This window comes from Pontiella desulfatans (genome assembly GCF_900890425.1).
Lineage (GTDB): Bacteria > Verrucomicrobiota > Kiritimatiellia > Kiritimatiellales > Pontiellaceae > Pontiella > Pontiella desulfatans.
This window is the reverse complement of record NZ_CAAHFG010000001.1, coordinates 3,229,067-3,286,737: the sequence shown is the minus strand read 5'-3', so window position 1 is coordinate 3,286,737 and position 57,671 is coordinate 3,229,067. Positions and strand designations below refer to the sequence as shown.

Below are 57,671 nucleotides of genomic sequence, written 5' to 3'. Positions count from 1 at the left end.
AGCGTACGCGGCTTTCCGCATCGTTCCAGGCAAAGCAATGGCTGTAGTTGCCTTCCAGCGGATTAACGGGTTCCATCCAGTCGAGCACCTTTTCCTTGTTGGCCGGGTTGGCCAGCATCATTTGCGGCGCCATGGCGCAGGTGTCGCCCGCCCAATAGCAGGCCACATTGAACAGCGCATAGTCCGGCAGCTGGCCAACAATGTCCTCCAGCCGCTTGCGGATCGTATAGCCGGTCATTCGGCTGTAGGGGGTCTTGCCGATGGTGGCCGGGCCGAAGTGGACGATGAAGCAAACCTTTTCCCCCTTGGCCTGCGAATCGAAAAAGTTGAATTCCGTATCGAACCCAATCGATAGTCCCTCGTTGGCTCCGTCCGTGTTGCCGAGCATGGGCACACCGATCATGGCCATCCGGGGAAGGATTACATTCGTCGGTTTGATTGCTGTAATCCGTTTCGGCTCCTGGAGTCTTGGCTTGGGGGCCTTGGGGGTTCGTGTTTTGGGCGGCTTCAGTTTGAGCGGTACATTCGGCCTTTTGCGATCGAACTGCGCCGGGCGGAATTCGACGGGCGGCTCAACCAGGATTTTGAAGGCCACGAAACCCGTTGCCACAATCAGCAGGGCGGCATGGATGGATAGCGTGAGGAGCAGGGCACTCGATTTTGCGTGCTTGGCAAAGAACCGTTTCATTCATGACCTCCGGGTTAGGGTTCAATGCCTATACGTCTACCACCGGTTGGATCTTTGCATAAAAAAAAGCCGCTCGTTTCCAAGCGGCAGTTCAAGTGTATATGAATATTACAGGACAATTTATAACAGGACTATTCAGGAGCAAAATAGTCCTGTCATCAATAGTCCTGTTTTCTAACAGCCTGGAAGGTTCTTAATTAATCAAGACCGATTTGCCGGAGCCCGCAACCACTTCGCCGACGATGATGGCGCGTTGCTTGTTCGCCTTCAGGATCTTCAAGGTCTGTTCGACGTCCTTCTTGCCAACCATCAGCACATAGCCGATGCCCATGTTGAAGACGCGGTACATTTCTTCGTGGTCGACCTTTCCTTGTTCTTCGATGAATTCGTAGATGGCCGGAGTCTTCCAGGTGGAGCGGTCGAACTGCGCATCGACGTTTTCGGGCAGTACGCGCGGCACGTTGTCGTAGAGCCCGCCGCCGGTGATGTGCGCCATGCCGTGGATGTCGACCTTCTTCATGACGGCTTTGACCGGGTGCAGGTAGCTCTTGTGGATGGCCAGCAGGGCTTTCTCAAAGGTAACCTTGGTGCCCGGAACCAGATCGGAGAGTTTCTTCCCGGCGGTTTCAAAGATCACCTTGCGGGCGAGGGAATAGCCGTTGGTCTGCAGGCCGGTGGAGGGCAGGCCGATCAGGACATCGCCTTTTTTGATCTTCTTGCCGGTGATGAGCTTCTTGCGCTCAACGGTTCCGACGACGGTTCCGACGAGGTCGTATTCGCCGTTCGGGTAGAGGCCGGGCATTTCGGCGGTTTCGCCGCCAAGCAGGGCCATGCCGTTTTCCTTGCAGGCCTTGCAGAAGCCGCCGACCACGTCTTCGAACACTTTGGGATCCAGTGCCGCAGCCCCGAGATAGTCGAGGAAGAAGAGGGGTTCCGCACCCTGGACGAGGATATCGTTCACGCAGTGGTTCACCAGATCCTGCCCGACCGTGGTGTGCTTGTTGGCCATGTTGGCCACCTTCAGCTTGGTGCCGACGCCGTCCACGCTGCTGACCAGCAGGCTTTCCTTGCCCGGCGACTTGAACAACCCGCCGAACGAGCCGATTTCGCTAACCACGCCCGAGGTATTGGTGGCCTTAACCTTTTTGCCGATCCGCTTGAGCGAATTCATCATTACATCGATATCCACGCCCGCTTCGGCGTAGGCTGATTTTTTCTTTTTAGCCATAGAGTAAATCCCTTTCTGAAAATATGTGCGGGATTAAACCGTTCCGGCGGGCGAAATGCAACAGGACTATTGATAACAGGACTATTTTTTCGGTGCCCGTAGAATTTCGTAGTGAAGGAGATCCCGGTAGCCGCTCATCTGGAATTTTGCCAACAGTCTTCATGGTTCCATTCGCTGCAAAGTCGCACAACCCACCATAACAATATACGGAGAACCATTTTTTCCGCTTAAAAAGGAAATAGTCCTGTTATCAATAGTCCTGTAAATCAACCCATCTGAATCGGGTCGGCATCCTTGCTGGAAATCACGATTTCAACACCCGCTCCTAGGGCTTTTCTGAGAATCTTTGCGAATGAGGGCAGATAGCCGCGTTCGGTGTTGGTATGTTCGCAAAGAATGACGTGCGAACCGCCCAGCGTGGCCGTCAGCACGTTGTGGTGGCTCATTTCGCCGGTCAGGTAGCAGTCGGCCTGGATGCCCTTGAACGCGTCAGTTCCCGCTCCTGCGCACAGCGCGATGGTGCTAATGGATGCGCCTTCCGCCGGAGCGGCGATCCGCAGGCTTTTCAGCCCCAGATGTTGCTTGATGCGACCGGCAAGCGTTTTCACCTTCACAGCCTTTCTTAGTTCGACGAGCCGTCCTTGGCCGGCATCGGATCCGGGAATCGGTTGGAGAACGGAAACCTCGCCATCACCCACGCCATCGGCCAGCCAGTCGTTCACGCCGCCAATCACCGCATCGAGGGCCGTGTGCGGGGAATAGACCGCCATGTTTTTCTGGATCAGCTTCATCACGGTGCGGTCGTAGGCATTTTCAGCATTCAGCCGATTGGCCGGACGGAACAGGATCGGGTGGTAGGCCACGATCAGGTCGGTTTTGCCGGCAATGGCTTCGTCCGCCACCGCCTCGGTCAGGTCGATCGTCAGCAGCACCTTCTTCACGTTCCGCGGCTTCAGCGGATTGATCAGCAAGCCCACATTGTCCCACTCCTCCGCAAGATTCAGCGGGGCGATCTCGTTGAGTGTTTGTGTGATGGTTGAAAGATTCATGTAGGCATTATGCATATCCGTATCAGAGGCGCAATCTTTTGGAGTGCGGTGGCCCGAAGGGTGGTGCAGCGACTCGACACCGCTTTAAAAGGAGCCGGATGCTAACCCGCCGAACGTCCAGTCGTTACGCGGCATTAAAAAGCGCCGTCGAGCGACTTCGTCGCCCTGCGGGCCGGCGCACTCCATATGGAGGAGCATGCCGGCGAGCAGTGTTTCGGAGTGCGATGGCTCGACACCGCTTTTAGATTGTGGCGTAGCCGCTTTGGAGTACGCGCGGGCTGGACCGCGCTTTTAAAAGGCTTGGCACCGGTGTTTGAAAGCGCGGTCCAGCCCGCGCACTCCAAATTTCTTATCTGCGCCTTGCATTTCGGAGGATTAAATCTAAAATTCTTTTCACCTAACCAAGTACAAGGAGACCACGATGAAGAAATGGAAATGCGAAGTTTGCGGATATATCCATGACGGCGACGAGGTGTGTGCCACCTGCCCGAAATGCGGCGCACCGGCCGAAAAGTTCACGGCGCTGGACGAGAAGGCGGCGGCGCTGATCGAGCGTTCCCGCCATACGAATGCCCTGCACGCGCAGCTGGTGGATCTGGCGCGCCAGATCGAGCGGGTCTGCGAAGACGGCATCAAGGATGCCCTCGATCCGGGATGCGTGGACGTGTTCGAGAAGTGCCTGAACGCATCGTACATCCAGATGAAGCTTTCCATGACCGAAATGCAAGGCCACATGGGCAAAGGCAAGTGGGGGTAGGGAAAAAAGTTCGTAGTTCCGCCTTTAGGCGGCTCTGCGGAATGACCGCCTAAAGGCGGAACTACATACCTTGATCAAAAAAACGCCCGGCCGCTTGCGCGGCGGGCGTTTTGCATTTCTAGACTTTTGAAAAACCCTAGAGCGCCTTCTGGATGAAGATCATCACGAAGAGGGCGACGGTTTCCACGATACCGAGAACGGTGAGGTAGTTACCAAAGCCCTGTCCGGTTTCGGCCAGTGCGTCGGAACCGGCGGCGCCGGCCTTGCCCTGGTACCAGGCGGACATGCCCATGGCGATACCGCCGATGATGCCCGCGCCCAGCTGCGCCGTGCTCGGGTCGGCTTTCAGGATGAAGTTCATGAGCAGCATGCCGTAAATGGTCTGCGACAGCGGAGCACCGATGAATACGAGCAGGATGAAGGGAGCGGCCTTGCCCTGCAGGTAGCATTTTTTCCATGCGCCGATACCGGCCATGCCGGCGGTTCCCGTTCCAAGCGCGGATCCGATTGCTCCGAATCCCAAAGCCATTGCTGCGCCCATCTTAGCTGCTTCTATTGCTGTTATGTCCATTGTATTGCCTCCTATTGTCGATTCTAATTAATTTAAAGTTTCGTTCTTCTTCTTAAACGGATTGTAGTGGATTCCACCCCATTCCACGCCGGCGTGCCCGGAAAATTCCAAGGTGTTCAGGCGGATGCCGTGCACCAGGATACCCATTGCGCAAAGAATAATGTTCAGGCCGTGTCCCAGGAACAGGATTAACGCCGCCCCGATCGAGCCAAGTCCTTTGAAGCCGATTCCAAGCGCCATCTCATTGAACGCCACGGCAATGGCCAGCGAAGCCGCACCTACCGCATAGAGCCGGACGTATGAAATGATGTCGACGAAGTTGTTGATCAGGTCGAGGGCGAGGGTGACGAGGCCGAAATAGGCCTTGCTAGCCAGCAGGCTGATCAGGATCAGGCCGGCCCCCGTGCCCACCAGGCCGCCCAGAACCGGCTTCGGCATCATGGGTACCGGAATCGCATCCACTCCGATCACCATTTCCAGCACCAGGAAGAACAATCCCCAGGTGGATAGAATCCAACCCAGATCCGACAAGCAGGCGAAACTGTTGATCTTGCGGATGAAGTTCCAGGTGTGGGCGATGGTGATATGCACGGCTCCGATCACGAAGCAGATGAACATGATGTTGTTGGCCGACACGTTGGCATCGCGAAGTCCGGTGTCGGCCTGCATCCCCGTCATGAAGTCACTCACCAGGAGCTGAAGCGGCGCCGGAAGCGAATCCGTCGGGATCCCGAAATAATTGCCCGTCAGGGCACCGAAAATGACACAGCAGGTGCTCATGATCAGCAACAGGTTCAACCCCGGCTGTGCCGCGGCATTGCCTTTGCTCTTCACCTTGCCGAACACCGTGAGGCCAATGAAAAGCAGGCCATAGCCGGCATCGCCGATGAGGAAGGCAAAGAAGATGCTTAGGAAGATCAGGAACAATGCGCTGACGTCCAGCTCCTTGTATCCGGGAACCACGCCAATCACATCGAGCACGGCCTGGATGGGCTTGACCCACTTGGGGTTGCGCAGCAGGGTGGGTGGCTGTTCATCGTCGCCCACCTCCTCGAAGGTGTAGCCCCAGCCATGTTCGGCGGCGGCGGTGGCAATGTCGTCTTCACGGTCAACGGGATAGAAGCCTTGCAGGTAGATGATGGAGGCCTGGGCGCCCATGCCCTTTTGCACTTCCTGGTAGCGAACTTCATCGGTCGCTTTGTCGACGATTTCATCAACCAGCTTTTTATCGCCGGCATACTTCTGGAATGCGGCGGCATTTGCCTCGAGGGCTTTTTTTGTCTTCTCGATATGGCGGTGCAGTTCGGAATGCGACTGATCGGGAATGCGCACCTCGTGGGCGGGGAGGGTGAATTCCTCGCGGGCAACGGCCAGCACATAGATCGTGTTCTTGCTACTGCTGATTTCCGTGATGGCCACGCCATCGGGGGCTTCCGGAGTATCTTTGGTGGGTAGTTCGTAGAGCTTCGCAACAACACCGCTCTGGTTGAGTTTGTTGAACGCGCGTGGATCGAATTCGCCGAACGGGGCAATTCGCTCGTGTTCGTGTTCGAGGGCCTGAAGGGATTCCTTCAGTTCCTTTTCCCGGTGCAGCAGTTCCCAGACCGTGTCGACCAGCTGGTCCGGATCCTTGCCGGTCGGGTCGGCGTCCGGTTGGGCGTTCAACACCTCCTGCGCCCGTTGTACATGGGCGAGGTGGTTGCGCGCCTTTTCCAAGTCGTGCCCATCGGGGGGCTGCACGTGCTCGACGTGAACCACCTTCAGGTCGCGCAGGGCATCCAGGGTCTGCTCCTGCCGGGCCGGGGTGCACAGGAGCGTCAGTTTTTTCATCTTAACGATCATGCGCTTTTTCCTTTGGCAATTTTGGAGCGGGCAACGGCGGCGGTCTGCTGGTCGCCCATGAAGATGCGGATGACGCGAATGTTTTCCTTGGCTTCCGGAATCTTCACTTTTTCAAAAAGGTTGACGCGCTGCGTCGTGGTGCGCAGCTCGTCGCCGAGCAACCGGTGCTGCTCTTCGAGAATCTGCCGCTCGACCCGCAGGCGGGTCAGCTGCTTCATCGTCTCGATGCCGATATCCGTCCATGCGTCCGTCTCGAACAGGTTCGGAACCACGTGCTTGAAAACCAAGCTTTCGAGAATTGGAATGTTCACGCCCGCAATGTTGCCGTGCGAAGTCTTGAGCTCCTCCAGTTCGGCGTAGGGTGCGAGATCCACCGGTTCCGAATAGAGCTGGATCCATGAGCTCAGCTGGGCCCGTGCCTCCTGCTCCTCGTCGCGCTTTTCGAGGATTTCGACGTCGAGACGCCGCATCTCCATCTGGAGCTGCTGCTTTTTGAGCTGGAGCGTCGGCAGGTAGCGACTGAACCGCTTCAACGCATCGCGCTGGGTCTTGAGCTCGTTTTTGGTTAGTTTGATTTTGGCCATGTCGTTTGCCTTTGGGTATGGGCGGGATGCAACCCGCCCCTACGCGGGCCAGTATTTTTCCGTATACTTGGAGGCAATACCGGTCTCCGCCGGCTCGAAGCAATCGGCCATGATCTTCCAGCCATTGTCGAGCGCTTCTTCGAGCGGGGTGTTGACGGTGATGTCCATCATGCTGCTTTCGAATTTTTCACCATACTTCAGCAGCTTGCTGTCCCAGCCCGACATGCGGAAGCCCATCGACTGCTTCTCGAGCGTTTCCTTGTAGTTCGCGTAGAGCTGGATCATGGTATCCATGATCGTGCGGTGGTCGTCGCGGGTGCGGTCGTTCACCTGCTGCTTGAGGCGCGAAAGGGAGCCGAACGGCTCGATGCGCCCGTTCTTGAGGTAGAACTGGCCTTCGGTAATGTAGCCGGTGTTGTCCGGAACCGGGTGCGTCACATCGTCGCCCGGCATGGTGGTCACGGCCAGGACGGTGATTGATCCGCTGCCTTCGAAGTCGACGGCCTTTTCGTATCGGGCCGCCAGCTGCGAGTAGAGGTCGCCGGGATAGCCGCGGTTCGAGGGAATCTGCTCCATCGTGATGGCCACTTCCTTCATCGAGTCGGCAAAGTTGGTCATGTCGGTCAGGAGCACGAGCACGCGTTTGTCTTCCATCGCATATTTTTCGGCCACGGCCAATGAAACATCAGGTACCAGCAGGCACTCCACCGTCGGGTCGGATGCGGTGTGGACAAACATGACGGAGCGCGAAAGGGCGCCGCTTTCATCCAGCTTGTCGCGGAAGAAGAGGTAGTCGTCGTGCTTCAGGCCCATGCCGCCGAGGATGATCACATCCACCTCCGCCTGCAGGGCGATCTGCGCGAGCAGTTCGTTGTAGGGCTCGCCGGCCACCGAGAAGATCGGAAGCTTCTGCGATTCCACCAGCGTGTTGAACACGTCGATCATCGGGATGCCGGTACGCACCATGTTGCGCGGAATGATGCGCTTGGCCGGGTTGACCGAAGGTCCGCCGATCTCGATCATGTTTTCCTCGATCACGGGGCCGTTGTCGCGCGGTTCGCCGGAGCCGGTGAAGACGCGGCCGAGCAGGTTTTCCGAGAACGGGATCTGCATCGTGCGGCCCAGGAAACGAACCTTCGCATCGGTGCCGATGCCGCGGCCGCCGGCAAACACCTGCAGGAACACGTTTTCATTTTCAAGGCGAATGACCTGCGCCAGCGAAACGCCGACGGCGGAATCGACCTGCGCCAGCTCCCCGTTGATCACATCGTCGGCCTTGACCACGATGACGTTGCCGGTGATCTGTTCAATCCGGTGATAGACTTTATTCTGCATAATCAGAAACCTCCGCGAGCGCTTTAGTCATTTGCTCTTCAATTTTTTTAAATTCATCCGATTGGAATTCGCTGTTGTTCCAGTCGCGGCAGGTCTGCGTGAGCTGCTGGAAGAAGGAGCGGGCATCGCCCTTTTCCTTGAACGACATCTTTGTTTCCGTGAGCTTGAGCAGCCTGTTGAACACATATTCCTGGCGCTCGACCGAGTTGGCGGCATCCGTTTCGTTGAACGCATTCTGCTGCAGGTAGGTTGCGTCGATGTACTCGGACTTCAGGTAGAGCACGAAGTCGTCGATCGAGGTGCCTTCCTCGCCGACCACCTTCATCATCTGGCCGACTTCCGAACCGTCGCGCAGCACCTTGCGGGCCTTGGCAACCTTGTCGACATCAACCACCGATGGGTATTTGCTCCAGGAATCGAGCGGGTCGATGGCCGGGTAGCGGCGGGCGTCGGAACGGGCGCGGGAGAGGCCGTGGAACGCCCCGACCACTTTCAGGGTGGCCTGGGTAACCGGTTCCTCGAAGTTGCCGCCGGCCGGGGAAACGGTTCCGCCGATGGTGACCGATCCGGTTTCGCCGTTGTTGAGTTTCACCACGCCGCCGCGTTCGTAGAAGGAGGCGATTACGGATTCGAGGTAGGCCGGGAAGGCTTCCTCGCCGGGGATCTCTTCCAGACGGCCGGACATTTCGCGCAGGGCCTGCGCCCAGCGGGAGGTGGAGTCGGCCAGCAGCAGGACGTCGAGTCCCATCTGGCGGTAGTATTCGGCCAGCGTCACGCCGGTGTATACGGACGCTTCGCGGGCGGCCACCGGCATCGAGGAGGTGTTGCAGATGATCAGCGTGCGCTCCATCAGCGATTTGCCGGTGCGCGGGTCGGTCAGTTCCGGGAACTCGCGGAGGGTTTCCACCACCTCGCCGGCACGCTCGCCGCAGGCCGCAATGATCACGATATCCACTTCGGCGTGGCGCGACATGATCTGCTGGAGAACGGTCTTGCCGGCGCCGAACGGACCCGGAACGCAGAAGGTTCCGCCCTTGGCGACGGGGAAGAAGGTGTCGATCGTGCGCATGCCGGATGCCATCGATTCGGTCGGGCGCAGGCGCTCGGCGTAGCATTTGATCGGCATCTTGACCGGCCAGATCTGCATGATCTTGCAGTCGCGGGAGTTGCCTTTGTCGTCTTTCAGGACGGCAACCACTTCTTCCACGGTGTATTCGCCGGCGGGTTTGAGGCTTTCAACCGTCCACTTCCCGCGGACATTGAAAGGAACCATGACGCAATGGTCGAACAAGCCTTCGGGAATGGAGCCGATGGTGTCGCCGGCAACAACGGTGTCGCCCACGTTCAGTTTCGGGGTGTAGGCCCACTTGGTATCGCGGGGAAGGGGATCGAGGTATTTGCCGCGTTGCAGGAAGAAGCCGCATTCCTCGGCGAGGCGGGGCAGCGGGTTTTGCAGGCCGTCGAACACCTGGCTCAGCAGGCCCGGGCCAAGTTCCACGGAAAGCAGCTCGCCGGTGAATTCAACCGGATCGCCCACTTTCAGTCCCACGGTATCCTCGAACACCTGGAGCTCGGCGCTGTTGCCGCGGATGCGGATCACTTCGGCTTTCAGTTTCAGGTCTCCGGTTCCGACACAGGCGTAGGCCACTTCGTTCTGGATCACGGGATTCTCGAATTCAACCTTCAGCAGGTTGCCGTTCACCCCGGTGATTTTACCAATGTTTGCGCTCATAATCAGTTCTCCATGAAATCAGTCTGGTCAGACGGGTGGTCTGATTCGTCGGATTTTTCTTCCTTTTCCGTGTTCGCCGTGATGACGGCCTCAAGTTTTTCCTTGCCGGCGCTGACGTCCATGCGGTTCCAGCGATCGACGATTTTCAATTGGATTCCGTAGGCCAGCACCTTTTCGAAACCGAAGGGGTCCTGCCCGACCAGCTCCTCGGCCAGCTTCCAGCGGCCGCGGTCGAGATATTGCTCCAACTCGACGGGATCGGTCTGGTTCATGGCATCGGCCACAAAGGTTTCGATCTGTCCGCTGAAGCCGTCGTGGGGCTGCAGGTATTCCTTGAAATCGATGCCTAGTTTCTGCCCGCGCTGGCGGGCGACCGCATTGCGGATCTGGCATTCGAGATCATAGACGGTTTTGCAGAGCGGGCAGGGGGCGATGTCCGGCTCCTGCAGCAAGACCTTGCGCAGGATTTCGGTTTCGCGTTCCGTTACCCATTGCGCGCAGTTGTCCACATATTCCTCCGTCGTGAACGGAGGTTCGTCCCCGATCTGGAGACTGGGCAAACTGGCTACGAGTGAATAGTAGGCCATCGTGGAATCCGGTTATTTGGAAATTTGTTCGCGGGCAACGCCGCTGACGGTCTTGGCGAGTTCCGGACGAAGGAAGGCGGCCAGTGCTGCGGCCACCGCTTCGCCCGTGTAGTCGAGCGAAGCGTTCTGGCCTTCGAAGACCACCTTGAAACCGCTGAGGATTTCCGAGCTGGCTTCCAGTTCGACCGTCTTTCCGGATTCCTTGGCGATGCCGGCGCACAGGGCGGTCAGTCCGGCTTTGTCGCTTTCGCTAACCGTGACCGTGGCGCCATCCTTTCCCTGCTTAACCACGTCGGCGATCATTTTCCCGAGCACGTCGGTGGAGAGGGCGCTGTCGACTTCCTTGCCGAGGGTGGCGGTCACCACCTTTTCGCAACCTTGCCCCACGGTGATAAGCAGATCGCGCGCGGCTTGTTCGAGGGTCTTCACGGAGCGTTCCGCAAAGGCGGCGGATTCGGTTTCCGCCCGTTTCAGGGTTTCCTGGGCCTTGGTTTCGGCTTCGGCCACGATTTTTGCGGCTTTTTCCTTTGCCTTGGAGATGATGGAGTCAGCCTCCTTGTTGGCTTTCTCAACCCCTTCTTTTTGGATCTGTTCGATCAAATGCTTCAGTTCTTCGGCCATATTTTTCTCCGGTTTTGTATAAAAGAGCTATCGATATAAATGGATTGAATCGGCTCTGGCAAGCCCACTTTTCATTAAATTGGCTAAAACATGATTAGATTAATCGGATATTGCGGGAAATGCCAGTTTTTCGAGTAGTTTGAGGGTGATGGTTCCGCTGATTCCGAGGCTCTCGGCGCTGATGTTGCCCAGGTTGTCGGCCTCCGTATGCCAGTGGTCGTTGAGGCCGGGTTCGGAACCGAATTTGAAGTCGATCAGGTCGATGGCGGGGATGCCGATCTCGAGAAACGGGACATGGTCGTCCGTGATCACGGAGCGGGTGAGCGAGAAGCGGTCGCGATGCCCGGTGGCCTGGGCCGCCTTGAAAACCTCCTGCACCAGTTTCCGTTCACTATTGTAGGGCACGGTGAAATGCAGGTCTTTGTCGCCGACCATATCCAGCAGGATCATGGCATCGATTTTCTTGTGGTCGCCGGTTTCGGCCAGCTGCCGGGCCATATGGCGGCTACCGTGCAGGCCATCCCCGGGAATGTAGCCGGCAATGCCTTCTTCGCCGTCGAAGAACGCGAAAATGATCCCGACCTCGGGAACCGTTTGGGATGCCCCAAGCATGCGGGCCAGCTCCAGCAGGATGCCGGTGCTCGATCCCGAATCGTTCGCGCCCTGGAAGGGGTCGATCCCCGGCATCGTGTCGAAGTGGGAACCCAGAATGATCCAGCGCGGGGTCTTTCCCGGCACGGTTCCAACCACGTTGATCATGGTCTTTTCGCCGTCCGGCGTCATATCGGTGAAGGTGTCGAGGTCGGTTTCGATGCCGAAGCTCTCCATCCGCTGGTGGATATGCTTCGCCGCCTTCCAGCCTCCGGGCGTCCCGGCATCGCGCGGGGAAAACTGAACCAGCGCCTCCACCTCGGCATAGGCGCGCTGCCCATCGAACGCCGGCCACTCAACCCGCTCCTGATCCGGTGTGCAGCCAAGCAGGACTGAGGCGATGACCGCAAAGACGCAAAGTCGCAAAGGTAACGCCATTGGAGGGAAACTCCCTTCCGTCTTATGCCAGTCAAAACCATTCTGCCTGAAAATCATTCCGCCCGTTCCTTTCGCTGATACAGCGCCTTGCCATGGACATCAATATGTTCAATCAGGGCAGGGGTGTCGATGGTGGCATAGTCGATCACATCGAACTGGTAGGGAAGAGGAGCTTCCTCGTTAAGTCGGGAAGATAGGCTGGAAATGGTGCGAAGGCTCACTCCGTTACCTTTAACCGCCAAATCCACATCGGAACCGACCTTGTGATTTCCCATTGCCCGGGAGCCGAAGACAAGAACCTCATCAATCTCCCGGTGTTGTTCAATTGCCGAACGAATCAATTCAATGTCCTTGTCGGTCAGCCCGAATGCCATCATTCGACCTCAGACTTGAGCGTTTCATGCAAGGTCGCGAGTGCTGGAAAATATTTATCGCGAATCAGCCCCTCAATTTTTAGAGCCGTTTCTTCATTATAGGTATGGGCGGCAAGATTGCGGTCTTCCAACGCCTCGATCCACGCATGGCCATCTTTAATGATTTCGGACTGGAATGCTTGTTTCAGTACATCGCGCGGACTCTTTACTTGATAGCCGTCCGCTTCGAGATAATCTTTCAGGGTCTTCCATGCCAGTTCGAAGGCCATCTCGAAAAACTGGATCAGGCCACCCCGTTCCGCCTCCGACGGATGCTCAATCGCTACCGTCCGTTCCAGCGTCCGGAACGCCTTTTCAAAATTAGAGAACCGCTGTTTCCATCGGATTTCCTTGTTCATGAAAGTGACGTCCTATTGCCTTTCTGCGGCTTCCTCGCGCGCCTTGTATATGCGCTCGATGACGGAGTCGCAGAGTTCCTGGTCTTCCTTGAGGGCGCGGACGGCGGCATCGCGGCCTTGGCCGAGCTGGGTGCCGTCCATCGAGAGCCAGGAGCCCTTCTTGTCGATGATGCCCGCGTCGATGGCGGCATCGATCACCGAACCGGTGAAGGAAATGCCTTCGGCGTAGAGAATGTCGAACTCGGCCTGGGTGAAGGGGGCGGCCACCTTGTTTTTCACCACCTTGACGCGGGTGCGGTTGCCGTAGACGTTGCCGGCGGAGTCTTTCAGCTGGCCGATGCGGCGGATGTCGAGCCGGACGGAGGAGTAGAATTTCAGCGCGCGTCCGCCGGGGGTGGTTTCCGGGCTGCCGAACATGACGCCCACCTTTTCCCGGATCTGGTTGGTGAAGATCACGATGCAGCTTGAATGGTTGATGGCCGAAACCAGCTTGCGCAGCGCCTGCGACATCAGCCGGGCTTGCAGGCCCACGTGCGATTGCCCCATTTCGCCATCGAGTTCGGCGCGCGGCGCGAGGGCGGCGACCGAGTCGACCACGACCACGTCGAGCGAGTTGCTTTTCACCAGCGCCTCGCAAATGTTCAGCGCTTCTTCGCCGGAGTCCGGCTGGGAGACGAGCAGGTTGTCGATGTCGACGCCGATTTTCTTGGCATAGCCCGGATCCAGCGCGTGCTCGGTATCGATGAACGCCGCGGAGCCGCCGGCTTTCTGCGCATTCGCGATCACATGGGAAACCAGCGTGGTTTTCCCGGAGGATTCCGGCCCGTAGATTTCGACGATGCGCCCGCGGGGCAAACCGCCGATGCCGAGTGCGAGGTCGACCGTCAGCGCGCCGGTGGAAATGGATTCGATATGCTTGTTTGCGGAGGCATCGCCCAGTTTAACGATCGCCCCTTCGCCATACTGTTTTTGGATTTGAGCAACAACTGCGTTGAGTGCGGATGATTTGTCGGTGGGGGCGTCTTTCTTTGCGGCCATGCTGGGGTTCTCCTTCGTCTTGTGCCTTGGGTTGAAAAATGAAGGGCGAATTCTTATCAAACCCCCCGCCCGTGTCAACGTCCCCCGCTTCTAATCGTTCGATATTTTGTGGAGGAGGGGATTCATCCGTACCGGGCAATCGGGCGAAAAATGGGTGGAGTGCTGGACGGTGGGGAGGGAAGGGGATCGCTGCTGCTCAGAGATTAATATAATCCTCAAAAAGACTCGCGTTGGGGGGCGATTGTGGGATAGTCGCGCGCTTTTAGCCGGAAAAATGCACATAACGAAGATCGGAAAATCCCATGCAGAAGACCAATAAGCTGTTTAAACTGAAGATCGAACGTCCGCGCAATGCCAAGAACGACATCCTATCGGGCCTGACCGTGGCGCTGGCGCTGGTGCCCGAGGCGGTGGCTTTTTCGTTCGTGGCCAAGGTCGATCCGGTCATTGGGCTCTACGCCGCCTTCATGATGGGCTTGATTACGGCCATCTTCGGCGGACGACCCGGCATGATTTCCGGTGCGACCGGCGCGGTGGCCGTCATCTTTGCCCCGCTGATGCTGGGGCTCTACGGGGAAAATGTGGATACGGAAACCGCGACCGGCTACCTTTTTTCGGCCGTCATCCTGATGGGCATCCTCCAAATGCTGTTCGGTTTCTTCAAACTCGGAAAGTTTATCCGCCTGGTGCCGCATCCGGTCATGTTGGGTTTCGTGAACGGGTTGGCCATCATCATCTTCAAGTCGCAGTTCGAAATGTTCTATGTCGGCCATGGCGAAGAGGCGCATCTGCTCAACCCCGCCGCGCTGGGAATCATGGGCGGCATGATTGCGCTGACGATGGCGATCAGCTTTTTCCTGCCCAAGCTCACCAAGGCTGTGCCGGCCACGCTCATGGGCATTGTCACGGTAACCATCATTTCCATCGTGCTCAAAAAGTTCGGCATCCACGAATCGCGCAACGTGCTCGACTTTGTGCAGGGGATGGACCCAACCAAGGAAACCATTGCGGCCGGCTTCCCGACGTTTGCGTTCCCCCATATGCCCCTCACCTGGGCCAATATTAAAATGATTCTGCCCTATTCCGCGCTCGCCGCCGCGGTCGGCCTGATTGAATCGCTGATGACCCTGACGCTGGTGGATGAAATCACCGAAACCCGCGGGCGGGGCAACAAGGAATGCATTGGCCAGGGCCTGGCCAACCTGGTCAACGGGTTCTTCGGAGGCATGGGCGGTTGCGCCATGATTGGCCAAAGCATGATCAATATCCGCGGCGGTGGACGCGGGCGCACCTCCGGCATCTCCGCGGCGCTGTTCCTGCTGGCCATCCTGCTCTTCGCCGCACCGCTCGTGGAAATCATCCCGCTCGCCGCGCTCGTCGGCGTCATGTTCATGGTCGTGATCGGCACCTTCGAATGGTCGAGCTTCCGCCTGGTCGGCAGCATCCCCAAGATGGATCTCTTCATTATCGTTCTCGTATCGGTCGTGACCGTGCTGCACGACCTGGCGATCGCCGTACTCGTCGGCATCGTTGTCTCCGCGCTCGGCTTTGCCTGGCAGCACGGAAAGAAAATCCACGCCAACATCAAGACCGATGAGCACGGAACCAAGGTCTACCACCTTGAAAGCGCGCTCTTCTTCGGTTCCGCCCAGTCCTTCAAGGATCTGTTCGATCCGCTCAACGATCCGCAGGATGTCGTCATCGATTTCGAGAACGCGCGCGTCTACGACCACTCCGCCATAGAGGCCATCAACAATATCACCGAGCGCTATGCCGACCAAGGCAAGTCGTTGCACCTGCTCAACCTCAGCCCGGAATGCCTGGAACTGATGGAAAAGGCCGACAACATCATCGAGGTCAGCGTCATCGAAGGGCTCGACTGGCACATCGCCGACGACCGGTTGGACTAGCCCGCACCGGCCTCGCCCGCTGGCGCGAGTGGGCGGGATCAATGGGCGGTTCCAACGGAGCGGGGGCTTTCTTGCCCCCGTCGGGGACAGGAATGTCCCCGCTCCCGCACCAACCATTCCCCGCCGGGAAATGCCCCCGCACCGCCGATGTACCGCTTGCTGCCCCGCCGAGCGACCCTATTCCCAGCACCGCATCTTTCTGCCTAAAAATGTTTCTACCCTAATCACCGGATGGACAGGATCGATGGGCGGTTCTAGGAACCGGCCACTACATGTTCCGCACTGCTGTAGTGGTGGTTGTCATTCCCTTCGGTCATTCCAATGTTCCATATTGGCTTCCTCATCTTCGCTTCGTCTCTTAGAAGCACGCCCGCCCCCCTTTTTTGTCCCTTTTTTCCGCAAATGAGAACCCTATGAGGATGCCGATTTTTTACAGGACGATTAATGACAAGACGATTTGCGGCGCGGACGATTTTTTTAGGTGGAAATATCCCATGCGGACGGGAGATCTTTGTTTCCTCGCGTCTTAGCGGTCGAATAAAATCATCCTGTCATAAAAAACATGCGCAGTGATAATTCGCGTTCATTGGCGTCAATTTACGGTTGCTATCTCTTCGGTGGAGGGCGTAGCTCGTATATCCGATACGAGTTCCTGTTGCCCGAAAAACGCGGATCGGATATCCGCGCTACGCTCAGGTTTTTCGTGTATTTCGAGGTTTGCCGTTCATTCGCAGTTGCTTTTCGTCCGGGCGGGAAAGGGGCGGTTGCTGGCTCTCCAGTGACAAAGGGGAATGAGAGCCGTAGCTCGTATATCCGATACGAGTTCCTGTTGCCTGGAAAAACGCGGATCGGATATCCACGCTACGCTCAGGTTTTTCGTGTATTTGGTGTATTTCGTGGTTTGCCGCCCGAGCGCGGTTGCTTGCTCCAATTTCCACCTGCCCGCCGCCGAGCGGAAAATAGTCCTGCCACAAATAGTCCTGTAAAAAACCGAGCCCTGGTTTTGTGATCTATGCGTTCTCTTGTGGCTAATCACCCGTTGATTTCCATCCCGTCGAAAAAAAAGTGCTTTTTAGAATAAGATTCCGATTTCGCATCCGTATGTGGTTGTTAATAGTGCGTAAAAATTTGTGAAATATTGCGATGAGCTAGTAAAAAATACTAAAACACAAAATAAATCATGAACTTATTGACATGCTGTTTTGTCGGTGTATGTTGAAAACGTTGCTCCGCTGGCCGGGAGACCATGCGGACAACATAACCTCCGGGGTCTGGGGTGATTCTGGAAGCAACATTTATAAACTATCAGGGAGGTTTATCATGACCAAAGGGTTGTTGTTTTCTGTTGTTTCGTGCCTAGCTCTCGGACTCGTATCCATGAGTGCGTTTAGCACTGAAATGGTGACTGTTCCCGCAGGAACAAACGGTGGAGTTGATCCTGATTTCGGCTCTTATTCGCTTACCATGACCAATACCGTACTCATGGATGCCACCGAGATTTCTTATTCAACTTGGCGGGATGTCTGCGAATGGGCGGTCACCAACGGATATCAATTCGATAATCCTGGCGAAAGGAAGGACGTTGGCCATCCTGTTCATAGCATCGACTGGTACGACTGTGCCAAGTGGTGCAATGCCCGTAGCGAAATGGACGGTTTAACTCCCTGCTATTCCGTTACAGGTGGAGTTTACCGGACAGGCTCCCACGATGCGGTTACCGATTACAATGCTAGTGGCTACCGGTTGCCCACATGGACGGAGTTTGAATATGCTGCCCGTGGTGGACTCGCTGGCCAAAGATTTCCGTGGGGCGAATTCATTACGCACGGGGAGGCGAACTATTTTTCTTCGAGTGCATTCGACTATGATCTGAGCCCGACCAAAGGCGGGCATCCGGATTATGCCTATGGGGACGATCCTCATTCTGCGCCGTGTGGTAGTTTTCCCCCGAATGCATACGGGCTTTACGATATTTCAGGCAATATTTGGGAATGGTGCAATAACGCCGCCGGGACTGATCGCCATGCAAGAAGCGGTGGCGGAAATGGCGATGCACGTTGGCTGCGTTGTGGTGCATCAAAATCGGTTGAAGCTGGTGGGCTGAGTGATGAGGAATACCATTCTCTGGGATTCAGAACTCTTCGGGCATTCAATGTGGTGGAGAATCCTGAATTTAGTCCGGATGGCGGATTGCATCCGGGCGGTAGCGTGCAGGTTGCAATTACCTGTGGAACAGTCGGGGCGACCATCCGGTATGAAACCGGTTCCGGAACCGTGCCAGGTGCGGATCCCGATGAGTCATCGTCCGTCGTGCCTGTTTCAGGCATGGTTTCCGCTCCCGTTCCTGGGTGGCTGAAAGCCAAGGCCTGGAAGGACGGCGCCAGCCCAAGCATCGTTAAGAGCGCGGTATATGGGGAATCCGGTGGAGGAGTGCTGGCCGGATGGCGATATCCCATGAACGACATGATCGGACACGCCTGCCTCGAACAAGGCGCGACTGTTTCTTTGGGCGGAGCAATGGCCGTTCAGCATACCATCGCGGATGTCGAGTCGGTCTTGACCGGCGATGTGGATGGCGATGGCCAACTCGAGATCGTAGTTTCATCGGGAAGCACCATGCGGATCCATAACGGTTCCGGAGTCCTGGAGCACACAGTGGATCTGCCGCGGGACTCATTCCTTGCCATGCTTGAAGACGCGGATGGCGATGGAACTCCCGAGATATTCCTTGGGGGAAAGGGCTCGGGGTTCACCTCCTATGTGTACGACGGGAACGGCACCCTTTTGCAGGCCTTCGAGGGGCTACACGCAGGCGGTTCCGATGTAACCATGCGACCGATCGGTCTGAGCAACGGCAAGATGCTGGTTGGCTACAATGCCGGTTATGCCCGCACGCCGCGCGGCGTTGCCGCCTTCGACTACGGGACAGCTGCTGAAGAGTGGTATTACCAGATCGGTCCGGCCAACGGCCTATATTCCGTGGCGGATATGGATGCGGACGGGAATCTGGACATCACGATGTCGGCACACACCGTCCATAATGGTGCCAGCGGGAACGGCACGACCGACGGGGATCTATACACGATCGTGGTCGATGAGGACGGTACAGGAAAACTGACCCGAATCTACGATTCCCCCAGCAACGGGAACTCCTCCCACGTGTTTGTCGATCTCGATGCGGATGGAACGCATGATGTCCTCGGTTTCAAGGGGCATGATTCGACCTACTATCCCGGACAGGCGAAAATCCATCGGTTCGCAACCGATGGCACGGTACTCAATACTTTCAACGGGCCGAACAACAGTCGGTGGACTGGACTGCATGCCGTCGGGGATCTGGACGGCGACGGTGTACCGGAAATCGTTGCCACGGCATATTACTCGGCAACATCAACCAAAACATTTGTTTTGGATGCCAACCTCGTGCAACTTGCGGAAAGTAGCATCGTTGGGAAAGTTGAGTTACTCGCGGATATCGATGGGGACGGGCACCGGGAAGTGGTGTTGCTCTCGCCTGATGGGATGGTCAGCCTTCTGGGGCAGGATCTTTCCTTGCTTTCTTCGCTACAAATAGAAGGCCAGGGTAGCGAGATCATTGCAAGCGATCTTGGGGGCGACGGACGGATTGAGTTGCTGTGCCGCGTCGGAGGGAACCTGCATATCGTGCAGTTTCTTACTCCGGATGGCTTAACGATTGAACCCAATGCTTCATTTGTTTCATCAGGAACCACGGGCGTTGGCTTCGATCCGTCCAGCATGACCTACTCGCTTTCCAACACAGGGACAACGGCCTTGGCGTGGACGGCGGTGTGCGGGGATTCATGGATCGACCTGTCGGCGGAGGGCGGCACGCTCGCTCCTGGAGCAAGCTATGAGCTGGTTGTCGGATTCTCGGTGGATACCTTGGCCTTGCCCGCCGGTTCCCACGAGGCATTGGTTGAAATTGCTGTTCAGGGAGCATCCTCCACACAGCAAAGAACGGTGTTGCTTACCGTGGTCGAGCCAACGGGCGACATCGCCGTCGAGGATTCAATCCTGCCGATCAACGACCGCGCGATGGATTTCGGTCAATCGGTGCTGAATGAGGAGAGTGTCGAACAGATCACGATCCAGAATACTTCGGCCCAATATGATCTGGTGGTAGAAGGCGTGGGGCTTTCCTGGTCGGAAAGCGGTGGAGCGCAAGCGCTCAACGATGGGGCTTGCGGTGCGGATACGAAACAGGACGCCATTGCGACGGCAAGCCAGACGCCGCCACCTACAACCATTGTAAGCAACGCGGAATACCGACCGGGCGTATTGCTGGTTGGCTATACTTCTGGGAAACAGATAACGGCTGCGGCAAAAGCCGATCTGCATGTGGCCATGGGCACGGAATCCATTAAAACCTTCAGTCGTATTCCGGCTGAAATGGTCAAATTGCCTGTAGGTGCCAAGCTAGAGAAAATGATTGAGGCGTATACAGGGCAACCCGGTGTGGCTTATGCGGAACCGGACTACCTGCTCAACGCGTACGACCTGCCGGACGATTCTCGCTTCGCCGAACTTTGGGGCATGCACAACACCGGTCAGACCGGAGGAACGCCCGGAGCGGATATTGGTGCAGCGGAGGCCTGGGACATCACCACCGGCAATACCAATGTTATCGTCGCCGTCATTGATACGGGCATCGACTATACCCATCCCGACCTGGCCGCAAATATGTGGGTGAACCATGGCGAGATTGCCGGAAACGGAGTGGACGATGACGGTAATGGATTTGTGGATGATGTGCATGGCTACGACTTTGCCTACAACGATTCCAATCCGATGGATGGCGGTGGGCATGGTACGCATTGCGCCGGAACCATCGGTGCGGTGGGTGGCAATGGTGTTGGAGTCGCTGGTGTTAACTGGCGCGTGCGCCTAATGGCCGTGAAGTTCTTGAACGACAGCGGGAGCGGATATACCTCCGATGCCGTTGATTCGTTGGAATATGCCGTGGCGAACGGTGCCCACATTTCCAATAATTCCTGGGGCGGCGGCGGATATTCATCGACGCTTAAGGCCGCGATCGATGCTGCTGGAGCCTCCGGCCATTTGTTCGTTGCGGCGGCTGGCAACAGTGGCGCCAACAACGATGCGAACCCCCACTATCCCTCCAGCTACGACTGCGACAACATCTTGGCCGTGGCTAGTAGCGACCACAACGACAACCGTTCCGGCTTCAGTTGCTACGGGGCGAACAGTGTCGATCTCGCCGCGCCGGGCAGTTCCATTCTCAGCACGGTGCCTGGTGCCGGGTATGGTGTAAAGAACGGCACCTCGATGGCCACGCCCCATGTATCCGGTGCGGCAGCTTTACTTAAATCCCAGAAGATGAATGCTTTGTATTCCGAGCTGAAACAACTACTGATGAACGGGGTCGATGTGCTTCCGCAGTGGGAGGGGCTTGTCATGACCGGCGGACGCCTCAATGTCGCCAATTCGCTGTTGCTCAGCGAGCCCCCGTTCGTGCTTGAAAACCAGCCAACATGGCCGGTCACGCTGTCTCCGGGCGGCAGTATCACCTTTGATGTCCGAAAAACGGCTCGCCGGGCGGGCTTGCACGAGGGCTTGGTTTCCATCGACTGCAATGATCTGGAAGAACCGGTGGTGAATGTCGGTCTGTTTTCTGACGTGGTGTGTGACTGGATGTCGGTCATGCCGCAGGACGCCATTGGGATCCTGCATGAAGCAGGAACCGCCCCCGTTGCCATATCCGCATCGTTTGCGCTTGAAAACCTGGGTTCCGGAAGCATTACGTGGAACGTTTCCGGCGCACCCTGGTGGTTGGGCGTTGATCCCGGTCAGGGTAGCCTGGCGGTAGGTGCATCCAACGTGGTGGGACTGGCACTCGATCCAGGTGTGTCCGACCTGCCGCAAGGAACGTATGAAGCCGTATTGGCGTTTTCCAACGATACCCATGGCATGGTTCAGCAGAGGGTGGTTGAACTGACGGTCACACCGGCAACCATAGCCTTCTTCGCTCTCGACACCGATCCCGGATGGACGATGGAATCCGGGTGGGAGTTTGGCGTTCCGCTCGGGGGTGGATCCTACAGTGGCGATCCGGTATCCGGACACACCGGTGCCAACGTCCTTGGTTACAACCTGGCCGGCGATTATCCAAACAACCTGTCGGAATATTGGCTGACATCTTCCCCGGTCGATTGCTCGGGGTTCACCAACGTCCAACTGCGTTTCTGGCGCTGGTTGGGGATTGAGAGTTCGTCATATGACCATGCCTCGATCGAAGTGAGTAACGATGGTTCTAGCTGGCATTCCGTATGGTCGCACGATGGAGGCTCGTTCTCGGAAGCCAATTGGAATGAAGTGGTCTACGACATTTCCGCAGTCGCCGACGGCGCGGCTTCGGTCTGGGTTCGCTGGGGCATGGGGACGACCGACTATTCCATCACCTATCCGGGGTGGAATATCGACGATATCATCTTCGAAGGAACGCCTCTGGGCGTTTATGATACGCCGATCCACTACGTGAACGTCAGTAACTCCACTCCGGTGGTTCCATACGCAAGTTGGGCTACGGCGGCGACTAGTATTCAGGATGCGGTCGATGCCGCGTCGAGCAACGACACCGTACTGATCGCCGATGGAACATACCTTCTTTCGGTGGAAATCACTGTGACCAACGCGATCCTTGTCAGGAGCCTCAACAGTCCTGAAGCAACCATTGTGGATGGCCAGGGTTCCGTTCGCTGTTTCAACCTTGGTTCAAGTGCCTGTGTGTTGAGCGGTTTGTCGATACAGAATGGCTATGTAGACTACCACGATTCCTTTGGTTCACGTGGTGCTGGGGTTCTTTGCGCATCACGAGACCCTTTGATTGAGCACTGCATTGTTTCCAGCAATACGGCATCGGGAACAGGAAATGGCGGAGGTGTTTTTGGTGGAACAATCAACTACAGCATCATTGAAAATAACTCTGGTGGTTACTCGGGAGGCGGGTGTCAAGATAGTCTGGTTCTGAATTGTCGTATTCTCGGAAATAATGGTTCCTTTGGAGGTGCGGTCGCTTACGGAATTACCAAGAATTCATTAATCCGAGGGAACCGAGGTTGGCAAGGTGGTGCACTATGGGAGAGCGCTGCATATAATTGCACCATTGTCGAAAATGAAGCACAACCTGGTAACAAGGGAGGATTGGTGCGTAGCGATGCATACAACTGTATTATTGTAGGGAATGAAGGTGTTGATATCGATCTTCAGTTTGGGAGTTCTTCCCACACCTGCTCTCCTGATGTGACAAACGGGGTGAACGGTAATATAACAAACGCTCCGGTATTTGTTGATGCAGTTGTCGGCAATTATCATCTTGCTCCAAGCTCACCTTGCATTAATTGGGGAGACAATGTCGTTGTTTCTGGAGCAACCGACCTGGATGGTAATCCACGTTTAGTTGGAGCGTATGTCGATATGGGTTGCTATGAATATCAGGGTTTAGTAGATCCGGATGACAGCGATGGTGATGGTTTGCCTGATGAGTGGGAGCGCCTGCACTTTGGCGGCAATGTTGATCCTGACAGTGATGCTGATGGCGATGGTCAGGTCAACTGGCAGGAACAAATCAGTGGCATGGATCCCCGATCTAGTGCCTCCGTCTTTGCCGCTTCCAACTTTGTTGGCACAGCGACGGGAGAACGCATCATCCAGTGGCCGAGTGCGGAAGGTCGCTACTACAACGTTTATTGGAAGGAGGATCTGCAATCCGAGGCGGGGTGGATCCCGGTGGGTGTCAACATTGAATCCGGCATCTTCACGGATACGGTGCATGGTGCGGAGTCGCATGGCTTCTATAAGCTAGAAGTCGGAACGGAACCCGTGTCATCTGCAAACAAGGTGCTGTCGGGGATTGCGTTGGATATTCCATGGCTGGATTATCGGGATTATGCTCCACTTGCATATGCACCTGTTAGGTGTTGGGCTCACTATTCAGATGGATCAAGTAGTAATGTGTCTGCTGTTTGGGAAGAGGATTCGCTCGATGCATGGATCAGTGGTGGTTATTTTGAGGCTGAGGTGAAGTCAGATGATTATGGTGTTACTGTGTCTTGCTCCTATGGAGGTTTAACGGATTCGATGATGCTTACCATTTCCGGACGCCCAGTGATTACTGATGTTGAAGTTGTTGGGCCGACGAGTGTGACGCCTTCATCTCCTTGGGGCGATTTTTACTATGATTGCATTGTGACCTACTCGGACGGATCGTCAGTTGATATGTCAGGTGAGGCAGTATGGAGTGACGATTGGCCGTCGGTGGGCATGAATTCCGGTGGTTGGTTGCAGGTTCCGTACGGCTGGACTGAGCCGATAACAGTTACGGCGACAGTGACTGAATATGCCACAGACTACAGTGGTAGCTTGGTGGTGCACGTTAATCCTACGCTTGATTATGTTTCGATTAGTGGCCCCGCGTCGGTGGATGAAGGGGAAACTGGGCAGTATAGCTGCACCGCTCATTATAGTGACGGTTCAAGTTATGGCGTCGATGCCGATTCATACGACCTGGATGGTTTTGCATATGCCACCATTGATTCTTCCGGATTGCTGACTGCATTGTCGGTTGGCGCAGATGAGGTATTCTGGCTGTCGTGCGAATATGAAGGTCGGTCGGATTATATGGAGGTAACCATCAGGAATGTTTCTGTTCCCCAACCCGCCGATACGGTGCTGATTGATGCCGGTTCAAATCCTGTGGTTGATCCTGTATATGGAAGCGAGACGCTGACCATAACCAATGCAATCTACATGGATCAGTATCTGGTTACGTCCAGTTTATGGTATCAGGTCTATGATTGGGCGGAGACCAATGGGTATGACATCAGCATAAATGGCGTAGCAAACGGGGCGGATCATCCAATAACCCAGGTTAATTGGTACGACTGCGCCAAGTGGTGCAATGCCCGTAGCAGGATGGAAAACCGTTCACCCTGCTATAAGCTGGGCGGCAACGAATTCAAATCGGGCGAGGTGGATAGTATCACCACCGATTTCAATGCCAACGGCTTCCGGATGCCAACCCACCTCGAGTGGGAATATGCCGCTCGCGGAGGGCACAGTGCCTACCGTTATCCTTGGGGAAACAGCATTTCGTCCAGTGATGCCAACTATGGCAATAATGTGGGAGCGACAACTCCGGTGGATCAATATTCGCCCAACGACTATGGCCTTTACGACATGGTCGGCAATGTGTGGGAATTGTGCGACACGCAATATCAAACGGGTGAGCGCGCAAATGCCGGTGGAGGTTTTTCCTCCAGCACAAACGCTGTGCACTGTGGGTATGCGCGGGATGTAATGGCGGATCAACCGGCAACAACACGCTGGCACATTGGCTTCCGCACCGTATGCCTTCCGGAATAGCACATGTGGGGCAGGCATTCCTGCCTGCCCTGTTTCTGATGTGGAGTCAGGCAGAAATATTTCAGGCAGAAAAATGAATGACATGCTGTTGAGGAGATATTTCTGCCAACTTATTTTTCTGCCAGCCCTTGCTGTAGACGCCTTCGCGAGCATGTCTCGCCCCTCGTCGCGTGCGAGCGGTGGGGCACCGCTTCTACGATAATCATTGCACCGAGACACGAAGACGATAGAACCCGGCGTTGTTCGTTGTGGCATCGCTAAAATGATCATCTGGCCAGTCAACGGTGCCGATGGATATGAAGTTGGTGGTAAGATTCGGAGCCCATTGGATGTCGTAGCGACGGGCGGGGATGGATTCCCATACGAGTTGGCCGGCTTCGGGCGACGTGAATACGAAGGGATCATGTGAAAATGGATCGACTCCGGCGATATAGGTTTCAAGGAAGCTCATGCCGGAGTTGCTGGAGGTGCCGCTGGCCGTTGCTGCGGTGATGCCGCCGAAGTTCCTGAGTTCCCACCAATCCGGGATGTGGTCGCCGTCGAAGTCGGGGGCGTTGGTGGCCAGTTCGTGATCAAGAACGTCGAGCTGATCGATGTAGGATGACGACGAGTCATCGCTGGATATCATGACGGTATCAACATCGGTGCCGGAGGTGCAGAGCGGGAGGTCGGCTCCAATGGTCGTGCCATCCATGCTCAGGTTCCAGACCATCAGGTCGTAGTCGCAATAGAGATCGAACCGCGTCCAGGTGTTGGTCGGCATTGCGACGCCGAGATCGACGGGGATACTGTTGCTGTAGGCGATAATGTTGAGGTTGGTTCCAACAAAGAAGGCGGCACTTATGTTTGGATAGGTTTCACACGGCATGTTCTGAGGGGCCTCGCTGATCCGCGCATGGAACCGGATCCAAAGCGTGCTGTTGCTAGAGGAAACATCATGCATGATCGTGGCCTGGCTCATTTCCAGCGCTTGGTTCCCATTTTGTACAACGGTGGATTGTACGATTGCCGTTCCGTTGGAGAGCGACCAACCGTTTTGCCCTGTGATCGAACCAGCCATCATACCGGATTCCGGTTCAAAGCTTTCTTGCAGCAAGGTTGCCGCCGATGCACTGAATGACAAGCTGCCGCAAGCCAGCAGAAGGGAAAATAACCGCAAAGACGCTTGGCCGCAGAACAGGCTGGAGTGTAGTTGGCCACGAAAGAGCGCAGGGATCTCAGAGTCATGCAGCATGCTTTTTGTTTTCTTTGCGCTCTCTTGTGGCAATAAAATTTGGTGCGTAGCTGTAGTAGCTCTGATCATGGTTTCCCTTCACATCATATTTTAGGGGACAGAGATGCGGAGATTGCGGATTTCGCCGTCGAGTCCGTCGCCAATTACCAGATACCGGCCTTCCTGCGGATAGGCAAACTCGACGCTGTCCAGCGATACGTTGGTTCCGTTGACTTGCAATGTGGCGCTGCCATTGCCCACGGAGAGGGTCAGGGTATGCCATTCGTTCGGGGTAATGGTGTAGGCCAGGTTTTGGCTGGAACCATAGGCGCCCATCCGCAGGGTTCCGCTGCTGCGAAGCGTTAGGCTAAAACCTCGTTTGCTGAATCCAAGGAACGACTGTCTCGTGGCAAGGCTTCCTTCCAGGGAGGAGACCTTGGCCTCCATTTCAATCGTTACCGAAGGGCTATCGAACTCCAGCTCCACCGGCAGATTGGTGACCGTGCCTTGTTCCAGCAATGTGGAAGGCGGGGGATTGGTGATGGTCGAGACCGCGATGGTTGGTTCGCCGGACAGGTATCCAAGTGATTCGAGGAAGCGGTCGGTTTCGGTGATGCCCTCGACAATCTGTTCCTGGGTAGCGGTGTAGCCGGGGAGGATAAAGGCATGGCGGGCATCCGTCAGCGAGTGCAGTATACTATGGACGCCGGCGTTGGTGAGCGCGGAGTGCATGGCCACGGCCTGCGCATGGTCAACCGTAGTATCGGTCAGGCTATGGATATGCAGCATCGGGGGGGAATTGGAGGCGACCTGATGGAGCGGGGACACGGCCATCTGTGCTTCGAGGGTTCCTTCAGGGACGACGCCACCCCACTTACCGGTCAAATCCATGATGCCGTTACAGTTGATCACGGCGTTCGCGCGGTTGGTCGCATCGGGCAACGTTCCGGTACAGGCAGCCAGGTGTCCGCCCGCGGAATCGCCGATGACGGCAATGCGATCGGGATCGATGCCCAGCGCGACGGCATTGGTACGGACATGGAGAACCGCATCGTTGCAGTCGGCGATGCAGTCGTGAATGGTTGTTCCCGCGCTGGAGTCCGTCAGCCGGTATTGGATGGACATGGCGGGGATGCCGCGTTGGGCGAAATAGCGGCAGTGGGGGAAGAACATGTTGGGCGTGCCGTTGGCCCATCCGCCGCCATGGATGGCCAGCAGGGTGGCGGGCGGCTCTTCCGGAACGGTTTCCGGTCGGAAGATGTATAGCTCAAGCTCGCACCCGTCGATGGTTTTATAGATCCGGGTTTCATCCGGCACCATTGCTTCGGGTTGAATCAGGCTGTTGAGTTCGATCTTTGGCAACGGTGTTACGAGAACGGCAAACAGGAATGTGCAAAGGATCATTTTCATGAAGAGCAATGTAACAAAAATGGAAAACTTGAAAAACTTTTTTTTGTTAAAGATCTATTGTCTTTCAGTTGAAAGAGCTTCCGTGTCCCTTGCTCTTTCTTTTTCCTGATTCAAGGTTTCAGATCCCGGCAATCCTGTTATCTTGTCAAAAAATCGGTTGTTGGGTTGGTGGTTGTTTGTTGGGCAGGTTTCAGCGGCGTTCCCGGCACCCATCAATTAGCAACGAACAACAGGAACGGAGTGGATCTATGTCGAAGACGGGCGAGGCGATGGAGCGATTGTTGGGGGTTATGCACAGGCTACGGGCGCCGGACGGGTGTCCTTGGGATCGGGAGCAGACGCATGAGTCGCTGAAGTCGGATTTGATCGAGGAGGCGTACGAGGTGATCGACGCCATCGAAGGCGGCAATGTTTCCCATTTGGAAGAGGAGCTGGGCGACCTGTTGCTACAGGTGGTGTTCCATAGCCAGATCAGCAAGGAAAACGGCCATTTCGAATTTTCGGATGTGGCCGATGCCATTGCCGAAAAACTGGAGCGGCGCCATCCGCACGTCTTTGGCGAGGTAACGGTTTCCGGTTCGGGGGAGGTCTTGCAGAACTGGGATGCGATCAAGAAGGCCGAAAAGGCCGAGGGCGATAAACCGGCTTCCATCGTTTCCGGCATCCCAAAGCATCTGCCCGCACTGCAAAAGGCGCACCAGATTCAGAAGCGCGCCGCCCGCGCCGGATTCGACTGGAAACATATCGACGATGTGTTCGACAAGCTCCACGAGGAGATCGAAGAGGTGAAGGAAGCGATCAAGCGCGAGCACGAGGACGACATTCGCGACGAGCTGGGCGATCTACTTTTTTCCGTGGTCAACGTCAGCCGCTTCATGGGGCACAATCCCGAGGAGTTGCTGAACCACAACATCAAAAAGTTTGTCCGCCGCTTCCAAGCGGTCGAGGACAAGGTTCACGCCACGGGCAAGGAGTTCAAGGCATTCACGCTGGAGGAGCTCGACGCCTTCTGGGATCAAGCCAAAGCTGAAGAGTAATTTTGGGTAGGGGCGACTGTCCCCAGTCGCCCGCCCGGTGTGCGTGCTATTCGCGCGTGCGGCGGAGTGGGACACTCCGCCCTACCGTTTGTGCGGCGGAGTGGGACACTTCGCCCTACCGTTTATTCCAGTTCGATCTGTAGGCGGTAGAAGCCTTGGGATTCGGCGGCATGGACGGTGTCGGTGTGGCCGCCGGTCGGATCGGGTCGGCCGTTGGTCGGCAGGCTGAAGAGGTTCGCCAGGCTTTCCGTCCACAGTACGTCTTAGGTGCAGCCGGCATGCGGTGTCCAGAGGATCACGAATCCAACGGGCGATTCGTTCAAGCTTTCAATCCACAGGTCGCGGGGATAGCCGCCCGGAAAGTATTGATATCCATTCCTGCGTCACGCCGCCAACTTGACGGCTTCCGTGTAGATTTCTTCCGGCACTGCTTTGGCAATACTATATTGTGACAGCCTAAATCTGTAGAACTTGTCAAAACTTATTGTTTTGATTGCGTCTTGTGCTGTCCTTTGACATCAAATAGTACCATTTTTGTGAATAAGGCTTGCGCGGCGGGTTCCTTTTGGTACGGTGCAGTCAATTAAGACTAAATGGGTCTTGTATCTAAGGAATGGTAGAATGCTTAGGATAACCAAAATTACGGACTACGGATTTATTCTGTTGGTACATATGGCAAGCAATAACAAGGAGATGCTTCATAACGCGAAGGATCTATCCACAGCCATCGGCATTCCGCTTCCGACCGTAAGCAAGGTACTTAAGATTCTGACCCAGGGTGGAATCTTGAAATCCCATCAGGGGAGCAAGGGCGGCTATTCGCTCTCGCGCCCGGCATCCGAAATTTCCGCAGCGGCGATCATCGAATCCGTTGAAGGCCCCGTGGCGATCACCGATTGCTCCAGCGCCGAAGGGTGCGAGCGGAATTGTCCGGTGAGTCCGAGTTGGCAAAAGGTAAACAGTAAGATTATCGGGGCACTCGAAGGGCTGTCGTTGGCGGACATCGCTGCGGGTTAATCATCCCCCTTATTCCAACCCCTCGGCCTTTTACGATTTTAAATAGTACCAGATAAGGATTATATGAAGATTGAAGACGAAAAATCATTCGATGAACTCTCTGGCAAGGAATACAAGTATGGCTTTGTGACCGACATCGAATCCGACAGCCTTCCCCCTGGTTTGAACGAGGGGGTTGTGCGCGAAATATCCCGCCGCAAGAACGAACCGGAATGGCTGACCGAGTGGCGGGTCAAGGCCTACCACCATTGGACAACGCTCGAGGAGCCCACCTGGGCCAAAGTGGAATTCCCGCCGATCGACTACCAGGCGCTCAGCTACTATTCCGCGCCCAAGCAAAAGATCGATATGCCAAAGAGCCTCGACGAGGTTGATCCGGAGCTGCTCGAAACCTACGAAAAGCTCGGCATTCCGTTGCGCGAACAGGAAATGCTCGCCGGGGTGGTGGCGGTCGATGCCGTGTTCGACTCCGTTTCCGTTGCCACCACCTTCAAAGGCAAGCTAGAGGAGATGGGCATCATCTTTTGTTCGTTTTCCGAAGCGGTCAAGGAACGTCCCGATCTCGTGAAACAATATCTCGGCTCCGTGGTGCCGTATAAGGACAACTATTTCGCGACGCTCAACTCGGCGGTTTTTTCCGACGGTTCGTTTTGCTACGTGCCGCCGGGCGTACGCTGTCCGATGGAGCTTTCCACCTACTTCCGCATCAATGCCGCCAACACGGGACAGTTCGAACGGACGTTGCTGATTGCCGACGAAGGCGCGACGGTCAGCTATCTGGAAGGGTGCACCGCACCTCAGCGCGATGAAAACCAACTGCACGCCGCCGTGGTCGAGTTGATTGCCCACAAAGATGCCAAGATAAAATATTCCACCGTCCAAAACTGGTATCCCGGCGACAAGGACGGCAAGGGCGGCATCTATAATTTCGTGACCAAACGCGGGCACTGCCGCGGCGACAACTCCAAGATATCGTGGACGCAGGTGGAGACCGGGTCCGCCGTCACCTGGAAATATCCGAGCTGCATCCTCAAAGGCGACAACTCCGTCGGCGAATTCTATTCCGTGGCCGTCACCAACAACATGCAGCAGGCCGACACCGGCACCAAGATGATCCACATCGGCAAAAACACGTCGAGCACGATCATCAGCAAGGGCATCTCGGCCGGCAAGGCGCAGAACAGCTACCGCGGCATGGTCAAGGTGGTCGAAACCGCCGAGAACGCGCGCAACTTTTCCCAGTGCGACTCGATGCTGATCGGCGACCAATGCGGGGCGCACACCTTCCCCTACATCGATGTCGGCAATCCGACCGCCCAGGTGGAGCACGAGGCCACCACCACCAAGATTGGCGAAGACCAGATTTTCTACTGCAACCAACGAGGACTCGATACCGAGGAGGCGGTCAACATGATCGTCAACGGCTTCTGCAAAGAGGTCTTCCGCGAGTTGCCGATGGAGTTCGCCGTCGAAGCGCAAAAACTGCTGGGTATCAGCTTGGAAGGTTCCGTGGGCTAGAATTCGAAAAGCACACTTGCGCAAGTGTGCGTGAATGATTGGAGAAAAAACAATGGCACTACTAGAAATAAAAGACCTGCACGCGAGTGTGGCGGACAAGCCGATCCTCAAGGGGATCAACCTGACGATCAAGCCCGGCGAGGTGCATGCGATCATGGGGCCGAACGGTTCGGGGAAAAGCACGCTCTCGAACGTGCTGGCCGGCAACGAGGCCTATGTGAAAACGGGCGGGCAGGTGTTGTTCGACGGGGTCGACATCGACGAACTGGCGGCGCACGAGCGGGCCTGCGCCGGGATGTTCCTGGCGTTCCAGTATCCGGTGGAGATCGCCGGCATCAGCAACATGTATTTCCTCAAGGCGGCCGTGAACGCTGTCCGGAAATACCAGGGCAAGGAGCAACTCGACGCCATGGATTTCCTCGATCTGGTCGAGGAAAAGAAAAAGGTGGTGAAGATTCGCGACGATCTGCTGGAGCGTGCGGTAAACTCGGGCTTTTCCGGTGGCGAAAAGAAGCGCAACGAAATTTTCCAGATGGCCATGCTGGAACCCCGGCTTGGGATCCTCGACGAAACCGATTCCGGCCTGGATATCGATGCGCTGCGTATTGTTTCCGACGGTGTGAATGCGTTGCGTTCCGAGGAGCGCGGCTTCCTGGTCATCACGCACTACCAGCGCCTGCTCGACTACATTGTTCCCGACCATGTCCATGTTCTGGTTCATGGGCAGATCGTGAAGTCGGGCGGCAAGGATTTGGCGCTGGAACTCGAAGACGAAGGCTATGCCTCCTGGCTCGGCGAAGAAGGGGCCTAAATGAATATCGAATGTCGAACAAGGAATTTCGAATGTTGAAGGAATTAAGAGAAAAGGCAGAGGCCAGTTTCAAGGCGAACGGCTTCCCGTCCACCAAGGAAGAGCTCTGGCGCTTCACGGATGTTTCGGCCGTGGCCAGGGCCGAGTTTTCCGGCGCGTGGAAACCGGCCGAACTCGCCTTCCAGCCGTTGGGTCGGATCGTGGTCGTTTTTGAAAACGGCAAGCTGTCGCGCGAAAAGTCGAACCTTGGCGATTTGCCGCCCGGCGTCCGCATCGGTTCAATCCTTGATTTGGTTGATCCGCGCATCGGATCATTGGCCAACTCGCAAAGCGCGTTCGTCTCCGCCAACACCGCCTATTTCACCGACGGTGCCTTTCTCGAGGTGAACGATGGAGTTGAACTCGACGAGCCGATCCATCTGGTGTTCCTCGCGGATGCCGATGGCGCAGCCTTTCACCTGCGCAACGTTGTATCCATCGGGCATAATGCAAAGGCAACGGTTGTCGAGGAATACATTGGCGAGGCGGATTTGTCCTATTGGACGAACGCCGTGACCGAGGTTTTTGTGGCCGACGGCGGGAAGGCCGACCATTTCAAGGTCCAGCGCGAAGGCACCGCCGCCTTCCATTTCCAGACCCTGGAGGCGCACGTTGGGGCAGACGCGGTGTTCAGCAACCATTCGGTGGCGATTGGGTCGGCGCTGGGGCGCAACGATATCCGCGGCAAGCTGACCGGCGAAGGCGGCGAAGCCATCTGCAACGGGCTCTGCCTGCTGAAGGGCAAGCAGCATTTCGATACGCACCTGTTCATGGATCATGCGGTTGCGAAATGCAACAGCCACGAACTCTACAAGGGCATTCTCGACGACAAGGCCCACTCGGTTTTTTGCGGGCGCATCCTCGTGCAGCAGGACGCGCAGCAGACCGATGCCGTCCAGAATAACAAGAACCTGTTGCTCAGCCGGAAGGCCAAGGTCAACACGCTGCCGCAGCTCGAGATCTATGCCGACGACGTCAAGTGCACGCACGGCGCGACGGTGGGGCAGTTGGATGACACCGCGCTCTACTATCTGCAGACGCGCGGCATCGATCCGCAACAGGGGCAAGCCATGCTCACCTTTGCATTCGCCAACGAGGTGCTCGACGAAGTGAAGTGCAAGCCGGTCAAGACCTATATTGAAGGTCTGGTTCACGATTGGCTCGAAAAGGTTTCCGTATGAGCAATGTCGCCCAGTATGATGTGGTTTCCATCAGAAACGATTTCCCGATCCTGGAGCGGGAAATCTTCGGTAAACCGCTCGTCTATCTCGACAACGCGGCATCGACCCAGCATCCGGTGCAGGTGATCAACGCGGTTAAGGATCTTTACGAAAACAACTATTCGAACGTCCATCGCGGCGTGCACACGCTAAGCCAGGAATCGACGAACCTGTACGATGGCGCCCGGGTGGCCGTGCGCGGTTTCATCAACGCCGCCTGCGTGCACGAGGTGATCTTTACGCGCGGCGCAACCGAGTCGATCAATTTGGTTGCCCAGAGCTATGCCCGGCCCCGCCTGCAAAAGGGCGACGAAATTTTGATTACCCACATGGAGCACCATTCCAACATTGTACCGTGGCAGATGGTTTGCGAACAGACCGGAGCCGAGCTCAAGGTGGTGCCGATCTCCGACAAAGGTGAGCTGGAGATGGATCGCTTTGCCGAACTGCTAACCGAAAAGACCAAGTTGGTTTCGGTGGTGCATGTTTCCAATGCCCTGGGCACGGTCAACCCGGTGAAGCAGATCATCGACGCCGCGCACGCCGTCGGCGTTCCGGTGCTGGTGGATGGCGCACAGGCCGTGCCGCACATTCCGGTGGATGTGAAGGCGCTGGATGCCGATTTCTATGTGTTTTCCGGCCACAAGATCTATGGGCCAACCGGAGTCGGCGTGCTTTATGGCAAGGAACGGTTGCTCAGCGAAATGCCCCCGTACCAGGGTGGGGGCGATATGATCCTGTCCGTCAGCTTCGAGAAAACAACCTACAACCAGTTGCCCTACAAGTTTGAGGCCGGCACCCCCAATATTGCCGGCGTGGTTGGGCTCGGCGCCGCCATCCACTATGTGCAGAAAATCGGGTTGCCCGCCATCGCCGCGCATGAGCACGGCCTGCTGGAATATGCCACCCACAAGCTGGAGGAAATCGACGGCCTGCGCATCATCGGCAAGGCCGGCCAGAAGGCGGGGTTGATTTCTTTTGTGCTCGATGCGGTTCATCCGCACGATATTGGAACCATGCTCGACGGGGAGGGCGTGGCGGTGCGCGCCGGCCACCACTGCGCGCAACCGGTCATGGAGCGCTATGGCGTCCCGGCAACGGCGCGGGCATCGTTTGCCATGTACAACACCTTCCACGAAATCGATATGTTGGCCGAAGCCATTCAGAAAACCATACAGATGTTTGAGTGAACAATGGGAAGAGTAGATTAACCGCGAAGGAACGCAGAGAACACAAAGGATTTCCGGGAACAGTTTATTTTGCGTTCCTTGCGTTCTTTTGCGGTTAATAAATCCGTTTGGAAAGGAAGGGTAGATGCAGAATTTGAGGGAGCTTTACCAGGAGGTCATTCTCGACCATAACAAGAATCCGCGCAACTTCCGCAAGATGGAGCAGCCGGACGGATTCGCCCATGGCAACAATCCATTGTGCGGCGACCAGATCGATGTCTATCTCAAGATCCGGGATGGCGTGGTGGACGATGTCTCGTTCGAGGGTGCCGGTTGTGCCATCTGCACCTCGTCGGCCTCGATGATGACGATTGCCCTGAAGGGCAAGACCGAAGCCGAGGCCGAGGCCTTGTTCAACAGTTTCCACCATGCGCTCACCGAAGACGAAAGCTATCCGGACGATGTGCCGCTCGGCAAGCTGGAGGTGCTCACGGGCGTGAAGGACTATCCCGTACGCGTCAAATGCGCCACGCTCGCCTGGCACACCTTCGATGCGGCTTTGAAGAAGCTTCAAGGTGAGATCTCTACGGAATGAAAATAACGAGTAAGGCGTAATTCGTAATTGGCTCTTCAGCTGAGCCGGATATTTTTACGCATTATGCATTACGCATTAAGGATTAAATCCCCATGTTAGGAAAAAAGAAAGAACGCTTCAAATTGCAGGATCACAACGAGGAACTGTTCCTCCAGGTGGTCCGGTCGCTACGGATGGTTTTCGATCCGGAGATTCCGGTCAACGTCTACGACCTCGGGCTGATTTACAACCTGGATGTCGATGAGGACAACAAGGTGTATGTTCGCATCACGCTGACTGCCCCGAACTGCCCCGAGGCGGAGCGGATTCCCGGCAACATCCAAAAAGCGGTGGCGGAGACGGAAGGCGTGTCGGATGCCGAGGTTGAGTTGGTTTTCGAGCCGCCCTGGACGCGCGAAAACATGTCCACCGCCGCCCTGCTAGCATTAGGGTTGATTTGAAACAGAATAATTAGGACAGAATAATTTCCATTCGCATGGAATCATTCTGTCCTAATTATTCTGTTTAATTCCATTTGAGAGGAACACATGATTGCTGAAGAAATTGTTTTGAATGAGCTGGGCAAGATTATCGATCCCGATTTCCAGCGCGACATTGTATCGCTGGGCTTCGTGCAGGACATGGTGATTGATGGGGGAACGGTTTCGTTCACCATCGAGCTGACCACTCCCGCTTGTCCATTGAGTCCGGTCTTCCAGAAGCAGGCGCTCGACCTGGTCGGGGATATCCCCGGCGTTGATCAAGTGCTGGTCAACATGACCGCCCGCAAACGAGAAGGGCGGCAGATGTCGGCCGAGGAGAGCGGCTTGAAGGATGTGAAATATATCCTCGCGGTCAGTTCCTGCAAGGGCGGGGTGGGCAAGTCCACCGTTGCAGCCATGCTCGCCAAGACGCTCGGCGGACGCGGTGCCAAGGTCGGCTTGCTCGATGCCGACATCTATGGCCCCTCGGTGCCCACCTTGTTCAATCTGCACGAGGCTGGGGTGCGCGCCACGCCCGATAACAAGTTTATCCCGCACGAGGTCGATGGCCTAAAGCTAATGTCGTTCGGGTTCCTGATGGGCGATGGCCCCGCCGTGATCCGCGGGCCGATGGTTGCGCAATACATGCAGCAGCTCCTGCATGGCACGGTGTGGGATGAGCTCGACTATCTGGTGATCGACATGCCCCCCGGAACCGGCGACATCCAGCTGACGATTTCCCAGTCGGTTCAGATCGATGCCTCAGTCATTGTGACCACGCCGCACCAGCTCTCGCTGACCGATGTGCGCAAGGGCATCATGATGTTCGACAAGGTGAACGTCCCCGTGCTTGGCGTTGTGGAAAACATGGCCTACTTCATCTGCGACGGCTGCGACAAAAGGCACTATATTTTCGGCGAGTCGGGTGGGAAGGATTTGGAGGAACGCTTTGGCCTTTCCACCATTGCCGAGCTGCCGATCTCAGGAACCCTTAGCGGCTCGCTCGATCACTTGGCCGAAAGCGGCATGGCCAACGAGACCACCGACACCATCATCCGCGCGCTCGGGAAAAAGATTCTCGAAAAGCCGGAGCGTCCCAAGGTCGATTTCGATGCCAAGACCATCACGCTAACATGGCCCGACGGAGAAACCTCGACGGTTTCAAACTCCGCGTTGCGCCGCGCCTGTTCCTGTGCGCTGTGCGTCGATGAGATGACCCGCGCCCCGTTGCTCGATCCCAAGACGATCCCCATGGACATCCATGCGGAGAAGATCGGCATCATCGGCAACTATGCGGTCATGGTTGATTGGTCGGATGGACACAACACGGGCTTCTTCCCGTATTCGGTGATCCGGAGTCTTGCCGCCGCGCAGGGGCAGAAGGGGTGCGGTTCGGCCTCTTGCGGGTGCGCCGGCTAGCTTTTAGTGCACTCCACTCTTTCAACCGTTGGATGTTTTCACTACCGTTCGTCCAATGGATTTGATTTCAAAACTTGAAAAGCGTTTCGGTTCGTGGGCCATCCCCAATTTGGCCGTCTATATCATCGCAATCCAGGTGATCGGCGTGGTGATGTTGATGGCGCAGCGGGCGGATTACAACGACCTGATTCTGTTTGGGAATGCGGTGCGCGACCAGGGGGAATGGTGGCGGCTGCTTTCGTTCATGATGCTTCCGAAGACCATGAGCCCGATCTGGCTGTTCTTCACCTTCTACATCTTCTACCTGATCGGGAATTCGCTGGAGCGGCAGTGGGGGGCCTTCCGGTTCAACCTGTTTATCCTTTGCGGCTATCTGCTGACGGTGGCCATGGCCTTCGTTAATCCGGGGGCGGTGATCACCAACGTATATTTCCTCGGTTGCGTGTTCCTGGCCTTCGCGACGCTGTTCCCGAATGTCGAATTCCGGATCTTTTTCGTCCTTCCGGTCAAAGTGAAATGGCTGGGGTGGATTACGGTCGGGCTCTATGCGATGACCCTCCTGGCTCCGGCAAGCGGGCCGGCTTCGGCCATCGTGGTTGGGAACAAGCTCGGGGTGGTGGCGGCGTTCATCAACTATCTGCTATTCTTCGGCAAGGATTTCGTTCTCTCGTTCAAAACCGGCCAGCGCCGGAAAGCGTTTCGGGCTGAGAGCGCAAAAACGGAGGGGGAAGTCCGGCATGTATGCGCCAAGTGCGGGGTAACGGAGAAAAGCGATCCGTCCATGCACTTCCGCTACTGTTCCACCTGCGGCGAATGTTTCTGCGAAGAGCACATTGGCAACCACGACCACGAATAAATGAAAAACCATGCCTCCAGCGGCAATGCAACCTGTTCGGGCGGTTTGACCGGCCGCCAGTTGCAGTTGTCGGTGTCGGGGCGTCTGGATGCCGCCGCCGCTTCCTCGTTGTGGCCGCGCCTCCATCGTCAGCTAAGGCAGAAGGGCATCGAGTCGATCATCCTGGAGGGCTCGGGCATCGAATATTGCGATGGTGCGGGCTCCGCCTTGCTGGTCTATGTCCGCCAAGCCGCGCGCCGGCTGAATGCCCAACTCGAATTCCAGGGCTTGCAGCCCGGTATTGCCGGCATGCTGGAGCTTTATCCCATCCATGAATGGGCGGAACCGGACGTGCCCTCGCCCGCAAGCGGGCGCGGCCTGGTGGAGGAGATTGGCAAAACCTTTTGGACAACGTTGATGGGCCTGAGGGACCACATTGCCTTTTTGGGGGAACTCTCCCTCGGCCTGGCCAAGGCCATCGTTCGTCCAGCCGGGGTGCGGGCAAAGGATTTCCTGATTGTCGTCGAAGAGAGTGGTCCCAAGGCCCTGCCGATCATCAGCATGCTGGGTTTTCTGGTGGGCTTGATCATGGCATTCCAGGGCGCGGTGCTGATGAAGCAGTTTGGCGCCGAAATCTATATCGCCGATTTTGTCGGCATCTCCGTGGCCCGCGAGCTGGGGCCGCTGATTACGGCCATCATTGTCGCCGGCCGCACCGGATCGGCCTTCGCGGCCGAGCTCGGGACGATGAAGGTGAACGAGGAGATCGACGCCTTGACCACCATGGGGCTCGATCCGGTTCGGTTCCTCGTGATCCCGCGGGTACTGGCCGCCACGCTCATGACCCCGTTGCTGGCCGTGATGACCAATCTGGCCGGATTCATGGGCGGTGCGGTGGTGATGAAGGGCCTGCAATTTCCGCTGGTCACCTATGTGAACCGCCTGCTCGGCGCGGTTACTGCGGCCGACTATCTTGGCGGGTTGGCCAAGGCGCTCGTGTTTGGGTTCCTTATTGCCGCCGCCGGATGCAATTGCGGACTGCGTACCGGCGAGGGCGCCAGCGCCGTCGGCAACTCCGCCACGCGCGCGGTGGTGAGCTCCATCACCATGATTGTCATTGCCGACGGCATCTTCGCCGTCCTGTTCTACTACCTGGGAATCTGATGAGTAGCGAAACCATAATCTCCGTGGAAAACATGACCGCGCGCTATGGCGAGCGGTTGGTGCTGGACTCGGTTTCGCTTGAGGTCAACCGTGGGGAAATCTTTGTGATCCTGGGCGGGTCGGGCTGTGGCAAGTCGACCTTGCTCAAGCATATGATCGGGCTCTACAAACCCTGCGCGGGCGACATCCGGATTGGTGATGTGAGCGTTGTTTCCTCCAAGGGGGCGGAGCGCGATGCGCTCATCCGGCGCTTCGGCGTGATGTACCAGAGCGGTGCGCTGTTCGGTTCGATGACGCTGCTCGAAAACATCTGCCTACCGTTGGAGGAGTTCACGGAGCTGGGCAGGGAGGCGCGCGAGCTGGTCGCCCGAATGAAACTGAGCCTTGTCGGTTTGGCCGACTTCGCCAACCACATGCCGTCCGAAATCAGCGGCGGAATGAAAAAGCGTGCGGCAATTGCGCGCGCCATGGCGCTCGATCCGGAAATCCTGTTTCTCGACGAACCCTCGGCCGGGCTCGACCCGGTGACCGCCGACGAATTGGACGAGTTGATCATCCAGCTTTCGCGCTCGCTCAACATCACGTTTGTCATCGTGACCCACGAGCTACCGAGCATCTACAAGATCGCCGACCGGATCATCATGCTCGATGCCCGCACCAAGAAAATCATTGCCGAGGGCAACCCGGCGGAACTACGCGAGACCGCCAAGGATGTTTGGGTGCGCAATTTTTTCAACCGAAAGAGTGAAAGCGTAACGAGTGATACGTAATTCGTAATGGGAGAATGGTGATGCAATACGTAGTACGAAATACGCAGTACGGAGAAACCCATGAGCAGTAAACCACACTATTTCGCGATCGGCATTTTTGTGCTGGCGGCCACGGCGCTGGGGCTGGTAGGCATTGTGTTGATCAGTTCCGATGCCATGAGCTCTCCGGAAAACTTTGTTGAAACCTACGTGGATGAATCGGTGCAGGGGATCGAGGTCGGGACGCCGTTCAAGTTGCGCGGGGTGAAGGTCGGTAGCGTTTGCAAGATCGCCATGGTCTCTGCCGTATATGAAACGGACAAGATGTATGTGATGATTCGCGTGGCCTTGGATCGGGACGCCATGGATTTCGAGGAAAAATCGTTGGAGACCCGGGTGCGGGAGCAGGTGAAGCGAGGGTTGCGCTTCAAACTGGTGCCCCAGGGCATTACCGGGCTTTCGTTCCTCGAGGCCGACCTATTCCCCGACACCGACTCCGATCCCCTGGTGATCGACTGGGACCCCGACTTTATCTATGTGCCCTCGACCCCGGCGACGATGACCTTGATCAGCCGGTCGCTCGAAAAGCTTTCGGCCCAGCTCGATACCCTGGACCTGACCGCGATCGGCAACAATATCGAGGCGATCACCAGCAACCTGAATGTTTCGGTGGAGCATGTCGAGGAGCTCACGGGCAATGCGGCCAGGGCTTCCGATGAGGTGATCGGAAACATACGCATCGCCTCGGCTGATTTGCCGACAATCACCTCGAACCTGACGGAGACCACCGAGCAGCTTGAAGCGCTCATCACCTCCTCGGACCGGGATGTCGACCAGGTTCTTTCCAATCTGCGCTACATCACCGACGATGCCCGCGAATTGATTCGCATGTTGAAACGCCACCCCGGCATGCTGCTCTCCGAGCCGCCGGATGCCAATCTGAGCACGGGAGGGAGGAAATAATGTCTACCTTGAAGCAAACATTCACTTTGGTTGCCTGCGCATCGGTTCTGCTGGTTACCGGTTGTGTCAAACTCTGGCGGAAAAACCTCGAGATCAAAACCTACATGGTCGAGGTGCGGCGCGAAGCAGAGGCGGTGCAAGCGCCGCTGGCCCAAAAGCTGTGGATCGATTCCGTCCATGTTCTGCCGCCCTACAACATCCGGAACCTCATCCTGCGGAAGAGCGATGTGGAGTTTACCACGAGCTACTATACCGAGTTGCTGATGTCGCCCTCGGAAAACTTCCGCAACGGATTCTTCACCTGGTTTTCCGCCAGTGGAATTTTCGACGATGTCTCGGTGGTTGAACGCAAGGGGATGAGCCACAGCCTGGTCGTATCGGTTCTCGAATTCTACGGGGATACGACCGACCACCAAACGGTCTTGAAAATCAAGGCCACGTTGTTCGATGAAAAGACCGACGGCATGCGGGTGCTCTTTTCCAAGGACTACCAGCGGCGCATCCAAATGCCCGAAGCCAGCGCCGAGGAGCTGATCCGCGCCTACAACGAGGCGTTTACGAAGATTCTCTCCGATTGCGAACAGGACGTGGTTGCGGCTCTCCAATAATCCACGCAGAATCCGGGGTTGTTGCGAAAGGCGTTGATTGAAACCAAAACACGGGTTATCGTGATCGGCAATTAACTGTTTATGGAGGTTTCCAGATGTTGCTCAACCAAGCTGTCATATTCACCAAACCGCTCCACCATCAAGGCATCGACCTTGAAGCTGGGAAGCTCGATGAGCTGGCACGGGTTTTTTTCGAAGCCAAGGGATTCCGCTTCATCCTGCACCGAACGGTCACCGGGAACGAACTCGCCCGGCGCGATGTCATCAAGCAGCACTATCTGATGTATAGCAAGGCGGCCTGCGCCGATGTCGTGGAAATCACCGACTCCGGCAAGGAAAAGTTCAAGGGCGCCTTTGGCAAGGCGTGGGATGACGAAGTGGCCGCCGGGCGCATCATGCCGATGTCCCGTCTATTGGCCGCGAAAGGGATCGACGCCCATCAACTGTTCCATTGCTGGAACGGGCTGTTTGCCGCCGGGAAGACCGCGAAGCTGCAGGATGGGCTGATCATGGGCTATGTCGAAGAGCAGGATGTCTATTGCATCAACGCCTTCTATCCCTCCATGGAAGCCAACTTCTACCACCCCGACACCGTCATCCACTATTATGTGGTCGAATTCGATCCCCGCCAGGTTTCCTGGCGCGAGTTCCGCAAAACCATTCTCGGCGCAACCAATGCCAGCAACGCCGTTCCGGAAAGCTTCCGCGGGCAGCTCTACTCCGACTATCCCGTGCAGTATCCCGGGCGCGACAACTTTGTGCATGGTAGCGCCGGCCCGTTCGAGGGCTTCGTCGAGCGCGCCATCCATGAAGAGAATTTTGATATGGCCACCAACCCGGTCGGTCAATACCTGTCCGGACGCGGCGTGACCCTCGGCTCGTTCGCCCAGTGGAAGGCCGCCCAATCCATCACCGCCATCGGCGACCTGTTCGATGAAACCGAAGAGAAGGATACCGCAGAGATACTGAAGCTGCTGGATGCGGTGGCGTTCTAGAAGGCTTCCTCATTATCCGATCCCCAGGCACGAAAAAAGCCCGCCTTTTCAGACGGGCCTTTCCAATGATAGGAACCAAGCCTTAGAAATCGACGATGTTGGAGATGTAGGCCTCCAGCTCGGCGATCGGCATGCGGACCTGCTCCATGGTGTCGCGGTCGCGTACCGTGACGCAGTTGTCCTGCTCGATGGTTTCAAAGTCGACGGTCACGCAGAGCGGGGTGCCGATTTCGTCCTGGCGGCGGTAGCGGCGGCCCACGGCGCCGGTCTGGTCGTAGAAGGTTTTCCAGCGCCTCGAGAGCATGCCGTAGACCTCGCGGGCTTTTTCCACCAGCGGTTCCTTGTTTTTCACCAGCGGAAGCACGGCCACCTTGTAGGGCGCGATGCAGGGCGAGAAGCGCAGCACCGTGCGGGCCTCGTGGCCTTCCGGTGCACGGTTGGCTCCGGCTTCAGCCGTAACGACTTCCCCGGTTTCCTTGTTGATCCACTCTTCACGGTAGGCTTCGCAAAGCAGAGCCAGCGCAATGCGGTCGACGCCGGCGGAGGGTTCGATGACGTGCGGGATGTAGGTTTCGTTGGTGTCCGGGTCGTGGTATTCGAGCTTCTTGCCGGCGGTGTTCTGGTGCTGGGTGAGGTCGAAGTTTCCGCGTGCGGCAATGCCTTCGAGCTCCTGAGTGCCGAAGGGGAAGTCATACATGATGTCGGTGCAGGCCGAGGCATAGTGGGCGAGGGCATCGCCCTCGTGGATGTCGCGGTGCATGCGGCCTTCCGGCAGGCCAACCTTTTCATACCACTTGAGGCGCTCGGTCACCCAATATTCGTGCTGTTCGGCATCGGTGCCGGGCTTGATGAAGAATTCGAGTTCCATCTGCTCGAACTCGCGAGAGCGGAAGGTGTAGTTGCGCGGGTTGATTTCGTTGCGGAACGCTTTGCCGATCTGCGCAATGCCGAAGGGCACCTTGTTGCGGACGGTGGAGCAAACGTTGCCGAACTGCGCGAAGATGCCCTGCGCGGTCTCGGGGCGGAGGTAGGCCACGTTGGAGCTTTCCTCGACGGGGCCGACGTAGGTCTTGAACATCAGGTTGAAGGCGCGCGGTTCGGTGAGCGTGCCGGGTTCGTTGGTGTCGGGGCCGACGAGTTTGGAGTAGGTTTCGAGCGGAATGTCGAGCAGGGCAACTTGTTCGTAGTCTTCGGGGTTGCCCTTGGCGACCTTCTGAACCTTCTTCTCGGCCGGAGCGGAAACTTCCTCATGGAAAGCGAACATCAGGGCTTCGGCGTCGGTCTTGTGCTTGAGCACGAAAATCTGGTCGGCGCGGTAGCGGCCTTTGGTTTCGCGGCAGTCGAGCATTGGGTCCTTGAAGTTGCCGACGTGGCCGGAGGCTTCCCACACCTTGGGGTGCATGATGATCGAGGAATCGAGGCCAACAATGTCTTCGCGCAGCTGCGTCATGGATTTCCACCAGCAGGCCTTGATGTTGCGCTTCATTTCGACGCCCAGCGGGCCGTAGTCCCAGAAACCGTTGATTCCTCCGTAGATTTCGGAGGTCTGGAAAATAAAACCACGCCGCTTGCAGAGGCTGACAAGGGCGTCCATTGTTACTTCGTAGTCGTTTGCTTTCATAAGACGGGCGAGAATGCCGAAGCGCTTCGGGGCGGTCAAGCAGAACAACCGGAAGAAAAACGTGTACAATCCCGGAAAACTTCATTACTCCAATAGGCCATGAACACAGTGGATACCCGTAGAATCATCCCTATTTCAAAGATCACGCTCGTTGCCTTCGTTCTGGTGGGGATTTTCCAGTTTTTGGTGATAGTCCGCGTCTATGAGCTTGAGGCCTCGACCGTGGAGAAGGTCGCCCCGTTTCTGCATAAGCCTTTTCTGAGCTTGGTCGGGGAACATCCCGGAAGCCAACCCGCCGTGGCCCCGGCCGATGAAGGAAAAGCCAAGAAGAAGTCCTCTTCTTCGATGGCGGCCATCGGAGGCTTCAGCCCCGATGATCTGCAGCTCGAACTCAAGGGCGTTGAGCCCCCTCCGGCCAAGGAGGAACCCTCGAACCTGATTCCGGTAACGGTGCCGAAGACCGAAAAGAAAAAAACCGTCGATGAGGACGAGCCGGTAGGGTAGGCGTGTTCAACCCATGCTCCGTCGGGACGGGGCGTGCCGGGTTCTATCTTCTGCGGACTTTCTTTCCCTTTTCCTTCTCGATCGACGCCCTGCCGGCCCGGCTGGCGGCTTCGACCGTATCCTTCATGGCCTGGATGGCAATGGTTCCGGTGTCCAGCGCGGCCTTGGCGGCAATCTTGCCCGCCGCGGTGGCGGTGCCTTTAAAAGTGTTCATCGCAACGGTGCTGGCGGCCAGGTTGAAGCTGTAGACGTTCCGCACCGACCGCAGCGGAGTCAGGATGAAAATATCCGCCACGGCCTGCTCCACCGGCCACTCGCCATCCTTTCGCTGGATCTTGATCAGGAGTGGCAGCATGACGAACCAAATCATGATGATGTGCAGGATGATCATGATCTGGAAATAGGAAAAGCGGGTGCCGGCGTAGAGTTGGAGATCCAGGGGGTGGGCCGTGAACCAATCCTTGACCCATCCGCCGGCAATGGGGCCGGCCGACGAGAGCAGGCCGACGAGCGTCCAATGCACGGCCATGGCCATGGTGCGCCCCTCGCTCGGGGAGAGGGTGGAGAGTAAATTGAGCTGCAGCATCCCGACCGCGGCAAACACGCCGCCGGCCAACAAGGAGCTGATGCAGAGCAGCATGACCGGTTGCGGTACCCGGCCCAGGATCGGCAGCAGGCCGGTGGCGTTGCCATCGAGGAAGAACCAGACAATGGAAAAGACCGGAATGGCAACAACCATCGCTAGCCCATAGGTGCGCAGCCCAACCCGGTCAATCAGCCGCCCGCCCACGAAGCTCGATACCACGCTGCTGACCATCCCCGCCAGCTGGATCGCGGAAAGATGCGTGTAGGTGACGCCGAAGGTGCTTTTCAGGTAGACGTTCAGGAAGGGGCCGAAAAACCCCAGGCCGAAAAACCAGACGCACATCGCCAGCGTGAAATAGAGAAAGTCGCGGTTTTCCAGGGGTTGCAGCATTCGCTTGCGGATCGAGAGTGAGCGGTTTGCCGGCGGGGGCGTCGGCTCGGCAACGAACCAATGGACGACGATATCCATCACGCCCATAACCGCGGCAATAATCAGCAACCAGCCGAAACCCGTCAGCGACGTGTCGGGAAACAGGTCGAGAAACCATCCCGTCATGGCCACGCAAATAACCGTTGCCAGCATGGCAACCCCCTGCCGCTTGGCCCAGAATCCGGCGCGCATCGACTCCGGAACCAGTTCCGCCATCCAGCTGAACCACGCCGGGGCGCTCATTTGCGCAAGAAAACTGAAAAACCCTATAGCGGTAAGGATCAGCCAAATCGAAGTCGAATGCCGTTCCGGCGCAACCAGAAGAAAAATGCCGGGAATGGCCATCGCCGCCCGCGCGGCAATGGTGGTCGTGGCCCAGAACATTTTTCGGCTCGCCAGCTTTTCGGTGAAAAAGGCCGAGGGAATCTGTACCAACATACCCAGTTGGAACAGGGTCGCCGTCAGGCCAATCGCAATCCCGCCTGCTCCCAGTTGCTGGAGCAACAGCGGGATCGGTCCGTTCTGCACAATCATGAAAAAAAACACGCCGATGGCCCCGGCCAGCGTGGTGTTGCGCAGGGAGTTGCGCATCGTTTCTTCGGATATGGAGTTGGCGTCTTGCATTCGGCGTCCGGCGAAAGGGTTAAAAAAGCGACGCGCAATGAACCCTAAAGTGCCCCGCGACGCAACCCCGTTTTACACAAAAGGGCCGGAGGGCAAACCCGAATATAGCCGTTTATCGCGGTTCGCGGCGGATCCGGGCGCGGTTTTACGGCCTAGACTTCCCAGTAGGCGAGGAATTCAATGTTACCGGCGGGCCCCTTGATCGGGGAGGTGCAGAGCTCCAGCCATTTGAAGCCCAGCACTTCGGTACCGAATGCTTTGACCTTTTCGATGACTTCCTCGTGAACCGCCGGGTCGCGGACGACGCCGCCTTTGCCCACCTGCTCCTTGCCGGCCTCGAACTGGGGTTTGATCAGCGAGACAATGTGCCCGCCGGGCTTCATCAGGTTTTTCAAGGGCGGAAGAATGTTGGTGAGCGAGATGAAGGAGGTGTCGATGCTGCAGAAGTCGGCCGGTTCCGGAACATCGTCGGTGGTGATGTAGCGGGCGTTGGTGTTTTCCATCACGACCACGCGCGGATCTTCGCGCAGCTTGTAGTGCAGCTGGTTGGTGCCGCAGTCGATGGCGTATACCTTCGCGGCCCCGTGCTGGAGCATGAAGTCGGTGAAGCCGCCGGTGGAGGAGCCGATGTCGAGGCAGATCGCGCCTTGCAGCCCAAAGCCAAACTGTTGGTGGGCCCCCTCGATTTTCAGGCCGCCGCGGCTGACATATTTTTCCTTTTCCTTGACCGAGATTTCGGCATCGTCCTTGAACTGGTGCCCCGGTTTGGAGGCCACCTGTTCGCCCACGCGCACCACGCCTGCACGGATCAGGCGTTGCGCCTGCTCCCGGCTGTCGGCGAGGCCGCGTTGTACAAGAAGTTGATCGAGTCGTGTCTTTGGCATGGGAACGAACATATCTTTTTTTCGACGGGATTACAGGATAAACGGGAGGGTTTGCCGCATGGGGCGGAATGTTCTAGACCGATGGCTGCTCCCGCATTAAATTGGAGCACTTATGTAGAGAGTCTTGTCCGGTCGATTCCCGCACCGGGTGTGTATTTGGTGAGAGGCAGTCCATGGCGAAGGAACAACAGGAAGATTTCAAGGAAAGCCGCTACAAGGTTCCCAACCTCGAACGCGCACTGGTGATCATGGAGCACTTGCTCGACTATCCGCAGGGGCTTTCCATTACCGAGATCACGGAACATTTGGGACTGTCGAAAAACAGCGTCTTCCGCATCACGATGACGCTGCTGGGCCATGGCTATGTCGTCCGCGACGAGCAGAAGCGCTTCAGCCTCAGCAAAAAACTGTTGCTGATGGGCTGCCAGAGCATGGGCGAATACAGCTTCATTGAAAACTCGCTGGATATCATGCGGCTCTGCCGCGATGAGATCAAGGAATCGGTCTTCATCGGCACCCTGATCGAAAACGAGGGGGTGGTGATCGAGCAGGTACTCGGTTCGCATCCGTTCAAGTTCACGATCGATTCCGGTCACCGCCTGCCGCTGCACGCCGCCGCGCCCTGCAAGGCCATGCTGGCCTTCCTTCCCGAAAACGAGTTGCGCGAACGGCTGCAGGGCTACAAGTTCACCCGGTATAACGAAAACACCATCACAACCCGCACCGCCTTCGATAAGGAGATGGCAGGGATCAAGGCCGACGGTTTCGCGCTTGATCGCGCCGAGCAGCTGCACGGCGCGCATTGCATCAGCGCTCCGGTCTTCAACCAATACGGCTATCCCATTGCGGCCATCTGGACAACCGGCCCCTCCGACCGGCTACCCGCGAGCAAGTTTCCCCGGCTGGGGAAGGTCGTCCGCGGCTACGCCGACCTCATCTCCCGCCGCATGGGCCACGACGCATTGTAAATCGCGCTGCGGTTTCCCCGTGCCCGGCGGCGGGCTGTTCAATTATTTTGCCGAACGCTGTTTCCTGATCCACTCGGGATAGAGATGGGTTTCCCCGGTGTTGCTCTGCTTTGCGCCGGGGGTGGAGCGGCCCTTGTCGATATAGCTTTGGGCCAGCTGGGTCATGCGCTCCACCATTTCAGGATGCTGGTCGGCCAGGTTGGTCGTTTCCGCCGGATCATCCGCCAGGTTGTAGAGCTGCACCCATTGTTTTGGAGCAGGCTGATCACTTTTCTTGGGCGGTTTTGGGAGGCTCCATCCGCCGGAGCCGGGGCACAGGCTGAGTTTCCAGTCGCCTTGGCGGATGGCGAAGCTGCCGTTGATGGAGTGGTGGACGACCGCCTCGCGGACGGGCTTCTTGGCCGTGCCGAGCAGGTTGGGCAGAATGCTGACGGAATCCTCGGCGGCGGTGTCGGCGATCGGCTGGCCAACGATATCGGCGCAGGTGGCGAACAGGTCGACGAGGCAGATCGGATCGTTGCAGACGCTGCCGGCTTTCACCTTGCCATCCCAGCGCGCAATATAAGGTACGCGGTGGCCGCCTTCGTAGATGTCGGCCTTGTGGCCGCGCTGGATGTCGCTGGCATAATGCTTTTCCGGATCGAAGGCATCGGCATCGCCCATGCGGAACGTAATCATTTTGTTCGGGTCGCCCCGCTTGGCGGCGGGGCTGCAGCCGTTGTCGGCCGTCACGATGATCAGTGTATTCTTGGCGATGCCCGCTTTTTCCACGGCTTTGACCACCTCGCCGATCGCCCAGTCGGTTTCCATTACAAAGTCGCCATACGGGCCGAGCTTGCTTTTGCCCTGCCACGCCTTGGAGGGCGAGATGGGCGTGTGCGGGCTGTTGAGCGGCATGTAGACAAAAAACGGATTCTTCGTGCGCGCCTCTTTTTCAATGAAGGCCACGGTCTTTTGGGCAAGGGTGGGGAGTACGTCGTAATCCTCGAAATCGGCGTGCGCCGGCCCCGGGCGGTTGAAGGCCTTGATGGTGGTGCACTCGCCGACGAAGCGGTCGTTCTCGATCCAGATGTAGGGCGGCATGTCGAGCGAGGCGGCGATGCCCCAGTAATAGTCGAAACCAACGGAGTTGGGGCCGTTTTTGATGACGCCCTTCCAGTCGACGTTGCATTGGGTCTTCAATTGGTCGGGTTTCTTTGCGCTGCAATTCGCGGGCTTTCCGTCGGTGGTCGCGAAATCCATGCCGAGGTGCGACTTGCCGATCATCGCGGTGGCGTAGCCTTGCTTCTTGAGGAAGGAGGCAACCGTTTCGCGGCCGGGTTCGATCAGGGCCTGGTCGAATCCGTGGAGCACGTGTTGTTTCAGGCGGCTGCGCCAGTTGTAGCGCCCGGTCAGCACGCCGTAGCGCGTCGGGGTGCAAACCGACGACGAGCTGTGCGCGTCGGTGAACAGCATGCCGTCGCGGGCCAGCGCGTCCATGTTCGGGGTGTCGATTTTGCAGCGGTCGCCGCCGTAGGCCTTAATGTCGCCGCGCCCCCAGTCGTCGGCCAGAATAAAGATGACGTTGGGTTTTCCCGCGGCTACCGCGCCGAATGCGATGCCCAGCAGGGCACTGGCAAGAATTGTTTTCATGGATGCTCCTTGAGGTTGAAAGTTGCAATATAAAACACAAATACACATAGCAAACAATAGTCGAGTCTCAAAAGGATGGGAATCCGTTTTCGAAGGGCGCCCGTGCTTGATGATCCGCCCGGATGGATCCCGCCGCGCTGTCCGCGCATTTTTCATGTCCAATTTGTTTTACAAACGCCGTTTGTAATATAGATTGTCAACCTGTTTATACATAGAGAAAGGGACAACCATGAGAGAGTATTCGAAAACGCAGGGGGCAATGGCGATTGCGGCGGCAGTTGGCGTGGCAGCGGTTTTGTCCGGTTGCGTAACGGGTTCCGCGGAATCCACAGGGAAAGGAAATGCGATGGAAAGCTATTATGAAGACGGTGCGCTTAGCGTGGAAAAGGTCAAGCAGGCCTATTTCGAAATGTTCGAGCGTTTCAACTATCCCGTGCCGGATGTGTTGAAGACCGACGAGTTCTGGGTGTGCGACTTTGACCAGGGCGATGTGCTTGCGCTGGGCATGGGCGGCATCTTCTGGCTCAACGAAAAGGGCGAATATAAATCGACGGGCGCAGGCCAATACAACGGCGCGTTCAAGGACGACCACTTTGGTTACCTGATGCACGAAATCTATCTGCTGCCGGGCCAGACCCTTCCCGAGCATAGCCACCTGGGCGGGCCGGAAGGCTATGCCCCGAAAATGGAAGCCTGGCAGGTGCGCTATGGCGACGTCCGCTTCTACGGCGAGCACAAGCATGGCGATGAGATGGAAATCGGCGAGCTGCCCGAGGACGAACGTCCGTGGGGTTACGGCGAGGATTGGTTCAAATCGAAATATGTTACCCATCGCGATTCGAAAAAGAACATCATGTACAAGCTGCAGGATCCCGAAGCGTGGCACGGCATTATTGCCGGCAAGGACGGCGCCATCATTACCGAGGGCGCGACCTACCACAACCACGTCCATTTCAGCAAGCCGGGCATGGAGTTCAAGAACACGGGTGCGGAGTAGGATTTAAACCACGAAATGCACGAATTACACGAAACGGATTCTCAGGACAGGTTTCGTGTATTTCGTGGTTGGAACCATTTGTTAGATCAGTGCGGAAGCAATTAAACACAGGGGAAATGAACATGAAGAAAACATTCAGCCATGTGGGGATTCCCACGACCGAGTCGAAAAAAGGCGAAAACTACAGCGCCGACATGAAGCTGTTCATCACCGATTTTTCGCAAAGCGAAAACAACATCGAGTGGTTGCGCTTCGACGCCGACTGCGAAATGCCCAGGGAGATCCAGGAGCATACGCATGTTGCCTATGCGGTTGAAAACCTCGAGGAAGCCATTGCGGGACAGAAGGTCATTCTGGAGCCGTGCGCCATCAGCGATACGCTTCGCATCGCCTTCATTGTCGATGCCGAAGGTTGCCCGGTTGAATTCATGGAATTCTCAGGCGAAGCCGCAGGAACCGCATACTAAACCCGAATCGATATAAGGAAGGTGTTGAGACCATGAAAAAATTCATCAATAACCCGGAAGAACTCACCAAGGAACTGCTGGAAGGCATGTGCATGGCCTATCCGCACAAGGTAAAGCTGGAGCAGGAAAAGCTGGTTTGCCGCGCAACGCCGAAAGCGGCGGATAAAGTGGCGCTGGTCTCTCTGGGCGGTACGGGCCACGAGCCAGCCGTGCAAGGTTTTGTTGGCGACGGAATGCTCGATGTCTGCGCGGCCGGCGATATTTGGGCGGCCCCTGGCCCGCCCACGCTGCTTGAAGCACTTAAAACGGTGAAGCGCGATGCCGGTACCCTGCTGATTACACTCAACCACGCGGGCGATGTGATGAGCGCCCAAATGGCCAAGCAGATGGCCGAGATGGAAGGCATCAAAGTGGTTGAAGTGATCACCAACGAAGAGATCCGCCCGACCGAAGAGGAAGAGGGCCGTGGTCTCGGCGGCTGCTTCTTTGTCAGCAAAATCGCCGGTGCGGCGGCGGAACGTGGCGATAGCCTCGACGACGTGGTTCGCATTGCCAACAAGGTCAACGACCAGTGCGCCACCATTGCAGTTCTTTCCGAGCTGGCCACGCATCCTTCAACGGGCGGGGTTTGCGGCTCGTTGGCGGAGGACGAAATGGAAATCTGCGCCGGCCAGCATGGCGAAGGCGGCGGCGTGGTCGTGAAAATGGCGAGCGCCAAGGAGACGGCGGAGCTGCTTGCTGAAAAAATCGTGGCGAAGCTCGGGCTGGAATCCGGCGACGAGATTGCCCTGATTGTCAATGGCTCCGGCAAGACCACGCTGATGGAGCTCTATGTTTCCTTCCGCGATGCCAAACTGTTCTTTGAAGGAAAAGGGATCGACGTGGCGCGTGGGCATGCAGGCGATGTTCTGACGGTTCAGGAAGCAGGGGGCTATCAGCTGATCGCACTGAAACTCGACGACGAGCTCAAGACGCTGTGGGATGCTCCGTGCGACACCCCCGGCTACACCGTTCGCTAAGCGAGATGGATACGATGTCTATTTTTACGAAACAGAATCTGGCGGACATGCTGAAAAACGCGGCCGCCGTGATTGCGCAGCAGCACGAAAGCCTGTCGGAACTCGATGCCGCCACCGGCGATGGCGACCATGGGGTCACCATCAACCGCACCATGAAGGCGGTCAGTGCGGCGGTCGATGAATCCGCCGAACTGCCGCTGGCCGATTTCATGAAGAAGGTGGCCATGAAGGTGATGATGTGCGACGGCGGTTCCACCAGTCCGTTGCTAGGCTCCTACTTCATGGGGTTTGCCAACGCGGCGCCGGCGGATGAACTCGATAACGATCAGACCGCCGCTTTTTTTGAAGCGGCGCTGAACGGTTTTTACGGCATCAGCAAGGCCGAGCCGGGCGATAAAACCATGATGGATGCATTGCGGCCGGCCACCGAAACGCTGGCTGCCGAACTGCGCGCCGGGGCGGAGCCCAAGGCGGCCTTCGAAGCCGCGGCGGTTGCTGCATCCGAAGGCGCTGAAAAAACAAAGGGGTACGTGGCTAAGTTCGGGCGGGCCCGAACGATGGGCGAGCGTGCCATTGGGCACAAGGATGCCGGGGCAACGAGCTTCGCGCTGATTTTCGGCGCGTTTGCGGAAGCAATCTAACAAAGGATAGAAAAGGAGAAAAACAATGGCAGATTTAGATGATTTGAGGGATGGAAACGATTTCGGCTTGGACAAGCCGGTTGAGCAGGGCGGCTTCTACATGAAGGGCTGCGATAACAACAGCTGGGGATTCAAGGATCGCTTGTCGCGCATCTTCCGCCCCGACACGGGACGGAGCGTCATGCTGGCGTTCGACCACGGCTTCATCATGGGCCCGACCTCCGGCGTGGAGCGCATCGACCTGAGCATCCTGCCGCTGGCACCGCATGCCGACTGCCTGATGGCCGCGCGCGGTGTGATCAAGGCCTGCATTCCGCCCACCTACAACAAGCCGATCTGCCTGCGTTCCGACGCGGGGACTTCGATCCTGACCGAGCTCAACCACAATGTGACGATGGACGTGCAGAACGCCGTGGCGCTGAATGCATCCGCCATGGCGATCATGCTGGCGATCGGCGATCCGGCGACGGAAGCCAAGACCATTGCGAACCTCTACAACCTCGTCGACGAGGCCGAAAAATTCGGCATGCCGGTGATGGGTGTGACGGCGGTCGGCAAGGACATGGCGCGCGACGCGCGCTACTTCGGCCTGGCCTCGCGCATCTGCGCGGAAAACGGCGCGAGCATCGTGAAGACCTACTACACCGAAGGTTTCGAAAACGTGGTGGCCTGCTGCCCGGTTCCGATCGTGATTGCCGGCGGCAAGAAGCTGCCCGAACTCGAAGCGCTCGAGCTTTGCTACAAGGCCATCCAGTGCGGCGCCGCCGGTGTGGACATGGGACGCAACGTCTTCCAGTCGGAAGATCCCGTTGCGATGATCCAGGCCGTCGGCGGCGTGGTGCACGATGGGCTGTCGCCGGAAGAAGGCTTCCAGAAGTTCAACGACCTGAAATCCAGGTAACACCAGAGGGAGACTGCCATGCAGCGTTTGAAATATGGACTTTTGGTTGCCGTTGCGGCGAGCTCGATGCTCGCCCAGGCTGTGGGGAAGCGGCCGAATATCCTGTTTATCCTCGCGGATGACCAGTCTCCCTTCGATCTGAAAATGTATAATCCCGAGTCGGAGCTGGACACACCGGTGCTCGACCGGTTGGCGGCCGAGGGGATGATCTTCGATGGCGCGCACCACATGGGCTCGTTCTCGGGCGCGGTCTGCAACCCCTCGCGCCACATGATCATGAGCGGTCGCACGGTCTGGAACCTGCCGCACAGCAAGGGCCCCAAGGGGGGCGGCTGGGTCGGCCAATGTCCGGAGGATCTGGTCGACTACACGATGGCGGCGGTCTTCAACCGGGCGGGCTACGACACGATGCGCACCTGCAAAAAAGGAAACAGCTATGCCGGTGCCAATGGCCAGTTCACCGTCGTGCACGATTCCACCAAGCGCGGCGGAACCGACGAAACCGGCAGTGCGTGGCATGCGAAGCAGGTGCTCGAATACCTGGACCAGCGGGCGGCTTCCAACGATCAAGACCCCTTCCTGATCTATTATGGCTTCTCCCATCCGCACGACACCCGCGACGGAAAGCCGGAGCTGCTCAGGAAATATGGCGCCACCAACCATAAGGATAAGGCTTCGCTGCCCGTCCTGAACCCCGAGCGCCCGGCGCCGGCGCTGCCTTCGAACTATCTGCCGGCGCATCCGTTCCACCATGGCCATCCCGGCCTGCGCGACGAGGAAAAGGTTTCCGGCGTCTGGATGAACCGCGACGAGGCAACCGTCCGCAACGAAGTGGGGCGGGAATTCGCCTGCTCGGAAAACATCGATATCCAGATTGGCGCGGTGCTGGCCAAGCTTGAGGCGATGGGCGAGCTCGACAATACCTATATCTTCTACACGGCCGACCACGGCATCGCGATCGGTCGCCATGGCCTGATGGGCAAGCAAAACCTTTACGAGCACACCTGGCGCGTGCCCTACATCGTGAAAGGCCCCGGCATCAAGCCCGGTTCGCGTTCCAAGGGCAACATCTACCTGCTCGACACGCTGCGCACGATGTGCGATCTGGCGGGCGTCGATGTGCCGGAAGCGACCGAAGGCATCAGCTTCAAGCCGGTGCTGGAAGGGAAAAAGGAACAGGTGCGCGATGTGCTCTACGGCGTCTATTGCGGCGGCACCAAGCCGGGCATGCGCTGCGTGAAAAAGGGCGACTGGAAACTGATTAAATACGATGTGCTCGATGGCAAGGTGCGCGAGACCCAGTTGTTCAACCTCGCTGACAATCCGGAAGAATTTATCAAGGAGCACAAGGGGCTGGCCAACGCGAAACCGAAAGCCAACCAGGTCAACCTGGCCGGCGATCCGAAGTATGCGGGCAAGCTCAAGGAGATGGAGGCTTTGCTGCTCGCGGAGCAACGCCGTTTGAACGACCCGTACCGTTTGTGGAATCAGCCACAGGATTAAAGGAGCCTCAATGAAGATGATTAAATTTTTACCGCACGCAGGCATTATCGCCGTGCTCGCGGGAGTGATGCAGTTCATGGATATCAAGATTGCGCTCTTTTGCGCGTGGGTCGGTTTCGCCGCCTGGGCCTGTTATTTCCTTAACGGGTGCACCATCAAGGGTGGCCTGAAGGTCATCGGGTGCTGGGTGGCGGGCGTGATTGCCTCGGTGGGGATCATTGAGCTCGGGAAATTCCTGACCGGCACGTTTGGAGGCAACGCGGCGGTGGGATTCCCGGTCGCCGTTTCGCTCATTGCGTTTCTCGTGATCCTGTTCGAAAAGGTTCCGGCGCTGGATTTCATCCCCGGTTGGTTTGTGGGTGCGGCCTGCTTCTTTGGCTACAACACGATTGCCGAAGGCAACTATGCCGTGTCGGTTCCGGTGATTCTCGTTTCCTGCGTCATTGGCCAGGTGTTCGGATATGTGACGGTTGCGCTGCGTACGGCGTATGCCAAGGCTTCCGAACCCGTCGCCGAGGCGGAAGCTGCCAGCTAGGCCGCCGGTTCGCCGGTTGAATGCAATAAATCTACAACTTGGGGTGAGGGTATGAACCTGCGACGCGGGATGTTGAAAAGCGGTGTTTGTACGGCTTTGTTCTTATTGGTGGGCGGGACCTTGGCGGAACCGGTGTCCCATCCTTTCTTTGTCTGCGGCTGGAAAAGCGGGGGCCCGGCGCTCTACGACGCCGGCTTCACCAAGCGCTGGCAGCTCGACTCGCCGGATGAGCTGAGCGATGGCTGGGTGCTTCCGGACGGCGGGATGGTCTACAGCTTTTCAAGGCGCAAGGAAGGCATTGCCGGCGTGGTGCGGCTGGATCGGAAAAAAAACATTCAGTGGGAATACCGTGTTCCGCAGGGGCACGACAACCATTCCTGCCAGCCGCTGCCGCACGGCGGCTTCCTGCTGGGCGAGTGCGGCAAGGACGGGCTCTGGATGCTGGAAATCGACCGGCGCGGCAAGGAGCTCAAGCGCGTCAAGGTGGCCGATGCGCCAAAGGATATCCACCACGCCTTCCGCGCGGTGCGCAAGACCCCGCAGGGCACCTATCTCGGCACGCTCATGAAGGGCGCGGGCCAGCTGGCGGGCGGGCATGCCTACGAGTGGGATGCCAGCGGCAAACTGCTCCGCACCTTCCCCTCGGGGTCGTTCCACGCGGTGCGCCTGGCGAACGGCAACACGTTGGTTTCCGAAGGGCATGGCCTCGAAGGCCGGGTGCTGACGGAATATGCCCCCGATGATTCCATCGTCTGGGCGCTGGCAGAGGACGACCTGAAGGCGGCCGGGCTGAGCGTCGGCATGGTTTGCGGGTTCCAGCGCCTGCCGAACGGCAACACCGTGGTTTCCAATGTCGCGCATGGAAAAAAACCGCTCGGCCTGGACGGGGGCGAAAAACCAAAGGCATTCGAAGTGAACGAGGCGAAAGAGGTTGTCTGGAAAGTGCCCGCGTCAACGTCTCCTCATAATATGGGGTCGATCCAGGTTTTGGATGCCCAGCAAGATGCATTCAAGGGAACCGTTTTCCGCTAAAAAGGCAAGATATGAAAAAAGCAGCTTTGATATTGGGTTTTATGATGGGGTGGGTTGCCGCAATCCCGCTCCATGCCGTGGAGTGCACACTGGGCGATTGGTATGTCTCGAAGGAGCTCAAGGTGGACACCTGGGCCGGATCGTACCAGGCCGCGGTGAAGGCCCCCGACCAATGGGAAAAGCTGGGCGATTGGCCTTTCGGCAAGAGCAAGAAGTTTTCCAACGAGGAGGGCAGCGTTTTTGCGATCGTGGAGCTGACCTCCGACTCGGACGCCGTCCAGGATATCGACGTTTCGGGGGTCGATGCCATTCGACTCAACGGGATTGAGATTGCCGAGGCGGGATCCTGTTTTTCCCTGAAACTCAAGAAGGGGATCAATACGCTGGAGATCGAGGTCGAGAAGAACACCCGGAAAGGGAGGTCCAAGAAAGTTGCGCTTTACAAGGACCAGGTGGATGCAACCCTTCCGGCCGCCTCCGAAATGATTGGAAGCGCGCGGCTGGCCATCGAATTTTTGGGCGGGAAATATGCATCGTACAACGCGAAGGGCTATTTGAAGGAGCTCGCCAAGCTGGAGGCCGGAAACGCTTCGCCGGAAGAGGTGGCCCGGTTCCGCTACAAGGCGCTGGTGATCGACAATCCCGAGGTTTCGTTTGATACGATCCTGTTCCGCAGCTCGAAGTCCGCCAAGTTTCCGTCCAACTGGCAGGGGAATTCCACGCTGCTGCGCCGCGGGGGGAAGGAGAGCCAGCCGAATTTCAACGATGCGTTCCAACTCTTGAGCCTGAAGGATGAATCCATCAAGACCCTGTACCGCCCGGAGGAGGCCCGCGAAGGGCTGATGGATATCTGCCTCGATTTTTCCGGGGATAAATTCCTCTATTCCGGCATCGACCTCGAAAGCAACACCTTCCAGGTCTACGAGATGAAGCTGGATGGAACCGCCCGCCGCCAGGTTA

General features: G+C 57.2%; 49 protein-coding genes (2 of these 49 running past the window's edge). 29 read left to right on the top strand and 20 right to left on the bottom strand.

What is annotated here, in order from left to right; all coding sequences use genetic code 11:
- From E9954_RS11605 to E9954_RS11595, 3 genes are all read right to left on the bottom strand, one after another.
- Positions 1 to 688: the 5' portion of a hypothetical protein gene (locus E9954_RS11605; RefSeq protein ID WP_136079331.1), read on the bottom strand. The gene continues 494 nt to the left of window position 1, outside the view; the window shows 688 of its 1,182 coding nt (coding positions 1-688); it begins with the start codon at positions 686 to 688; its stop codon lies beyond the left edge, outside the window.
- A gap of 193 nt (positions 689 to 881) precedes the next feature.
- A complete protein-coding gene (gene purM / locus E9954_RS11600; RefSeq protein ID WP_136079330.1) occupies positions 882 to 1,916 on the bottom strand; it encodes a phosphoribosylformylglycinamidine cyclo-ligase in 1,035 nt (344 codons plus the stop codon).
- 266 nt (positions 1,917 to 2,182) lie between these two features.
- Positions 2,183 to 2,980 carry a Nif3-like dinuclear metal center hexameric protein gene (locus E9954_RS11595; protein ID WP_136079329.1) on the bottom strand — a complete coding sequence of 266 codons (798 nt, stop codon included), beginning with the start codon at positions 2,978 to 2,980 and terminating at the stop codon, positions 2,183 to 2,185.
- A 406-nt stretch (positions 2,981 to 3,386) separates the two neighbouring features.
- Between E9954_RS11595 and E9954_RS11590 the strand changes: the two genes are divergently transcribed.
- The gene (locus E9954_RS11590) at positions 3,387 to 3,722 is read left to right on the top strand and encodes a rubredoxin-like domain-containing protein (RefSeq protein ID WP_136079328.1); all 336 of its coding nucleotides are present in this window, start codon (positions 3,387 to 3,389) and stop codon (positions 3,720 to 3,722) included.
- A gap of 136 nt (positions 3,723 to 3,858) precedes the next feature.
- Here the strand turns inward: E9954_RS11590 and E9954_RS11585 are convergent, their stop codons facing one another.
- The 11 genes from E9954_RS11585 to recA form a co-directional block, all read right to left on the bottom strand.
- On the bottom strand, positions 3,859 to 4,293 hold the full coding sequence (locus E9954_RS11585) for a V-type ATP synthase subunit K (protein ID WP_136079327.1): 435 nt from the start codon (positions 4,291 to 4,293) through the stop codon (positions 3,859 to 3,861).
- 27 nt (positions 4,294 to 4,320) lie between these two features.
- Complete coding sequence (locus E9954_RS11580) at positions 4,321 to 6,135, bottom strand: V-type ATP synthase subunit I (RefSeq protein WP_136079326.1); 1,815 nt, start codon at positions 6,133 to 6,135, stop codon at positions 4,321 to 4,323.
- A complete protein-coding gene (locus E9954_RS11575; RefSeq protein ID WP_136079325.1) occupies positions 6,132 to 6,719 on the bottom strand; it encodes a V-type ATP synthase subunit D in 588 nt (195 codons plus the stop codon). Before E9954_RS11575 ends, E9954_RS11580 begins: the two co-directional genes overlap by 4 nt.
- Positions 6,720 to 6,758: 39 nt before the next feature.
- Positions 6,759 to 8,054, bottom strand: a complete 1,296-nt coding sequence (locus E9954_RS11570; RefSeq protein WP_136079324.1) for a V-type ATP synthase subunit B — start codon at positions 8,052 to 8,054, stop codon at positions 6,759 to 6,761.
- Positions 8,044 to 9,786: a V-type ATP synthase subunit A gene (locus tag E9954_RS11565; RefSeq protein ID WP_136079323.1), complete on the bottom strand. Its 1,743-nt coding sequence runs from the start codon at positions 9,784 to 9,786 to the stop codon at positions 8,044 to 8,046. The genes E9954_RS11570 and E9954_RS11565 overlap by 11 nt, the downstream gene beginning before the upstream one ends.
- 2 nt (positions 9,787 to 9,788) lie before the next feature.
- Entirely contained in the window at positions 9,789 to 10,373 is a 585-nt protein-coding gene (locus tag E9954_RS11560; protein ID WP_136079322.1) for a DUF2764 family protein, read from the bottom strand.
- A 12-nt stretch (positions 10,374 to 10,385) separates the two neighbouring features.
- Entirely contained in the window at positions 10,386 to 10,994 is a 609-nt protein-coding gene (locus tag E9954_RS11555; protein ID WP_136079321.1) for an ATPase, read from the bottom strand.
- A 99-nt stretch (positions 10,995 to 11,093) separates the two neighbouring features.
- Positions 11,094 to 12,023: a M28 family metallopeptidase gene (locus tag E9954_RS11550; RefSeq protein WP_168442181.1), complete on the bottom strand. Its 930-nt coding sequence runs from the start codon at positions 12,021 to 12,023 to the stop codon at positions 11,094 to 11,096.
- A 53-nt stretch (positions 12,024 to 12,076) separates the two neighbouring features.
- A complete protein-coding gene (locus tag E9954_RS11545) occupies positions 12,077 to 12,400 on the bottom strand; it encodes a nucleotidyltransferase domain-containing protein (RefSeq protein ID WP_136079319.1) in 324 nt (107 codons plus the stop codon).
- Positions 12,397 to 12,795, bottom strand: a complete 399-nt coding sequence (locus E9954_RS11540) for a nucleotidyltransferase substrate binding protein (protein ID WP_136079318.1) — start codon at positions 12,793 to 12,795, stop codon at positions 12,397 to 12,399. Before E9954_RS11540 ends, E9954_RS11545 begins: the two co-directional genes overlap by 4 nt.
- A gap of 12 nt (positions 12,796 to 12,807) precedes the next feature.
- Complete coding sequence (gene recA, locus E9954_RS11535; RefSeq protein ID WP_136079317.1) at positions 12,808 to 13,833, bottom strand: recombinase RecA; 1,026 nt, start codon at positions 13,831 to 13,833, stop codon at positions 12,808 to 12,810.
- A gap of 320 nt (positions 13,834 to 14,153) precedes the next feature.
- Here recA and E9954_RS11530 point away from each other — a divergent pair, with 320 nt between their 5' ends.
- Together E9954_RS11530 and E9954_RS11525 are read left to right on the top strand one after the other, a co-directional pair.
- The gene (locus tag E9954_RS11530) at positions 14,154 to 15,743 is read left to right on the top strand and encodes a solute carrier family 23 protein (RefSeq protein ID WP_136080222.1); all 1,590 of its coding nucleotides are present in this window, start codon (positions 14,154 to 14,156) and stop codon (positions 15,741 to 15,743) included.
- A gap of 1,377 nt (positions 15,744 to 17,120) precedes the next feature.
- Complete coding sequence (locus tag E9954_RS11525) at positions 17,121 to 25,145, top strand: S8 family serine peptidase (protein WP_168442180.1); 8,025 nt, start codon at positions 17,121 to 17,123, stop codon at positions 25,143 to 25,145.
- A 202-nt stretch (positions 25,146 to 25,347) separates the two neighbouring features.
- Here E9954_RS11525 and E9954_RS11520 read toward each other — a convergent pair whose 3' ends face one another.
- Complete coding sequence (locus tag E9954_RS11520; protein WP_136079315.1) at positions 25,348 to 26,208, bottom strand: hypothetical protein; 861 nt, start codon at positions 26,206 to 26,208, stop codon at positions 25,348 to 25,350.
- Positions 26,209 to 26,469: 261 nt separating this feature from the next.
- Entirely contained in the window at positions 26,470 to 27,762 is a 1,293-nt protein-coding gene (locus E9954_RS11515) for an alpha/beta hydrolase fold domain-containing protein (protein ID WP_168442179.1), read from the bottom strand.
- 254 nt (positions 27,763 to 28,016) lie between these two features.
- Between E9954_RS11515 and mazG the strand changes: the two genes are divergently transcribed.
- From mazG to E9954_RS11440, 15 genes are all read left to right on the top strand, one after another.
- Positions 28,017 to 28,805 carry a nucleoside triphosphate pyrophosphohydrolase gene (gene mazG / locus E9954_RS11510; protein WP_136079313.1) on the top strand — a complete coding sequence of 263 codons (789 nt, stop codon included), beginning with the start codon at positions 28,017 to 28,019 and terminating at the stop codon, positions 28,803 to 28,805.
- Between the two features lie 621 nt (positions 28,806 to 29,426).
- On the top strand, positions 29,427 to 29,822 hold the full coding sequence (locus E9954_RS11505) for an SUF system Fe-S cluster assembly regulator (RefSeq protein ID WP_136079312.1): 396 nt from the start codon (positions 29,427 to 29,429) through the stop codon (positions 29,820 to 29,822).
- A gap of 63 nt (positions 29,823 to 29,885) precedes the next feature.
- Entirely contained in the window at positions 29,886 to 31,340 is a 1,455-nt protein-coding gene (gene sufB, locus E9954_RS11500) for a Fe-S cluster assembly protein SufB (RefSeq protein WP_136079311.1), read from the top strand.
- Positions 31,341 to 31,392: 52 nt separating this feature from the next.
- A complete protein-coding gene (sufC, locus tag E9954_RS11495; protein ID WP_136079310.1) occupies positions 31,393 to 32,151 on the top strand; it encodes a Fe-S cluster assembly ATPase SufC in 759 nt (252 codons plus the stop codon).
- 11 nt (positions 32,152 to 32,162) lie between these two features.
- Positions 32,163 to 33,371, top strand: coding sequence for a Fe-S cluster assembly protein SufD (gene sufD / locus E9954_RS11490; protein WP_136079309.1), 1,209 nt, complete (start codon positions 32,163 to 32,165; stop codon positions 33,369 to 33,371).
- Positions 33,368 to 34,600: an aminotransferase class V-fold PLP-dependent enzyme gene (locus E9954_RS11485; RefSeq protein WP_136079308.1), complete on the top strand. Its 1,233-nt coding sequence runs from the start codon at positions 33,368 to 33,370 to the stop codon at positions 34,598 to 34,600. The genes sufD and E9954_RS11485 overlap by 4 nt, the downstream gene beginning before the upstream one ends.
- A gap of 124 nt (positions 34,601 to 34,724) precedes the next feature.
- Positions 34,725 to 35,174 carry a Fe-S cluster assembly sulfur transfer protein SufU gene (sufU, locus tag E9954_RS11480; RefSeq protein WP_136079307.1) on the top strand — a complete coding sequence of 150 codons (450 nt, stop codon included), beginning with the start codon at positions 34,725 to 34,727 and terminating at the stop codon, positions 35,172 to 35,174.
- A gap of 92 nt (positions 35,175 to 35,266) precedes the next feature.
- On the top strand, positions 35,267 to 35,614 hold the full coding sequence (locus tag E9954_RS11475; RefSeq protein ID WP_136079306.1) for an iron-sulfur cluster assembly protein: 348 nt from the start codon (positions 35,267 to 35,269) through the stop codon (positions 35,612 to 35,614).
- Positions 35,615 to 35,701: 87 nt separating this feature from the next.
- Positions 35,702 to 37,054, top strand: coding sequence for a P-loop NTPase (locus E9954_RS11470; RefSeq protein WP_136079305.1), 1,353 nt, complete (start codon positions 35,702 to 35,704; stop codon positions 37,052 to 37,054).
- A gap of 55 nt (positions 37,055 to 37,109) precedes the next feature.
- Complete coding sequence (locus E9954_RS11465; protein ID WP_136079304.1) at positions 37,110 to 37,910, top strand: rhomboid family protein; 801 nt, start codon at positions 37,110 to 37,112, stop codon at positions 37,908 to 37,910.
- The gene (locus tag E9954_RS11460; RefSeq protein WP_222847155.1) at positions 37,911 to 39,053 is read left to right on the top strand and encodes an ABC transporter permease; all 1,143 of its coding nucleotides are present in this window, start codon (positions 37,911 to 37,913) and stop codon (positions 39,051 to 39,053) included.
- Entirely contained in the window at positions 39,050 to 39,823 is a 774-nt protein-coding gene (locus E9954_RS11455) for an ATP-binding cassette domain-containing protein (RefSeq protein WP_187357957.1), read from the top strand. Before E9954_RS11460 ends, E9954_RS11455 begins: the two co-directional genes overlap by 4 nt.
- Positions 39,824 to 39,883: 60 nt before the next feature.
- On the top strand, positions 39,884 to 40,765 hold the full coding sequence (locus E9954_RS11450; RefSeq protein WP_136079302.1) for an MlaD family protein: 882 nt from the start codon (positions 39,884 to 39,886) through the stop codon (positions 40,763 to 40,765).
- Complete coding sequence (locus tag E9954_RS11445) at positions 40,765 to 41,373, top strand: ABC-type transport auxiliary lipoprotein family protein (protein WP_136079301.1); 609 nt, start codon at positions 40,765 to 40,767, stop codon at positions 41,371 to 41,373. The genes E9954_RS11450 and E9954_RS11445 overlap by 1 nt, the downstream gene beginning before the upstream one ends.
- Positions 41,374 to 41,468: 95 nt before the next feature.
- The gene (locus E9954_RS11440; protein WP_136079300.1) at positions 41,469 to 42,368 is read left to right on the top strand and encodes a hypothetical protein; all 900 of its coding nucleotides are present in this window, start codon (positions 41,469 to 41,471) and stop codon (positions 42,366 to 42,368) included.
- A gap of 82 nt (positions 42,369 to 42,450) precedes the next feature.
- Here the strand turns inward: E9954_RS11440 and E9954_RS11435 are convergent, their stop codons facing one another.
- Complete coding sequence (locus tag E9954_RS11435; protein ID WP_136080221.1) at positions 42,451 to 43,989, bottom strand: glycine--tRNA ligase; 1,539 nt, start codon at positions 43,987 to 43,989, stop codon at positions 42,451 to 42,453.
- 108 nt (positions 43,990 to 44,097) lie between these two features.
- Here E9954_RS11435 and E9954_RS11430 point away from each other — a divergent pair, with 108 nt between their 5' ends.
- Positions 44,098 to 44,493 carry a hypothetical protein gene (locus E9954_RS11430; protein WP_136079299.1) on the top strand — a complete coding sequence of 132 codons (396 nt, stop codon included), beginning with the start codon at positions 44,098 to 44,100 and terminating at the stop codon, positions 44,491 to 44,493.
- Positions 44,494 to 44,536: 43 nt separating this feature from the next.
- Here E9954_RS11430 and E9954_RS11425 read toward each other — a convergent pair whose 3' ends face one another.
- Both E9954_RS11425 and E9954_RS11420 read right to left on the bottom strand, forming a co-directional pair.
- The gene (locus tag E9954_RS11425; protein WP_136079298.1) at positions 44,537 to 46,132 is read right to left on the bottom strand and encodes an MFS transporter; all 1,596 of its coding nucleotides are present in this window, start codon (positions 46,130 to 46,132) and stop codon (positions 44,537 to 44,539) included.
- 152 nt (positions 46,133 to 46,284) lie between these two features.
- A complete protein-coding gene (locus E9954_RS11420; RefSeq protein WP_136079297.1) occupies positions 46,285 to 47,016 on the bottom strand; it encodes a TlyA family RNA methyltransferase in 732 nt (243 codons plus the stop codon).
- 173 nt (positions 47,017 to 47,189) lie between these two features.
- Between E9954_RS11420 and E9954_RS11415 the strand changes: the two genes are divergently transcribed.
- On the top strand, positions 47,190 to 47,984 hold the full coding sequence (locus E9954_RS11415) for an IclR family transcriptional regulator (protein ID WP_136079296.1): 795 nt from the start codon (positions 47,190 to 47,192) through the stop codon (positions 47,982 to 47,984).
- 42 nt (positions 47,985 to 48,026) lie between these two features.
- On the opposite strand, the gene E9954_RS11410 is transcribed toward E9954_RS11415, so the two are convergent.
- On the bottom strand, positions 48,027 to 49,616 hold the full coding sequence (locus tag E9954_RS11410; protein WP_136079295.1) for a sulfatase family protein: 1,590 nt from the start codon (positions 49,614 to 49,616) through the stop codon (positions 48,027 to 48,029).
- Positions 49,617 to 49,845: 229 nt separating this feature from the next.
- On the opposite strand from E9954_RS11410, the gene E9954_RS11405 reads away from it, so the two are divergent.
- The 9 genes from E9954_RS11405 to E9954_RS11365 form a co-directional block, all read left to right on the top strand.
- Positions 49,846 to 50,613, top strand: a complete 768-nt coding sequence (locus E9954_RS11405; protein WP_136079294.1) for a cupin domain-containing protein — start codon at positions 49,846 to 49,848, stop codon at positions 50,611 to 50,613.
- Between the two features lie 122 nt (positions 50,614 to 50,735).
- The gene (locus E9954_RS11400) at positions 50,736 to 51,080 is read left to right on the top strand and encodes a hypothetical protein (RefSeq protein WP_136079293.1); all 345 of its coding nucleotides are present in this window, start codon (positions 50,736 to 50,738) and stop codon (positions 51,078 to 51,080) included.
- Between the two features lie 32 nt (positions 51,081 to 51,112).
- Positions 51,113 to 52,099 (top strand): dihydroxyacetone kinase subunit DhaK, encoded by a 987-nt coding sequence (locus E9954_RS11395; protein ID WP_136079292.1) that lies wholly within the window; start codon positions 51,113 to 51,115, stop codon positions 52,097 to 52,099.
- A 14-nt stretch (positions 52,100 to 52,113) separates the two neighbouring features.
- A complete protein-coding gene (gene dhaL / locus E9954_RS11390; protein ID WP_168442177.1) occupies positions 52,114 to 52,740 on the top strand; it encodes a dihydroxyacetone kinase subunit DhaL in 627 nt (208 codons plus the stop codon).
- Positions 52,741 to 52,765: 25 nt separating this feature from the next.
- A complete protein-coding gene (gene lsrF, locus E9954_RS11385; RefSeq protein WP_136079290.1) occupies positions 52,766 to 53,641 on the top strand; it encodes a 3-hydroxy-5-phosphonooxypentane-2,4-dione thiolase in 876 nt (291 codons plus the stop codon).
- A gap of 18 nt (positions 53,642 to 53,659) precedes the next feature.
- The gene (locus E9954_RS11380; RefSeq protein ID WP_136079289.1) at positions 53,660 to 55,144 is read left to right on the top strand and encodes a sulfatase-like hydrolase/transferase; all 1,485 of its coding nucleotides are present in this window, start codon (positions 53,660 to 53,662) and stop codon (positions 55,142 to 55,144) included.
- Between the two features lie 10 nt (positions 55,145 to 55,154).
- Positions 55,155 to 55,679, top strand: coding sequence for a DUF1097 domain-containing protein (locus tag E9954_RS11375; protein WP_136079288.1), 525 nt, complete (start codon positions 55,155 to 55,157; stop codon positions 55,677 to 55,679).
- Between the two features lie 51 nt (positions 55,680 to 55,730).
- Complete coding sequence (locus E9954_RS11370) at positions 55,731 to 56,711, top strand: beta-propeller domain-containing protein (RefSeq protein WP_136079287.1); 981 nt, start codon at positions 55,731 to 55,733, stop codon at positions 56,709 to 56,711.
- Between the two features lie 11 nt (positions 56,712 to 56,722).
- Positions 56,723 to 57,671: the beginning of an SUMF1/EgtB/PvdO family nonheme iron enzyme gene (locus E9954_RS11365; protein ID WP_136079286.1), read on the top strand. The gene runs 2,567 nt beyond the window's last position; the window shows 949 of its 3,516 coding nt (coding positions 1-949); it begins with the start codon at positions 56,723 to 56,725; its stop codon lies beyond the right edge, outside the window.

What these genes read in the sequence shown, in the direction of transcription:
- purM (WP_136079330.1), bottom strand. Translation starts at nt 1,916, where the DNA reads ATGGCTAAAAAGAAAAAATCAGCCTACGCCGAAGCGGGCGTGGATATC.
- E9954_RS11595 (WP_136079329.1), bottom strand. Translation starts at nt 2,980, where the DNA reads ATGCATAATGCCTACATGAATCTTTCAACCATCACACAAACACTCAAC.
- E9954_RS11590 (WP_136079328.1), top strand. Translation starts at nt 3,387, where the DNA reads ATGAAGAAATGGAAATGCGAAGTTTGCGGATATATCCATGACGGCGAC.
- E9954_RS11585 (WP_136079327.1), bottom strand. Translation starts at nt 4,293, where the DNA reads ATGGACATAACAGCAATAGAAGCAGCTAAGATGGGCGCAGCAATGGCT.
- E9954_RS11580 (WP_136079326.1), bottom strand. Translation starts at nt 6,135, where the DNA reads ATGATCGTTAAGATGAAAAAACTGACGCTCCTGTGCACCCCGGCCCGG.
- E9954_RS11575 (WP_136079325.1), bottom strand. Translation starts at nt 6,719, where the DNA reads ATGGCCAAAATCAAACTAACCAAAAACGAGCTCAAGACCCAGCGCGAT.
- E9954_RS11570 (WP_136079324.1), bottom strand. Translation starts at nt 8,054, where the DNA reads ATGCAGAATAAAGTCTATCACCGGATTGAACAGATCACCGGCAACGTC.
- E9954_RS11565 (WP_136079323.1), bottom strand. Translation starts at nt 9,786, where the DNA reads ATGAGCGCAAACATTGGTAAAATCACCGGGGTGAACGGCAACCTGCTG.
- E9954_RS11560 (WP_136079322.1), bottom strand. Translation starts at nt 10,373, where the DNA reads ATGGCCTACTATTCACTCGTAGCCAGTTTGCCCAGTCTCCAGATCGGG.
- E9954_RS11555 (WP_136079321.1), bottom strand. Translation starts at nt 10,994, where the DNA reads ATGGCCGAAGAACTGAAGCATTTGATCGAACAGATCCAAAAAGAAGGG.
- E9954_RS11550 (WP_168442181.1), bottom strand. Translation starts at nt 12,023, where the DNA reads ATGGCGTTACCTTTGCGACTTTGCGTCTTTGCGGTCATCGCCTCAGTC.
- E9954_RS11545 (WP_136079319.1), bottom strand. Translation starts at nt 12,400, where the DNA reads ATGATGGCATTCGGGCTGACCGACAAGGACATTGAATTGATTCGTTCG.
- E9954_RS11540 (WP_136079318.1), bottom strand. Translation starts at nt 12,795, where the DNA reads ATGAACAAGGAAATCCGATGGAAACAGCGGTTCTCTAATTTTGAAAAG.
- recA (WP_136079317.1), bottom strand. Translation starts at nt 13,833, where the DNA reads ATGGCCGCAAAGAAAGACGCCCCCACCGACAAATCATCCGCACTCAAC.
- E9954_RS11525 (WP_168442180.1), top strand. Translation starts at nt 17,121, where the DNA reads ATGAGTGCGTTTAGCACTGAAATGGTGACTGTTCCCGCAGGAACAAAC.
- E9954_RS11520 (WP_136079315.1), bottom strand. Translation starts at nt 26,208, where the DNA reads ATGATGGCTGGTTCGATCACAGGGCAAAACGGTTGGTCGCTCTCCAAC.
- E9954_RS11515 (WP_168442179.1), bottom strand. Translation starts at nt 27,762, where the DNA reads ATGATCCTTTGCACATTCCTGTTTGCCGTTCTCGTAACACCGTTGCCA.
- mazG (WP_136079313.1), top strand. Translation starts at nt 28,017, where the DNA reads ATGTCGAAGACGGGCGAGGCGATGGAGCGATTGTTGGGGGTTATGCAC.
- E9954_RS11505 (WP_136079312.1), top strand. Translation starts at nt 29,427, where the DNA reads ATGCTTAGGATAACCAAAATTACGGACTACGGATTTATTCTGTTGGTA.
- sufB (WP_136079311.1), top strand. Translation starts at nt 29,886, where the DNA reads ATGAAGATTGAAGACGAAAAATCATTCGATGAACTCTCTGGCAAGGAA.
- sufC (WP_136079310.1), top strand. Translation starts at nt 31,393, where the DNA reads ATGGCACTACTAGAAATAAAAGACCTGCACGCGAGTGTGGCGGACAAG.
- sufD (WP_136079309.1), top strand. Translation starts at nt 32,163, where the DNA reads ATGTCGAACAAGGAATTTCGAATGTTGAAGGAATTAAGAGAAAAGGCA.
- E9954_RS11485 (WP_136079308.1), top strand. Translation starts at nt 33,368, where the DNA reads ATGAGCAATGTCGCCCAGTATGATGTGGTTTCCATCAGAAACGATTTC.
- sufU (WP_136079307.1), top strand. Translation starts at nt 34,725, where the DNA reads ATGCAGAATTTGAGGGAGCTTTACCAGGAGGTCATTCTCGACCATAAC.
- E9954_RS11475 (WP_136079306.1), top strand. Translation starts at nt 35,267, where the DNA reads ATGTTAGGAAAAAAGAAAGAACGCTTCAAATTGCAGGATCACAACGAG.
- E9954_RS11470 (WP_136079305.1), top strand. Translation starts at nt 35,702, where the DNA reads ATGATTGCTGAAGAAATTGTTTTGAATGAGCTGGGCAAGATTATCGAT.
- E9954_RS11465 (WP_136079304.1), top strand. Translation starts at nt 37,110, where the DNA reads ATGGATTTGATTTCAAAACTTGAAAAGCGTTTCGGTTCGTGGGCCATC.
- E9954_RS11460 (WP_222847155.1), top strand. Translation starts at nt 37,911, where the DNA reads ATGAAAAACCATGCCTCCAGCGGCAATGCAACCTGTTCGGGCGGTTTG.
- E9954_RS11450 (WP_136079302.1), top strand. Translation starts at nt 39,884, where the DNA reads ATGAGCAGTAAACCACACTATTTCGCGATCGGCATTTTTGTGCTGGCG.
- E9954_RS11445 (WP_136079301.1), top strand. Translation starts at nt 40,765, where the DNA reads ATGTCTACCTTGAAGCAAACATTCACTTTGGTTGCCTGCGCATCGGTT.
- E9954_RS11440 (WP_136079300.1), top strand. Translation starts at nt 41,469, where the DNA reads ATGTTGCTCAACCAAGCTGTCATATTCACCAAACCGCTCCACCATCAA.
- E9954_RS11435 (WP_136080221.1), bottom strand. Translation starts at nt 43,989, where the DNA reads ATGAAAGCAAACGACTACGAAGTAACAATGGACGCCCTTGTCAGCCTC.
- E9954_RS11425 (WP_136079298.1), bottom strand. Translation starts at nt 46,132, where the DNA reads ATGCAAGACGCCAACTCCATATCCGAAGAAACGATGCGCAACTCCCTG.
- E9954_RS11420 (WP_136079297.1), bottom strand. Translation starts at nt 47,016, where the DNA reads ATGCCAAAGACACGACTCGATCAACTTCTTGTACAACGCGGCCTCGCC.
- E9954_RS11415 (WP_136079296.1), top strand. Translation starts at nt 47,190, where the DNA reads ATGGCGAAGGAACAACAGGAAGATTTCAAGGAAAGCCGCTACAAGGTT.
- E9954_RS11410 (WP_136079295.1), bottom strand. Translation starts at nt 49,616, where the DNA reads ATGAAAACAATTCTTGCCAGTGCCCTGCTGGGCATCGCATTCGGCGCG.
- E9954_RS11405 (WP_136079294.1), top strand. Translation starts at nt 49,846, where the DNA reads ATGAGAGAGTATTCGAAAACGCAGGGGGCAATGGCGATTGCGGCGGCA.
- E9954_RS11400 (WP_136079293.1), top strand. Translation starts at nt 50,736, where the DNA reads ATGAAGAAAACATTCAGCCATGTGGGGATTCCCACGACCGAGTCGAAA.
- E9954_RS11395 (WP_136079292.1), top strand. Translation starts at nt 51,113, where the DNA reads ATGAAAAAATTCATCAATAACCCGGAAGAACTCACCAAGGAACTGCTG.
- dhaL (WP_168442177.1), top strand. Translation starts at nt 52,114, where the DNA reads ATGTCTATTTTTACGAAACAGAATCTGGCGGACATGCTGAAAAACGCG.
- lsrF (WP_136079290.1), top strand. Translation starts at nt 52,766, where the DNA reads ATGGCAGATTTAGATGATTTGAGGGATGGAAACGATTTCGGCTTGGAC.
- E9954_RS11380 (WP_136079289.1), top strand. Translation starts at nt 53,660, where the DNA reads ATGCAGCGTTTGAAATATGGACTTTTGGTTGCCGTTGCGGCGAGCTCG.
- E9954_RS11375 (WP_136079288.1), top strand. Translation starts at nt 55,155, where the DNA reads ATGAAGATGATTAAATTTTTACCGCACGCAGGCATTATCGCCGTGCTC.
- E9954_RS11370 (WP_136079287.1), top strand. Translation starts at nt 55,731, where the DNA reads ATGAACCTGCGACGCGGGATGTTGAAAAGCGGTGTTTGTACGGCTTTG.